Origin of the sequence: Citrobacter sp. Cc139 (assembly GCF_030334645.1) — a bacterium.
Taxonomy (GTDB): domain Bacteria; phylum Pseudomonadota; class Gammaproteobacteria; order Enterobacterales; family Enterobacteriaceae; genus Citrobacter; species Citrobacter werkmanii.
Window position 1 is genome coordinate 348152 of record NZ_JAOWDM010000092.1, and the last position, 57058, is coordinate 405209.

Below are 57058 nucleotides of genomic sequence, written 5' to 3' on the forward strand. Positions count from 1 at the left end.
GTAAAAGGCGGCGTCCATGTCTATGAATATCGCCGTAAACCTCTGCATGGCAAGGTAGCGCTGATGGACGATCATTGGGCGACGGTAGGTTCCAGCAATCTTGACCCGCTCAGCCTATCGCTGAATCTGGAAGCGAATCTCATTATTCATGACCGTGCGTTTAACCAGACTCTGCGCGATAACCTGAACCCGATTATTGCGCAGGACTGCAAGCGGGTTGATGAATCCATGCTGCCCAAACGCACCTGGTGGAACCTGACCAAAAGCGTGCTGGCGTTCCACTTTTTACGCCATTTCCCGGCGCTGGTCGGCTGGCTTCCCGCACATACACCACATCTGACCGAGGTAGAACCGCCCGCACAGCCTGCCATGGAAACGCAGGATCGCATTCAAACTGAGGATGTCGGAGGAAAATCCTGATGGCCAAAGCACATCCGCGCTGGCGGTTAGCGAAAAAAATACTCACGTGGCTATTTTTCATTGCCGTCATCGTGTTGCTGGTCATTTATGCCAGCAAGGTCAATTGGGAAGAGGTCTGGACGGTAATCCGGGATTACAATCGGACTGCCCTGCTCAGCGCCGTGGGGCTGGTAATCGTCAGTTATTTACTCTACGGCTGCTATGACCTGCTCGGCCGACATTACTGTGGGCACAAGTTGGCAAAACGTCAGGTCATGCTGGTGTCGTTTATCTGTTACGCCTTCAACCTGACGTTAAGCACCTGGGTGGGCGGTATTGGGATGCGTTATCGGCTCTACTCGCGCCTCGGGTTGCCGGGGAGCACTATTACGCGGATTTTTTCACTGAGTATTACCACCAACTGGCTGGGCTATATTCTGCTGGGCGGCTTTATTTTTACCTTTGGCGTGGTCGAGCTGCCCGCGCATTGGTATATCGATGAAGGTACGCTGCGCATTTTAGGCATTGCGCTGCTACTGATTATTGTCGTTTATCTGTGGTTTTGCGCCTTCGCGAAACATCGCCACATCACCATCAGGGGCCAAAAGCTGGTGCTGCCTTCCTGGAAATTTGCCATCGCGCAAATGGTGATATCCAGTACCAACTGGATGGTGATGGGAGCCATTATCTGGCTGTTGCTGGGTCAGGATATCAACTATTTCTTCGTGCTGGGCGTGCTACTGGTGAGCAGTATTGCCGGGGTTATCGTACATATTCCGGCGGGGATCGGCGTGCTGGAGGCGGTTTTTATGGCGTTGCTGGCGGGAGAAGATACTTCTCAAGGCAAGATTATCGCCGCCCTGCTTGCGTATCGCGTCCTTTATTATTTTATTCCACTGCTGCTGGCGCTTATTTGCTACCTGTTGCTGGAAAGTCGGGCGAAAAAGCTGCGGGCGAAAAACGAGAAGGCAATGGCGAAATGATGGTGTATATAGTGCCGGATGCGGCGTAATGCCTTATCCGGCAACAGAGAATTAACGACGATTGCCGAAGATACGCAGCAGCATCAGGAACAGGTTGATAAAGTCCAGATACAGCGTTAGTGCGCCAAGAATCGCGTATTTGCGCAGATTAGAACTGTCACGCAGATCGATCTGCTCACCGATGTTTTTCAGCTTCTGCGTGTCATAGGCGGTCAGACCGACAAACACAATCACCCCAATGTAGGTTACCGCCCACATCAACGCTTCGCTCTTCAGCCAGAAGTTAACCAGTGAAGCCAGCACAATCCCGATTAGCGCCATAAACAGCATATTGCCGAAACCGCTGAGATCGCGCTTAGTGGTATAACCGTACAGGCTCATGATGCCAAACATCCCGCCGGTGACCACAAAGGTACTGGCGATAGACGAGTAGGTATAGACGATGAAGATGCTCGACAGCGTTAACCCGGTTAACGCCGAATAGAGCATAAACAGTGTGGTTGCCACACCGGCGCTCAGCTTTTGCACCATGCCGGACAAAACGAACACCAGCGCCAGTTGGGCGATAATCAGGCCAAAGAAGGTGATTTTACTGGAGAAGACAAACATCATCACCGCGGGCGTATTTGCCGCATACCAGGCGATAAACGCCGTCAGCAACAACCCGCAGGTCATCCAGCCATAAACCTGCGCCATATACGTTTGCAGGCCGGAACGCGCCTGCACAATAGAATCGGATCGTGGGAATCGGTCCATGACAATCTCCTGAATCAGTATGAGCCTACAACAATTGTACTCTACCAGCGTTTTGCTGCTAGCTTATCGCTGTCACGGGCATCCACCCAACGTTCACCTTCCGGCGTGGCCTCGCGCTTCCAGAACGGTGCGCGGGTTTTCAGATAATCCATAATGAACTGCCCGGCATCAAACGCGCTACTGCGATGCGCGCTGGTCACGCCAACAAAAACGATTTCATCGCCGGGCCACAGCGCGCCAATGCGATGAATCACCGTCACCCGTCCGAGCGGCCAGCGCGTACGCGCCTCGTCGACAATCTCCGCCAGCGCTTTTTCGGTCATGCCGGGATAGTGTTCCAGCGTTAATGCCTGCACACTGTCGCCGAGGTTGTGGTTACGCACTTTACCGGTGAAGGTCACTACGGCGCCGTCTTCATCACGCTCGGCAAGCCAGGGATACTCTTCCCCAACGCTGAACGGCGCATGCCCAACAACAATTCGCGTCTCAGCCATCTTAACCTCCGGTTACCGGTGGGAAGAAAGCCACTTCATCACCTGCATTAAGGGGATGGTCAAAACTGACCAGCGTCTGGTTCACCGCCGCCAGCAGCTTGCCGTCCTCCAGCGCCAGCGCCCAACGATCGCCTTGCGCCGCCAGATGCTGGCGCAGCGCTTCGACCGTTGGAAATTCAGCGGTGACCTCTAAAGCATCCGTGTTGACCAGTTCACGGACCTGGGCAAAGAAAAGAACCTTAATCATGCGCATCCACCTTAAAATCTCCCGACTTGCCGCCGCTTTTTGCCAGCAGGCGCACCGGACCAATCACCATGTCCTTTTGCACCGCTTTGCACATGTCGTAGATGGTCAACGCCGCCACGGAGGCCGCCGTTAACGCTTCCATTTCCACACCGGTTTTCCCGCTCAGGCGACACAGCGTCTCAATGCGTACACGATCGTGTTCCGGTTCGGCATGCAGGTTGACTTCGACCTTGCTCAGCATCAGCGGATGACACAGCGGGATAAGATCCCAGGTTCGTTTGGCCGCCTGAATACCGGCAATGCGCGCCGTGGCGAAAACGTCGCCTTTATGGTGGCTACCATCGATAATCATCGCCAGCGTTTCGCTGCGCATCGTCACGAATGCTTCAGCACGCGCCTCGCGTACCGTTTCTGCTTTGCCAGAGACATCCACCATGTGGGCTTCGCCAGCGGCGTTAATATGAGTCAGTTGCGACATACTTATTTCTTCAAATGTGGGTGGAAATTACACGGACGCGTACGGGCATCAAGCTGCGGCGCAATGATATTTTCCCAGGCGGTACGGCACGCTTTGGTCGACCCCGGCATGGCGAAAATCAGCGTTTTATTCGCAACCCCGGCAATTGCCCGGGATTGCAGCGTCGCGGTACCGATCTCTTCAAACGAGAGCATACGGAATACTTCGCCAAAACCTTCAACTTCTCTGTCGAACAGCGGTTGCAACGCTTCCGGCGCCTGGTCACCTTCGGTCAGTCCGGTGCCGCCGGTAATGAGCACAACCTGCACATCGTCACTGGCAATCCAGGCGGAAACCTGGGCACGGATGGCATAACGGTTCTCTTTGACAATCGCCTTGTCAACAATCTGATGGCCCGCTTCCTGCGCCGAGTCACGCAGGTAGTGACCGGAGGTGTCATCCTCTTCGCCGCGACGGTTGGAAACAGTAAGAATAGCAATGCGTGTCGGGATAAATTCAGCGCTTACCTGACTCATGGAAACTCCTTTTAGCGATCAGCCGCCAATGTAAGATAAGTTTTGCGTAATACCGGTATTGTTCTGATGCAGGAAGTGGGTCTGCTTTTTCTCCAGCAGCGCGGTTGAAATGCGTTCTTCCAGCGCGGATTGCTGAGCGTCATCTTCCAGCAAGTCACGCAGGCTTACGCCGCCTTCACCAAATAAACACAGATGAAGCTTGCCGACAGAGGAAACGCGCAGACGATTACAGGTGGCGCAAAAGTCTTTCTCATAAGGCATGATCAGACCAATTTCGCCAGCATAATCAGGATGGCAGAAAACCTGAGCCGGACCGTCGCTGCGCAGGCGAAGCTGGTGGATCCAGCCGCGACGCAGAAGCTCATCGCGCAGTACTTGCCCTGAGATATGATGCTTACGGAAAAGTGCACTGCCCTCCCCCGTTTCCATCAGTTCAATAAAACGCAGTTGAATAGGACGAGGTTGGATCCACGCCAGGAAGGTGTCCAGTTGATGATGGTTTACATCGCGCATCAACACAGTGTTGACTTTGACTTTTTCAAAACCGGCTGCAAAGGCGGCGTCAATGCCCGCCATCACCTGCTGAAATTTGTCCTGCCCGGTAATGGCGTGAAACTGACGGGCATCGAGACTGTCGACGCTGACGTTGAGTGCCGTCAACCCGGCATCGCGCCAGGCGGCGGCATCGCGCGCCAGACGATAACCATTGGTCGTTACCGCAATCTGACGGATAGCGTCGTTTTCACGCACGGCGGCAATAATGTCGGTAAAATCGCGACGTAATGAGGGTTCGCCCCCTGTCAGGCGCACTTTTTCCGTCCCCAGACTGGCGAACGCACGGGTGACGCGGCGAATTTCATCAACGGTCAAAAAGCCGTTGTTGGTGACCCCGCCGGGCTTATAGCCATCCGGCAGGCAGTAGGTGCAACGAAAGTTACACACATCGGTAATCGACAAACGTAAGTAGTAAAACTTACGCGCGAAAGCATCGGTAAGTTGAGAGCCCATGTACACCTTTCCAAATACGGGAGACGCAGTCATTTCTTCCTGCGCCCTGGTGACAATCTCGTTCGAGAATTGCCACGGCCAAAGCACCGTATCATTTGACCCAGGTGCAGAGGCTAGAGTGTTTATACTCATCATACTTTGAGTACGTAGTGGTTATGCCGATACTAGCGTGTAAATGGCGATAATGCCAAGCACACTTACGCTGTATAAATACGTATATAGCGGCATGATCGTGCAATTTCGCTACAGAATAAGCAAAAACCACAGTTTTGCATTGATATACATCATCTTGCTGTCAGGTGCATGTCGTCAGAAAGGAGTAGATCGCCGAAAATTAATTTCGGCAAATGCCAACTGGATAATTGCTGAAAACACGCTATTTACGGTACTGTAGCGCCGATCAATTGATATCAGGAAACTCTATGCGCACTCGCACGCTGGCAGATTTAGATCGCGTTGTCGCTCTCGGCGGAGGGCATGGATTAGGACGCGTTCTCTCCTCACTTTCCCCTTTAGGTTCACGACTGACGGGTATCGTCACCACCACCGATAATGGCGGCTCCACGGGGCGTATTCGTCGTTCTGAAGGCGGCATCGCCTGGGGGGACATGCGTAACTGCCTGAACCAGTTAATTACCCAACCCAGCGTTGCATCCGCTATGTTTGAATACCGTTTTGGCGGTAATGGCGAGCTTTCCGGACATAACCTCGGAAATTTAATGTTAAAGGCGCTCGATCACCTCAGCGTGCGGCCTCTCGAAGCTATTAATTTAATTCGCAACCTGCTGAAGGTGGATGCGCATTTAATTCCGATGTCTGAGCTGCCGGTGGATCTGATGGCTATTGATGATCAGGGGCATGAAGTCTATGGCGAAGTGAATATCGATCAGCTCACTATCCCACCTCAGGAACTGATGCTGTCGCCAAAAGTCCCTACCACGCGAGAAGCGGTTGAGGCAATCGCCGAAGCAGATTTGATTCTGATAGGACCAGGCAGTTTTTATACCAGCCTGATGCCGATCCTGCTGCTCGACGAACTGGCGCAGGCATTACGGCGTACACCCGCCAGGATGGTCTACATTGGCAACCTGGGTCGCGAATTAAGCCTGCCAGCAGCCAGCCTGACGCTTAACGATAAGCTGGCAATCATCGAACAGTACGTTGGCAAGAAAGTGATTGACGCGGTGGTTGTCGGCCCGAAAGTAGATGTTTCCGCCGTTACCGACCGCATTGTGATTCAGGAAGTGCTGGAAGCCAGCGATATTCCGTACCGTCATGACCGTCAGCTGCTGCACAGCGCGCTGGAGAAAGCGGTCCAGGCATTAGGCTGAGTGGCGTTGCCTGATGCGCTGCGCTTGTCAGGCCGACAAACGCAAGCCCCCCGTAAGCCGGATAAGGGGGTTACCCCGCATCCGGCACAGGATTACGATGCCGCAATAAATAACTCGCGCAGCTGATGCAACTGGTCGCGGATCGTCGCAGCCTCTTCAAATTCGAGATTCTGCGCATGCTGCATCATCTGCCCTTCCAACTCGTGAATCTTTTGCTGCAGGGCTTTTGGCGTCATATCCAGTTCCACAACGTCAGACTTCGCACCCGCACGTGACTTCCCTTTGCCCTTCGCCTTGGTCTTCGCAATATTCTGACCCAGCGCCAGAATATCGACCACTTTCTTGTTCAGCCCCTGCGGCGTAATACCGTGCTCTTCGTTATAGCGCTGCTGCTTCTCGCGACGACGTTCAGTTTCACCAATCGCCCTGGCCATCGAGGCGGTAATTTTATCGCCGTAGAGTATAGCCTTGCCGTTGATGTTACGCGCCGCGCGACCGATGGTCTGGATAAGTGAGCGTTCAGAGCGCAGGAACCCTTCTTTGTCTGCGTCCAGAATCGCCACCAGCGAGACCTCAGGCATGTCCAGGCCCTCACGTAACAGGTTGATACCCACCAGTACGTCAAACTCGCCCAGGCGCAGGTCACGAATGATTTCCATACGTTCCACGGTATCGATGTCTGAGTGCAGATAACGCACCCGCTCGCCGTGCTCTTCGAGGTATTCGGTGAGGTCTTCCGCCATGCGTTTGGTAAGCGTGGTGACCAGCACACGTTCGTTAATCGCCGCACGCGTGCGGATCTCCGACAGCAGATCGTCAACCTGCGTCGCCACCGGACGCACTTCTATCACCGGATCCAGCAGGCCGGTCGGTCGTACTACTTGATCAACCACGTCATCACCGGATTTCTCCAGCTCATAGTTCCCCGGCGTCGCCGAGACGTAGATGGTCTGCGGAGCCAGCGCCTCGAACTCTTCAAATTTAAGCGGGCGGTTATCCAGCGCCGAGGGCAAACGGAATCCGTATTCGACCAGGGTCTCTTTACGCGCCCGGTCGCCACGGTACATACCGCCAATTTGCGGGATAGTGACGTGGGATTCATCCACTACCAGCAGACCATCAGCCGGCAGGTAATCAAACAACGTCGGCGGCGGCTCGCCTGGACCGCGTCCGGACAGATAGCGGGAATAGTTTTCAATCCCCGAGCAATAACCCAGCTCGTTCATCATTTCCAGATCGAACTGTGTACGCTGGCTTAAGCGCTGCTCTTCCAGCAACTTGTTATTCGCCAGCAGATTTTTACGGCGGTCTGCCAGCTCGACTTTAATTTCTTCCATCGCCTGCACGATACGTTCGCGCGGCGTGACGTAGTGCGTTTTAGGGTAGATGGTATAGCGGGAAATGGTCGATTCAACCTGCCCGGTAAGCGGGTCAAACAGCGACAAACGCTCGACTTCCTCATCGAATAGTTCCACGCGCAGCGCAATGTCGTCGGATTCAGCCGGGAAAATGTCGATAACTTCACCGCGCACGCGGAAGGTACCGCGCTGGAATGCCTGATCGTTACGGGTATATTGCAGCTCCGCCAGACGACGCAGGATCGCGCGCTGGTCAATGATCATCCCCACCGTCAGATGCAGCATCATTTTAAGATACAGGTCCGGGTCTCCCAAACCATAAATGGCGGAAACCGACGCCACCACAACGACATCCCGACGTTCCAGTAGCGCTTTGGTCGCCGACAGACGCATCTGCTCAATGTGTTCGTTGACCGAGGCATCCTTCTCGATGAAGGTATCAGAACTCGGTACGTAAGCTTCCGGCTGATAATAGTCGTAGTAGGAGACAAAATATTCCACCGCGTTTTCCGGAAAGAACTCTTTCATCTCGCCATATAGCTGCGCGGCAAGCGTCTTGTTAGGCGCCAGCACCATGGTAGGACGCTGTAGGTCCGCAATCACATTCGCGATGGTGAATGTTTTCCCCGATCCCGTCACCCCCAGCAGCGTCTGATGCGCCAGACCGTCCTCCAGACCTTCTTCCAGGCGACGTATCGCCTCAGGCTGATCGCCAGAGGGTTTAAAAGCGGAATTTAGTTTGAACGGTTTACTCATGAGCAGCTACCTGAAGCAATGGGCGGGCAGGTGTGTAATTTTACTCGCAGTCGTATATTTTGCCAGTAAAATATACTGGATGAAAAAACAGTAACGCGCCAGAATATTTCTGTTACACCCGCAAAATAGCCGTGACTGCAGGCCAAAATTTGCCCCCAGACAAGATAAAACACCAGCAAAAATGTGTTATCCCCAAACCAATGCCTTTTTTAACATTTGTCAAGCGAGCCGATGAAAGTTTTATGACAACACATGACACTTCTGCGACAGCCATTGATTTTATCTAACTATCTGTAATTTAAAGATTATTATCTCAAGCCGTCTTTCGCATCAATTTAGTCGCAGGCCGCGTCTTCTCTCGCTTACATTGTGTTTTCTAACCCTAATGCACAAGGTTATCCACAGGAATAGTGGATAACTGCTTCCAGCCCGTGTGGACTGTAGCCTGGCAAAAACACCCTGACTCTCTTTTCCGCTGGGCTAAAAAAAAATTATCGCTATTTTTTGATATTTATCAGCTAACGAGGCGGCCAGGGAGAGCCGAGATCTTGCTCGCATTTTCACCATTTTCTTGTCCGCCTACTGCAATAGCGACCAGCGTTATTTCCCGTCTCGATTCAACCAACTGATGCCCTCAAAGACAAAATGCTGAGATCGAGATAACGTCCGGTCGATGCCTGCTCAGGAGCTTCTGCCAGCCAGGGAATTTCCCCCAGCAAAGGTGCCGGGATCACGCGCTTTAGCGTCGCCATGTATTCAGCATGACGTTTGCCGGGCGGCGTCACATCATTGGCTACCCATCCGGCAAGCGTCAGTCCGGCCTGCTGCACCGCCTGGGCGGTCAGAATGGCGTGATTGATGCAGCCGAGCTTAACGCCAACCACCAGAATCACCGGCAACTGTTCTGTTTTGACCCAGTCGGAAAAACTCAGCGTTGGCGAAAGCGGCGTAAACCATCCACCAGCCCCCTCCACCAGTACCCAGTCAGCCTGCGCTTCAAGCGTGCGTAACCCTGCAGACATCACGGAAGCCAGAATGGGGCGACCTTCGTCGGCGCTGATGATATGCGGCGAGGTAGGTTCAGCGAAGCAGTAGGGATTAATCGCCGCATAGTCCGCCGTCACAGCGCTATTGCGCTGTAATGCCAACGCATCGCTGTTTCGCAGGCCATCAGCCGTCATTTCACTGCCCGACGCCACGGGCTTATAGCCAACGGCGCGCAACCCCATTTGTCCTGCCGCCTGGAGCAGCGCACAGCTGGCGACAGTTTTACCGACTTCGGTATCTGTCCCGGTGACAAAATACGTTTTAGCCACGTTGAATCACTCCTAAAAAAAGATGGTAGGTCAGCGGATATTTCCCTTGCTGACAGGGCCAGGCTAGCTGTAACTGGCGCAACTGTGAGCGCGTCAGCACACGTTGCTCGCGCCCATCATGCAAATGCGTCGCGCCAATGCCTTTCAGCGAACGCATGGCGCTCAACGCATCGTCAAACCACATCGTGACGGCATGAGACTGGTATTCAACATCCCAGCCATACAGGGCGTTCTCCAGTTGCGCCACGGGTAAAAAACGGTTGGCATGCTCCCGATCGTCAACCGCCTGCCAGGCCTGACGAAGTTCCGGCATCGAACCCTGCGCCAGGGTACTAAACGCCACCGTCCCGCCAGGACGCACCACCCGGTAAAGCTCGCTTAACGCGCCGCGCAGGTTGTCACACCACTGTACGGCCAGATTACTCCAGGCCAGGTCAAAGCTCGCGCTTGCCTGCGGGATGTCTTCGATATCTGCCAGCAGATAATGGTGGGCGACATCGTGACGCTGCGCTTCAGTCAGCATTTGCGACGACAGATCCAGCGCGCAAACCTCGCTCCCCTGCTCACGCCAGTAGCGACTCATACGTCCAGGCCCACAGCCCGCATCCAATACCTGCGAGAACGTGCCGCCATCCAGTAACGCCAGTAACGCATCGGCACTTTGACGCTGTAGCTCTGCGTGTTGCTCATAGTGGGTGGCCGCGCGGCCAAACGCGGCGGCAATCGCCCGTTTATTGACCTGCGCCATGCAACACCTCCAGTAGACGATCGATATCCTGCACCTCATGCGCCTGGGTCAGCGTCAGCCGTAATCTGGCCGTACCGGCGGGCACCGTCGGCGGGCGAATTGCCGTCACCCAACATCCCTGTTGCCGTAGTGTGTCCGCCAGTTGCAAGGCTTTATGGTTATCGCCAACAATCAGCGGCTGAATAGCACTGGTTGAATTCGCCAGCGTTAAGCCCGGCGTATTCACCCCAGCGCGAAAACGCTGGATTAGCATCGCTAACTTTTCCCGGCGTTCATCACCTTCACGGCTGCGGATCACCGCCAGCGCGGCGCGCAGGGCCTGAGCCTGTGCCGGAGGCATACTGGTGCTGTAGATCAGATGACGGGCAAACTGCAACAGATAGTCGGCCACGCTGTCAGAACACAGGATTGCCGCGCCGCTGACGCCAAATCCTTTGCCAAACGTCACCACTAACAGTTCGGGTTTCACCTGCTGTCGCCAGCAGGAACCGCGTCCTTCTTCACCGGTTACGCCAACGCCGTGCGCATCGTCCACCAGCAGCCACGCACCGTGTCGTTCCGCCACCGCGTGGATTTCAGCGAGCGGCGCGCTGTCGCCATCCATGCTGAATACGCCTTCAGTGACCACGAGCTGCTGCCCCGGACAGGGGGCAGTCAGCAGACGCTCCAGATGATGCGGATCGTTATGGGTAAAGCGACGTAGAACAGCCGGGCTAAGGCTGGCGGCCTCCAACAGCGAGGCATGGCTAAGCCTGTCGGCGACAATACGATCGTCTTTTTCCATCAATGCGGCTATCACCGCCTGATTAGCGGCAAAACCGGAGATAAATAACAGCGCCCGCGAATAGCCCAGCCACTGCGCCAGCTCTTCTTCCAGCGCCTGGTGAGCCACGGAATACCCGCTGACATGACCCGAGCCGCCGCTGCCGACGCCAAAACGTTCAGCTCCCTGCTGCCACGCGCAGATAATCTGCGGATGGTGGCTCAGGCCAAGGTAGTCGTTGCTGGAGAAATTCAGATACTGGCGGCCGTCGGCCTGCAGCCAGCGACCGGCGCCCTGGGTCACCGCATAGCGCTGCCGCCACGCATCAGCGCAACGACGCGCCGTGAGCGCATCGCCAATTTTTTGCTGCCAGGTCATACGGTTGCCGCGTTGTAGTAATCATCGGTATCCGGGGTACGCAGCGCCTGCTCGAGACGTTGTTGTTGTTCGTTATCCCCCGCCAGCACCGCCGTTTGCTGCGGGTTGAGACCCAGCTTGCGGAACAACAGCAAATCTTTATCTTCGTTCGGGTTCGGCGTGGTCAGCAGTTTGCAGCCGTAGAAAATCGAGTTAGCGCCGGCCATAAAGCACATCGCCTGGGTTTGCTCGTTCATCTGCTCGCGCCCGGCGGAAAGACGCACGTAAGAGGTTGGCATCATGATGCGCGCCACGGCGATGGTACGGATGAAATCAAACGCGTCGACGTCGTCGTTATCAGCAAGCGGCGTGCCCTTCACCTTCACCAGCATGTTGATCGGCACGCTTTCCGGCGGTGTCGGCAGATTGGCTAATTGCAGCAGCAGACCGGCGCGATCGGTGACCGTTTCGCCTAATCCGACAATACCGCCTGAGCAGACTTTAATCCCGGCTTCACGCACTTTATCCAGCGTATCCAGACGTTCCTGATAAGACCGGGTAGTGATGATATTGCCGTAAAACTCCGGCGAGGTGTCGAGGTTATGGTTGTAGTAATCCAGTCCCGCGTTGGCCAGGCGCTGAGCCTGAGTTTCGTTGAGCGTTCCCAGCGTCATGCAGGCTTCCAGCCCCAACGCTTTCACACCCTGAACCATCTGTTCCAGGTAAGGCATATCGCGCTCGTGCGGGTTCTTCCACGCCGCCCCCATGCAAAACCGCGTTGAACCGGCCTGCTTCGCCTTACGCGCCGAGTCCAGTACCTGTTCCACTTCCATCAGGCGTTCCGTTTCCAGACCCGTTTTATAGCGGGAACTTTGCGGACAATATTTGCAGTCTTCCGGGCAGGCGCCGGTCTTAATCGACAACAGCGTACTGACCTGTACCTGCCGCGGATCGAAGTGCTGACGATGAACCTGTTGCGCTTCAAACAGGAGATCCAGCAGTGGTTTTTCAAATAATTCGGTGACTTGCGACATTGTCCAGCGAGAAGAATGAGCCATATTGGTATACGTTTCGTTGTCAGTTTGGTGTAGACTCGTAAACCTAAATCTTTTTAATTTGGTTTACAAGTCGATTATGACAACGGACGATCTTGCGTTTGACCAACGCCATATCTGGCACCCTTACACTTCCATGACCTCCCCATTGCCGGTGTATCCGGTGGCGCGGGCCGAAGGTTGTGAACTGATTTTAGCCAGCGGCGAGCGGCTCATTGATGGGATGTCATCCTGGTGGGCGGCAATCCACGGTTACAATCATCCGCAGTTGAACGCCGCAATGAAAACGCAGATTGACGCCATGTCGCACGTGATGTTTGGCGGCATTACCCATGCCCCGGCCATTACGCTGTGTCGCCAACTGGTGGACATGGCACCCGAAGCGCTGGAGTGCGTTTTTCTCGCGGATTCAGGTTCGGTCGCGGTGGAAGTGGCGATGAAAATGGCGCTGCAATACTGGCAGGCCAAAGGGGAATCTCGTCAGCGTTTCCTGACATTTCGTAACGGCTATCACGGCGATACCTTCGGCGCGATGTCGGTCTGCGATCCCGACAACTCAATGCACAGTCTGTGGAAAGGGTATCTGACGGAAAACCTGTTTGCGCCTGCGCCGCAAAGCCGCATGGGCGGCGAGTGGGACGAACTGGACATGGTGCCTTTTGCCCGCCTGATGGCCGCGCATCGTCACGAGATTGCGGCGGTGATCCTCGAGCCAATTGTGCAAGGCGCTGGCGGTATGCGCATGTACCATCCTGAGTGGTTAAAGCGTATCCGTAAGATGTGCGACCGGGAAGGCATCCTGCTGATTGCCGATGAGATTGCCACCGGATTTGGCCGCACCGGCAAGCTGTTTGCCTGTGAACACGCCGATATTACGCCGGATATTTTGTGTCTCGGCAAAGCATTAACCGGCGGAACGATGACCCTTTCCGCGACCCTGACCACCCGTCTGGTCGCAGAAACCATCAGCAACGGCGAAGCGGGCTGCTTCATGCACGGTCCGACCTTTATGGGCAATCCGCTGGCTTGTGCCGTCGCCTCCGCCAGCCTGTCGCTACTCAACACCGGCGAGTGGCGCTCGCAGGTCGCGACCATTGAAGCGCAGTTGCGTGCAGAACTCGCCCCGGCGGCAGACTCCAGCCGGGTCGCCGACGTGCGCGTGCTCGGCGCCATCGGCGTGATAGAAACCACCCAGCCGGTAAATATGGCGGCACTACAGAAGTTCTTTGTCGAACAAGGCGTGTGGGTACGACCGTTTGGTAAGCTGATCTATCTGATGCCGCCGTACATTATCCAGCCCGAGCAGTTGCGCCGCCTTACGCAAGCCGTCAATGAGGCTGTGCGCCATGCAACATTTTTTAGCGATTAAACAGCGGTAAGCTCTACGGTTTCTGGCTACACTTTTTGGCTAACGAGAGGAGTCAGTATGAAACTAATCAGTAACGATCTGCGCGATGGGGAGAAGCTTGGGCATCGTCACGTCTTTAACGGCATGGGATATGACGGGGATAATATTTCCCCGCATCTGGCATGGGATGATGTGCCCGCCGGGACTAAGAGCTTTGTCGTGACCTGTTACGATCCTGATGCACCCACCGGCTCCGGCTGGTGGCACTGGGTAGTCGTTAATCTGCCTGCGGATACCCGCGTTCTCACGCAAGGCTTCGGCTCCGGGCTGGTTGCACTGCCGGACGGGGTGATTCAGACCCGTACGGATTTTGGTAAAGCCGGTTATGGCGGCGCAGCGCCGCCGAAGGGGGAAACTCATCGCTATATCTTTACGGTTCACGCGCTGGATGTAGAGCGTATTGATGTCGATGAGGACGCCAGCGGCGCGATGGTTGGATTTAATGTTCACTTCCACTCGCTCGCCAGCGCCTCGATTACCGCAATGTTTAGTTAATCTCTGTTGGGCCGGATATCGGCTTCGCCTCATCCGGCCTACAAAGCAGATCGTAGGCCTGATAAGACGCGTTAGCGTCGCCATCAGGCAATTTTCTACAGAAATTCGGGCAGCAATTTCAACAACGTTCCTTGCGCTAACAGTTCGGTCGCGGACTCAATATCCGGGGCGAAAAAGCGATCCTGCGTATAGTGGGCAACCTGCTCGCGTAGCGCCTGGCGCGCCTGCTCCAGCAATGGACTTGAGGTTAACCCTTCACGTAGATCGATTCCCTGACACGCCGCCAGCCACTCGACGGCAATCACGCCGCGCGTATTCGCCGCCATCTCCCACAGCCTGCGACCCGCCGCCGGCGCCATAGACACATGATCCTCCTGGTTGGCGGAGGTCGGTAAGCTGTCTACGCTGTGCGGATGCGCCAGCGCTTTGTTCTCGCTCGCCAGCGCGGCAGCCGTGACTTGCGCAATCATAAAGCCGGAGTTAACTCCGCCATTTTTCACCAGGAAAGGCGGCAGTTGCGACATGTGTTTATCCATCATTAACGCAATGCGTCGCTCCGATAATGCCCCGATTTCCGCAATCGCCAGCGCCAGGTTATCCGCCGCCATCGCCACGGGTTCAGCATGGAAGTTGCCGCCGGAAATCACATCGCCTTCTTCGGCAAACACCAGCGGGTTGTCGGAAACCGCGTTGGCTTCCACCAGCAGAACATCCATCACCTGGCGCATTTGCGTCAGACATGCCCCCATCACCTGCGGCTGACAGCGCAGGGAATACGGATCCTGTACTTTTTCACAGTTATGATGCGACTGCGAAAGCGCGCTGGAATCCGTCAACACATGGCGGTACAGCGCCGCGGCGTCAATCTGTCCGCGTTGTCCTCGCGCGGCATGAATCCGCGCGTCAAACGGACGACGGGAGCCCAAAACGGCTTCGGTGGTCAGCGCCCCGCACACCGTCGCCGACGCAAACAGTTCCTGAGCTTCAATGAGTCCACGCAGCGCAAAAGCCGTCGAAGCCTGAGTCCCGTTAAGCAACGCCAGCCCTTCTTTCGCCTCCAGCGTTATCGGCTCCAGCCCGGCCTTTTTCAGCGCTTCGGTCGCCGGGAGCCATTCCCCCTGCCAGCGCGCCTTCCCTTCACCCAGCAGCGTCAGAGACATATGCGCCAACGGCGCCAGGTCACCCGATGCCCCCACTGAGCCTTTCGCCGGGATCAGCGGATACACCCCGGCATTCACCAGCGCAATCAGCGCTTCAATCACGCTCAGGCGAATACCGGAAAAACCGCGCGCCAGGCTGTTGATTTTCAGCACCATAATCAGACGCACCATCGCGTCGTCCAGCGCCTCGCCGACGCCAGCCGCATGAGAAAGCACCAACGAGCGCTGTAAATTCTGCAAATCTTCTGTGGCGATACGGGTCTGCGCCAGCAGGCCAAAACCGGTATTAATGCCGTATGCCGTACGGCCTTCAGCAACAATGTTATTGACGCAGGCGACGCTTGCATTAATGGCGTCAATCGCGTTGGCATCAAGGCTTAGCTGGACCGGCTGCTGCCAGATGTCACGAAGTTGTGCAAAAGTCAGTTGGCCCGGCGTTAATGTCATGGTATTCATCTCAGCGTTTCCCCTGCGTCGCAGCGACCATCGGCAAATTCAGCCCTTCTTCAACGGCACATTCCACCGCAATATCATATCCGGCGTCAGCGTGGCGCATTACACCGGTAGCCGGATCGTTATGCAATACCCGGGCAATACGCGCAGCGGCTTCATCGGTGCCATCACAAACAATGACCATCCCGGCATGCTGGGAGAAACCCATTCCCACTCCGCCGCCGTGGTGCAATGACACCCACGTCGCGCCGCTGGCGGTGTTCAGCAGCGCATTCAGCAGCGGCCAGTCGGATACGGCGTCAGACCCGTCGCGCATGGCTTCGGTTTCGCGGTTCGGGCTGGCAACGGAGCCGGAGTCCAGATGGTCACGACCAATAACAATTGGCGCGGACACTTCGCCGCTGCGCACCATTTCATTAAACGCCAGCCCCAGCTTCTGCCGCCATTCCAGGCCGACCCAGCAGATACGCGCCGGTAAGCCCTGGAAGTTAATCCGCTCACGCGCCATATCCAGCCAGTGATGCAGGTGTTTATCGTCAGCGACGATCTCTTTCACTTTGGCATCGGTTTTATAAATATCCTGCGGATCGCCGGAAAGCGCCACCCAGCGGAACGGGCCAATGCCACGACAGAACAGCGGTCGAATATACGCTGGCACAAAACCGGGGAAATCAAAGGCGTTTTCCACGCCCATCTCTTTGGCCATCTGGCGAATGTTATTGCCGTAATCAAACGTCGGTACGCCCATTTTGCTAAAGGCCAGCATCGCTTCGACATGCGTTGCCATTGAGCGTTTCGCCGCCTGCACCGTGCCCTGCGGATCGGACACCGCTTTCGCCTGATACTCTTCCCAGCTCCAGCCGGACGGCAGATAACCATGCAGCGGATCGTGGGCGCTGGTCTGGTCGGTCACCATATCCGGACGCACACCACGTTTCACCAGCTCCGGCACAACGTCGGCGGCATTCGCACACAGCGCAATGGAAACCGCTTTACCCTCACGGGTGTACTTATCGATACGCGCCAGCGCATCGTCCAGCGATGTCGCCTGCTCGTCCACGTAACGGGTACGCAGACGGAAATCAATGCGGCTTTGCTGACATTCAATATTCAGCGAGCATGCGCCCGCCAGCGTCGCGGCTAACGGCTGCGCCCCGCCCATGCCGCCCAGCCCGGCGGTTAACACCCAGCGTCCGCTCAGGTTACCCTGATAATGCTGACGTCCGGCCTCAACGAAGGTTTCATACGTCCCCTGCACGATGCCCTGGCTGCCGATGTAGATCCAGCTCCCGGCGGTCATCTGACCGTACATCGCCAGCCCTTTGGCATCCAGCTCGTTAAAGTGTTCCCAGGTTGCCCAGTGCGGAACCAGGTTGGAGTTAGCAATCAGTACGCGCGGGGCATTGTCATGGGTTTTGAACACACCGACCGGTTTACCCGACTGGACCAGCAGGGTCTCATCGCTCTCCAGTTGCGTCAGCGCATTGACGATGGCGTCGTAACACGCCCAGTCACGTGCGGCGCGACCAATCCCGCCGTATACCACCAGCTCATGCGGATTTTCCGCCACGTCGGGATCCAGATTGTTCATTAACATGCGCAGCGGCGCTTCGGTCAGCCAGCTTTTGGCCGTTAAGGTAGTGCCACGCGGGGCACGAATATCCTGCTGACGATATTTGCTATGGGACATGACAGAAAACTCCTCGCGAACGTCGTATAGATAAGTAACATATACTTGTCTATACAAGTTGCTGCAAGGGTGATTTTAACAATTAAGATACATTTTTATTATATTGCGTCAGCAATCACGGTTTTGGTATCCCGACATCAGGACATAAACCGTCCTTGCAGGCGATAGCGGGAACCCGGAAACAGCAAACGGGCATGAGAGACAATGGATGATGCGGACCAGGTTTTGCGGCGGATCAGCAAGCAGGGATCGTGTTCTTTGATTTTCAGCAACGCGCACTCTTCCGCACTGGCGCGTACCGCTTCGACAATGTGCTCACCTTCCGTTAAAGGGGCGATCAGCGACAGGTAAGCGTGAGGCGTGGTCTGGCTGTAATCCTGCGCCAGATACTCCGGCACAATCTCCGCATTGACACAGCGATCTTCAATTTGTACCGGCAAATCGTTCTCGTAGTGCACCATGATGGAGTGAAAAATGGGGGTGCCTTCTTTAACGTTTAACACTAAAGCCTGCTGCGCATTTGCCTGGGTTCTTTCCAGCGTCAGAACCTCACAGCGGTGCTGATGCTGACGCGCGTTGATTTCATCCGCAATACTGCGAATTTCAAACAGCGCAGACTGGCCTTTTGGCTCGGCGACAAACGTCCCCACCCCCTGCAAACGCACCAGCAACCCCTCATCCGTTAACTCACGCAGCGCCCGATTGATGGTCATGCGGCTAAAACCATACTGTGCCACCAGCTCTGCTTCAGACGGGATACGATCGTGAGCTTGCCAGATACCGCTGGCAATCTTTTCGCTGATCTCCTGCTTTACCTTTTCGTAAAAAGGAGCTGGAGCAGAACGGGATGGGAGCATGCGTGTGCCTTCCTTAAGCTGAAATGTGAATGGGTATAGTTTACAGACATTACCCGAACCTGATAAGCGTAACGCCCTCAGGCATGTCAGCGCCACCAGTGCGCGATTTGCCAGCCTAATCGCGCCGCAACGCGTGCCGCTCTGCCATCATCGTCAAAGCGTGGATTAAATTCAACCATATCCACCGCCTGCAGTTTACCGCTACGACAAAGGGGTTCAATCAGCCCCAACAGCGTCGCCAACGGTACGCCCAGCGCGGCGGGCGCTGACACCGCGGGCATTTCCCAAACCGGCAGTACGTCAAGGTCGATAGTCAGATAGATGACATCCACGCCAGAGGCAAACTGCGCCAGTTGGGCCTGTGCCGAATCACAGTGCAAATCTTCCACCACCGTGACACCAAGCCGCTGCGCTTCATACCACAGCGCCTGGGTATTTGCCGCCCGACTGACGCCGATACAGGCATAGTGAAATCCGCGTTGCTGTTCATCGCAAAGGTGCGCCAGCTGGCGAAACGGCGTACCAGATGTGGCCTGTTCGGCATGACGCAAATCGAGATGCGCGTCGAGATTGATGATGCCCACTTTTGCCTGCGGGAACGCATCCAGCACGCCAGCGCCATGGGCAAACGCGGTTTCGTGTCCTCCCCCCAGTACCAGGGTACGCATTTTCGCCTGCTGACAGCGCTGTACCGCCTTGCGTAGCGCTTGCTGCGCCCCCTCAAGATCGGGGGCCTGCGCCACAATATTCCCCAGATCCACCAGCCGCTGATGCCCGTCGTGACTGGCTAAATTCGCCAGCGCTTTACGTAGCGCATCTGGCGCTCCGGCGGCTCCCGTACGCCCCTGATTACGTTTAACGCCTTCATCACAGGCAAAACCAAGTAGCGCTATCTGCTCAGAGTGCATTTCCGGTGAAAACGCCGGACTCAGCGTGATAGTCTGAAACAGGCGCAGCGCAGTCGGCGACTCGGCGCGGTCATCTCGCCCCTGCCATAGCGCAGGAGACGCAGGTTGCCAGTTAGTCATGCAGGTTGTCCTTTGAATACACGTTGGTAGAGCGGGTTACGCCCGGGCTCATAGAGGATCTCGACCGGGAGTTCGGCATCCCACACCACAAAATCAGCCACAAACCCGGCCTTCAATTGACCGTGAGAGGCATGACGTCCCAGCGCCCGGGCCGCATGACGGGTGACGCCAGCCCACGCTTCTTCCGGCGTTAAGCCAAACTGGACGCAAGCCATGTTCATCGCCCAGTGCAGACTGATAAACGGACTGGTGCCAGGGTTGAAGTCGGTCGCCACCGCCATCGGCACCTGATATTGCCGTAACAGCTCTACCGGCGGACGCTGTTGCTCTTTGAGGAAATAGAAAGCGCCGGGCAACAACACCCCAACCGTACCGCTTTGGCTCATCGCCGCCACGCCCGCTTCATCGAGATATTCAATATGATCGGCGGATAAACCGTGGTAGCGGCTCACCAGTTGAGCGCCGCCGAGCAATGACAGTTGTTCAACATGCGCTTTGATCGGGATGCCCAGCGCCTGAGCGGCCTGAAACACCCGCTCACTTTGCGCCAGCGTAAAACCGACGCTTTCGCAGAACAGATCGACGGTCTCGAACAGCCCTTGCTCCCACAACTGCGGCAAAATAGTCTCGCATACCAGCGTAATATAGCCGTCAGGATCGCCCCGGTATTCCGCAGGGGTAGCATGGGCGGCCAACAGCGTCGGGCTTATTTCAATCACATCCTCCGCCGCCAGCGCTGCCACCACACGTAAAATTTTCTCTTCTGTCTGCAAATCCAGACCATAACCAGACTTTATTTCCAGTAGCGTAACGCCTTCTTTGATTAACCGCTCCATTCTCTGATGCGCTATATGAAGAAGTTGTTCATCAGTGGCGCTACGGGTCGCCGACACGGTGGCATTAATACCGCCCCCCTGGGCGCTTATCTGCTGATAAGAAACACCGTTAAGCCGCTGCTCCCATTCACCTGCGCGATTCCCGCCAAAGACCAGGTGCGTATGGCAGTCGATCAGGCCAGGCGTCACCAGCCGGCCCTGCATATCAAGAGTATTGTCATGTGTGAGGTATAACGAAGACTCCGGCACAATAGCGCGAATCTTACCCTGGCGGACGATCAACGCATGTCCATCCACCAGCCCATACGGGTTATCACGTTCAGGATCCATGGTCGCCAGGCGAACATTGCGCCAGATAACATCATCAGGGAAGAATTGCTGCATTTGACTCACCACTTGTCATAAGTTGTATAGACATTTATTTTTGATTCGGCGGATGTTGTCAACCTGGATGAGCATAATTGTTATCTATTTGTGATATAAGGTCTCTCCGCGCCGGGCATTACGGCGATAAAAAAGAACTTTTTACCTTTTAACCTTCCCGTTTCGCTCAACTTAGTATAAAAAAGCAGGCTTCAATGGATAACTTTCAAAGCCCGGAGCAACCTGTGAACATATCATCAGTTTCCCGTCTGGCGCTGGCAATGGCTTTTGGCGTGACGCTGACCGCCTGTAGCTCTACACCGCCCGATCAAATTCCTTCCGATCAGACCGCGCCAGGCACCGCTTCGCGCCCGATTCTGTCGGCCAATGAAGCGAAAAACTTCGTCGCCGCGCACTATTTTTCCGCGCTGACGCCAAACACCGCGCCGTGGAGCCCTTCTGCTATTACTTTGCCCGCGCAGCCTGACTTTGTCGTTGGCCCGGCAGGTACCCAGGGCGTGACGCATACCAGCATTCAGGCCGCGGTTGATGCGGCAATCATCAAACGTACCAACAAACGTCAGTACATCGCGATCATGCCGGGCGAATATCAGGGCACGGTCTATATCCCGGCAGCGACAGGTAGCCTGACGCTTTACGGTACTGGCGAAAAACCGCTGGATGTGAAAATTGGCCAGGCCATTGACGGTGATATGAGCACCGCTGACTGGCGTCGTACGGTGAACCCGGGCGGTAAATATATGCCGGGCAAACCAGCGTGGTATATGTTTGATAATTGCCAGAGCAAGCGCGGCACCAATATTGGCGTGATGTGTTCTGCGGTCGTTTGGTCGCAAAATAACGGTCTGCAATTGCAGAACCTGACCATTGAAAACAACCTCGGTGATAGCGTTGATGCAGGGAACCATCCGGCAGTCGCACTGCGTACCGATGGCGATAAAGTACAGATCAACAACGTCAACATCCTGGGTCGCCAGAACACCTTCTTCGTGACCAATAGCGGCGTACAAAACCGTCTGGAAAACGATCGTCAGCCGCGTACGCTGGTGACGAACAGCTACATTGAAGGCGATGTGGATATCGTGTCTGGTCGTGGCGCGGTGGTATTCGATAACACCGATTTCCGCGTTGTGAACTCCCGTACCCAGCAGGAAGCGTACGTGTTTGCACCGGCTACCCTGTCAAACATCTACTACGGTTTCCTGGCTATCAATAGCCGCTTCACGGCAAGTGGTGATGGCGTGGCGCAACTGGGCCGCTCGCTGGATGTTGATTCTAACACCAATGGACAGGTGGTTATTCGCGACAGCGTGATTAACGAAGGCTTTAACATGGCGAAACCGTGGGCTGACAGCGTTATCTCAAAACATCCCTTTACCGGTAATACCGGCGCGGAAGATGATAAAGGCGAAATCCAGCGCAACCTGAACGACACCAATTTCAACCGCATGTGGGAATACAACAACCGCGGTATTGGTAGCAAAGTGGTTGCAGAGCCTAAGCAGTAATTGCCATTCTCTGATGTAAACCCGGCAGACTCATGCTCTGCCGGGCAATGTGCCGGATACTCATCCGGCATTAGACGCAATATTAGTACGCGTTAACCACCACCCACATCGGGCCTTGTCCTACCGCGTAACGACCTTTCTCCGTCAGCAATCCTTGTTCGCCAGCTATCTCGTACACCGCGATGTGATGAGATTTTTGCCCGGCGGCAATCAGGTATTTACCGCTGTGGTCGATATTAAAACCGCGTGGTTGCGTTTCGGTCGGCTGGAAGCCTTCTTTAGTCAGCACGCTTCCGTCTTCTGAGACGCTAAACACCGTAATCAGACTGGCGGTACGATCGCAGGCATACAAATGACGACCATCCGGCGTAATATGAATATCTGCCGCCCATCGGGTATCGGAGAAATCAGCAGGCATCATATCCAGCGTCTGTACGCATTCAATTTTGCCGTGCGGATCTTTCAGTTCCCAGACGTCAACAGAGCTGTTCAGCTCATTCACGCAATAGGCGTATTGCTTATTCGGATGGAACACCATATGACGCGGACCCGCGCCTTCCACGGTGGTCACTTCTGCCGGCTCCTGCGCGACCAGATGACCATCATCACTGACGTCAAACAGACAGATACGATCCTGTTTCAATGCCGGAACCCACAGAGTACGGTTATCCGGAGAGATGTTGGCCGAGTGGCAACCATCCAGACCGTCAACCACATCCAGGAGCTCCACCGGCAGACCATTTTCCAGACGCGTGACGCTGACGCTGCCCGCATTATAGGAACCGACAAACACGAAGCGCCCCTGATGATCGGTAGAAATATGCGTCGGACTACCCGGCAGCGCAGACTCCGCAACGAAGGTCAGCGCACCGTCATCAGGCGCAATACGATATGCCAGAACACGAAACTCCGGACGCACACCGACATAGAGATAGCGCTTATCCGGGCTGACGACCATCGGCTGTACCTGACCCGGTACATCAACCACCTGGGTCAGCGTCAAAGACCCATCGTGATTCAGGCTCCAGACATGAATTTGCTGACTCTCAGGACTGGCGGTATAAACGGTTTGTTTCATGAATACTCCTTTGCTTGTTGGCAGGTGGCTGCAATTGCCTGACACACGCCTAAGGTAGACGCTTTTAACGGTGAATGCTTAATCAAGACTCAGAATTTTGTCCGGCTCCCGTCTCGGTGTACCATTCCAGCAGACACAATTCTCAACCTTAATCTGGAAAAACCTATGACCGCACGCGTGATTGCCCTGGATTTAGACGGTACCTTACTGACCCCGAAAAAGACCTTGTTGCCATCCTCTCTTGAAGCGCTCTCACGCGCCAGAGAAGCAGGCTACCAACTTATCATTGTCACAGGTCGCCATCACGTTGCTATTCATCCTTTTTATCAGGCACTGGCGCTGGATACACCTGCAATTTGCTGCAACGGCACTTACTTGTATGATTATCATGCAAAAAAGGTACTGGAATCCGATCCTCTCCCGGTTGACCAGGCATTGCAGCTCATCGAAATGCTGGATGAACATCAAATTCATGGACTGATGTATGTTGACGAGGCCATGCTGTATGAGCGTCCGACCGGGCATGTGGTGCGTACCGCTAACTGGGCGCAAACGCTACCGCCGGAACAGCGCCCAACCTTCACCCAGGTTCCTTCGCTGTCGCAGGCCGCGCATGATGTCAACGCCGTGTGGAAATTTGCCCTGACCGACGAAGATATTCCAAAACTGCAGCAGTTTGGTAAAGACGTTGAACAACAACTGGGGCTGGAGTGTGAATGGTCCTGGCACGATCAAGTCGACATTGCCCGTAAAGGTAACAGCAAAGGGCGACGTCTTACTCAGTGGATCGAAGCGCAGGGTGGGTCAATGGAAAATGTGATCGCCTTTGGCGACAACTTTAACGATATCAGCATGCTGGAAGCCGCAGGCACCGGCGTGGCGATGGGTAACGCTGATAACGCGGTCAAAGCCCGCGCCAACATCGTGATTGGTGACAATACCACCGACAGCATCGCGAAGTTTATCTACACCCACCTGCTGTAATCAGGCGGTGATCGACACACTCTTAATTTGCGCGTACAGCCACAGGCCAGGTTTGATGCCAAGCTCATCCCTGGCCCACGGGCTGATCCTCGCCCACAGCGTTTTCCCGCCCACCTCAAGCTGCACTTCCACCTGACCGTTATCGTCATAGCACTGGGCGACCTTCGCACGCAGTATGTTACGAATACTGGTCTGCTGCGGCGGCTGGAGTACCAGCGAAACATCAGACGCCTGAATGCGAATGCGCAGCACGGATTGCAGCGGCTGCTCAAGCTTGTTGACCCACAGATGCTGATCGCCCAGCGCCAGCGCGGTCATCGCATAGTGAGGATGATGCTCCAGCACGCTGACTTTCAGAATGCTGCTCTGCTGTTCTTTCGGCAGCCAGGGATGCATTACGCTACTCCCCCAGACGTCCTCCAGCGAACCAAATGCTTTAACCTGCCCGTTTTCCAGCACCATCACTTTGTCTGCCAGGTGCAAAATTTCATCAAGCGAGTGGCTGACATACAGCATCGGAATATTAATTTCACGCGCCAGACGTTGCAGATAAGGTAGCAGTTCGCGTTTGCGCGGAATATCCAGTGAGGCTAACGGTTCATCAAGCAGCAATAACTCTGGCGCGGTAAGCAGCGCCCGACCAATGGCAACGCGCTGTTTTTCGCCGCCGGAAAGACTTCCCGGTAGGCGATCGAGCAGCGGTTCAATGCCCAGCAGCGCCACCAGCTTATCAAACTGCCCGGCCATGCTTTTCGCCATACCGTAACGCAGGTTACCGCGCACCTTATAATGGGGAAACAGACGCGCATCCTGGAATACATAGCCCACCCGACGCTTTTCAGGCGTTAAGCAGATTCCGTTTTCAACATCGTTTAACACCCGACCGTTAAGCACAATACGTCCGGACTGCGGCTGCGTCAGGCCGCTGATAGCGTTAATCAGCGACGTTTTCCCTGCGCCGGAAACACCAAAAATAGCGGTAATCCCACTGGCAGGCAGCGTTTCGTTGAGCGTCAGGCAATGTGTTCCCAACGTCTGGGAGAAGTTAAGTTCCAGCATGATTATCGCCCCGTCCGCTCACGGCTAATACGCGCCAGCCATTCAGAAATCAGCAGTGAAATCAGCGCCAATACAATAGAAATAATGCATAACCTTGCCGCTGCGCTTTCGCCGCCAGGCGTTTGGATCAGGGTATACATCGCCGAGGGGATAGTGCGGGTTTCGCCAGGAATATTGGAGACAAAGGTAATCGTTGCGCCGAATTCCCCGAGGGAACGCGCGAACGCCAGCACCGTCCCGACAATAATGCCGGGCAACATCAGCGGTAAGGTAATGGTCATGAATACGCGCCAGCGTCCGGCCCCGAGCGTACGCGCCGCCTGCTCCAGCTTGACGTCGACGCCTTCCAGCGCCAGACGAATGGCCCGCACCATAAGAGGGAAAGACATCACCGCCGCAGCCAGCACCGCACCGCGCCAGCTAAAGGCAAAGGTGATGCCAAACCAGTCATACAGCCGCTCACCGATAAACCCGCGCCGCCCCATGGCGACTAACAACAGATACCCCACCACCACCGGCGGCAGCACCAACGGCAAATGCAGAACGCTGTCGAGCAGCGCTTTACCCGGGAAGGTGCATCGCACAAGCAGCCAGGCAAAGAAGATCCCAAACGGCAGACTAAACAACACGGCCAGGGAAGAAACTTTCAGGCTCAGTATGACGGCCTGCCATTCAGGATCGGTCAGTATCATTACTTGGTCGTAAATCCATAACGTTTAAAAATTTCAGCAGCCTGCGGTCCTTTCAGGTAAACATAGAACGCGCTGACCGTTGCGTTTTTGTGCCCATCAACAATCGCGATAGGGTACTCCACTTTTTGGTGTGAATCTTCCGGGAAGGTCGCGACAACCTTGACGCCTTTGCTGGCGACAGCATCGGAACCATAGACGATCCCCAGCGGCGCTTCGTTACGTTCTACCAGCGCCAGCGCACCGCGAACGTCTTCCGCAGGTGCCAGTTTCGGCGCCAGAGTATCCCATGCGCCCAATTTTTGCAGTGCTTCCTTGGCATAAATGCCTGCCGGAACATGTTCCGGATCGCCGACAGCCAGGCGTCCACCATTCAGCAAACGGGTCCAGTTGGTTTTACTGTCGATAGTAAAGTCTTGCTGGGCGCTGGCTTTCGGCGCCACCACCACCAGACTGTTGCCTAACAGCGTTGCACGCGTGGCGGTATCCATCGATTTTTTATCGACCGCATAATCCATCCATTTCTGATCGGCAGAAATAAACAGGTCAGCAGGCGCGCCTGCTTCAATCTGACGCGCCAGCGTAGAAGAAGAGGCAAAAGAGGAGACGACGTCAACGTTCTTCTCTTTTTTGTATTGCGTCGCAATATCCTGCATCGCGTTGGTGAGCGAAGCCGCTGCGAATACCGTGATTTTCCCTTCATCCGCCAATGCATGTCCTGCGACAGAAAGAGAAAGCGTCGCCCCTGCAAACAAGCGTAACCATGTGCGTGCCATCTGTAGCTCCTTTGAGTTTCGTTATGTACGCGCAAATATAACGGTTAAGCCAGAATTTTCCCAGCGGTTATTGATACCAATTAGAGGTTACACCATGAAAATATCGGCACGAGAAGCAGGATCTTGAGAAACTGTTGCCAGAGAAAACGGGCTGAAAGGCAAAAATATAAACGCCCGACTGAGCGGGCGTTTGGGGAATCAATGATTCTGTCTGGACTGGTCTTTCTGACCGATACCGGAAAAAATGTTGAACACTTCACCCAATCCGTAAATCAGACCCAGAATGATGGCCATCACCACAGGTACCATGATTACGGCGAATACCAGACTTTTCAATAATTCTAACATGGTCAACTCCAGATATAGTCCTTAGTTGTATTCTAACCACATCACGCAGAAAAGCACTCCCCTTTTGTGCGGTTGGCTTTGCGCGCACACGGTTTTCCGTCACAATACCCTTTTTTGCCAGGAGCTTGTGATGCAGGCCGAAATCCTTCTTACGCTGAAACTTCAGCAAAAACTGTTTGCCGATCCCCGTCGCATTTCTCTGCTCAAGCACATTGCGCTTTCCGGCTCCATCAGTCAGGGCGCGAAGGATGCGGGTATCAGTTATAAAAGCGCCTGGGACGCGATTAACGAAATGAACCAGCTCAGTGAGCAAACGCTGGTTGAGCGCGCCACCGGCGGTAAAGGCGGCGGCGGCGCGGTGTTGACGCGTTACGGCCAGCGTCTGATCCAACTGTATGATTTGCTCGCACAAATTCAACAAAAAGCGTTTGATGTGTTGAGCGATGACGATGCGCTGCCGCTCAATAGCCTGCTGGCAGCCATTTCCCGCTTTTCACTGCAAACCAGCGCCCGTAACCAATGGTTTGGCACGATTACCGCTCGCAACCACGATCAGGTTCAACAGCATGTCGACGTCCTGTTGGCCGATGGCGAAACGCGTCTGAAGGTGGCGATTACTGCGCAAAGCGGTGAGCGTTTGGGTCTTGAGGAAGGCAAAGAAGTATTAATTCTGTTGAAAGCACCGTGGGTAGGCATTACCCAGGACGAGGCTATCGCTCAGGCCGCTGATAATCAGTTGCATGGAACGATCAGTCATATCGAACGTGGCGCAGAACAATGTGAGGTGTTAATGACGTTGCCAGACGGCCAGACGCTGTGTGCGACGCTGCCAGTGGAACAGACTCACGCTTTAGCGGAAGGTGCTAACGCAACAGCATATTTTAATGCTGACAAAGTGATTATTGCGACGCTGTGCTGAGTTAATTGACATTAGCCTGAAGAACACGTATCCCTGTCATTAATTGCTGCAAATAATGGGATACAAAATGTCATCATTGCAAATTTCGCAAGGCACGTTTCGTCTTAGCGACACAAAAACGCTCCAGTTAGATGCGTTGACATTACACGCGGGTGATAGCTGGGCGTTTGTGGGCTCTAACGGCAGCGGGAAATCCGCGCTGGCCCGTGCGCTGGCAGGAGAATTGCCGCTACTGAAAGGTGAGCGGCACTGTCAGTTTACACGTATTACCCGTCTCTCCTTCGAGCAGCTACAAAAGCTGGTCAGCGACGAGTGGCAGCGAAACAACACCGATCTTCTCAGCCCCGGTGAAGATGACACCGGGCGTACCACCGCAGAAATCATTCAGGATGAGGTCAACGACCCCACTCGCTGCGCTGCGCTGGCGCAGCAGTTTGGTATTTCTTCCCTGCTCAACAGGCGTTTCAAATACCTTTCCACCGGTGAAACACGCAAAACCCTGCTCTGTCAGGCGTTAATGTCCGCACCGGATTTACTGATCTTTGATGAGCCTTTTGACGGGCTGGACGTGGCGTCCCGTCGCCAGTTAGCAGAACTGCTCGCTGAACTGCACCAGACCGGTTTTACGCTGGTACTGGTGCTTAACCGCTTTGATGAGATTCCCGAGTTCGTGCAATTTACCGGCGTACTTGCCGATTGCACGTTGACTGAAACCGGCGCAAAAGCAGACCTTCTGCAACAGGCATTAATCGCTCAACTTGCCCATAGTGAACGCCTGGAAGGCATCCAATTACCCGAGCCGGACGAGCCTTCGGTCCGTCGCACGCTGTCCGATAACGAGCCGCGGATTGTGCTCAACGATGGCACCGTATCGTATAACGATCGCCCTATCCTGCATCATCTGAGCTGGCAGGTAAATCCGGGGGAGCACTGGCAAATCGTCGGCCCCAACGGGGCGGGAAAATCAACCCTACTGAGTTTAATCACCGGCGATCACCCCCAGGGTTACAGCAACGATTTAACGCTGTTTGGCCGCCGTCGGGGTAGTGGTGAAACTATCTGGGATATTAAAAAACACATCGGCTACGTCAGCAGTAGCCTGCATCTCGATTACCGGGTCAGTACGACGGTACGCAACGTGATTCTCTCCGGCTACTTTGACTCAATCGGCATCTATCAGGCCGTCTCTGACAGACAGCACAAACTGGTCCAGCAGTGGCTGGATATTCTGGGCATGGATAAACGTACCGCGGATGCGCCGTTCCACAGTCTTTCCTGGGGGCAGCAACGGCTGGCGTTGATTGTGCGTGCGCTGGTTAAACACCCGACTTTGTTAATCCTCGACGAGCCTTTGCAAGGCCTGGACCCGCTCAATCGCCAACTGATTCGTCGGTTTGTGGATGTACTGATCGGTGAAGGCGAAACCCAGCTGCTGTTTGTCTCCCACCATGCTGAAGACGCCCCGGCCTGCATTACCCATCGACTGGAGTTTGTGCCCGAGGGCGATGTCTACGCCTATCAACAAACCTCTCTGCGTTAATTTTCATTTGAGGGCGTTTAACACGCCCTTTTTTCTGCATTTTTTTCAGATAAACGCCGAGATAACAACTTAACCTTATGATTTAAAATAAAATAACCAATGCAAACGAGTGAAAACATCACTGTGTAAACGATTCCACTAATTTATTCCATGTCACACTTTTCGCATCTTTGTTATGCTATGGTTATTGCATACCATAGGCTTAACGGAGCGAATTATGAGAGTATTGGTTACAGGTGGTAGCGGTTACATAGGAAGCCACACTTGCGTGCAGTTGCTGAAAAACGGTCACGAGGTGGTGATCCTGGACAACCTCTGCAACAGCAAGCGCAGCGTTCTGCCCGTCATCGAGCGCTTAGGCGGCAAGCACCCGACTTTCGTGGAAGGGGATATTCGTAACGAAGCGCTGATAACCGAAATTCTGCACGATCATGCCATTGACACCGTCATCCATTTTGCCGGGTTAAAAGCCGTTGGCGAGTCCGTTGCCAAGCCGCTGGAATACTATGACAACAACGTCAACGGGACGCTGCGTCTGGTGAATGCCATGCGCGCCGCTAACGTGAAAAACTTCATTTTCAGCTCCTCCGCGACCGTCTATGGCGATCAACCGCAAATTCCTTACGTTGAAAGTTTCCCCACCGGCACACCACAAAGCCCGTATGGCAAAAGTAAGTTGATGGTTGAACAGATCCTGACCGATCTGCAAAAAGCACAGCCCGACTGGAGTATCGCCTTACTGCGCTACTTCAACCCGGTTGGCGCGCATCCGTCAGGCGATATGGGTGAAGACCCGCAAGGTATTCCAAACAACCTGATGCCTTACATCGCACAGGTTGCCGTTGGCCGCCGCGAGTCCCTTGCCATATTTGGCAACGACTACCCTACCGAAGATGGCACCGGCGTTCGCGACTATATCCACGTCATGGATCTCGCAGATGGCCACGTCGCCGCGATGGAAAAACTGGCGGGCAAACAGGGCGTGCATATTTACAACCTCGGGGCGGGCATCGGCAGCAGCGTGCTGGATGTGGTCAACGCCTTCAGTAAAGCCTGCGGTAAACCTGTGAATTACCATTTTGCCCCGCGTCGTGATGGCGATCTTCCGGCCTACTGGGCAGATGCCAGTAAAGCCGATCGCGAGCTCAACTGGCGCGTAACTCGCACCCTGGATGAAATGGCGCAAGACACCTGGCACTGGCAATCACGCCATCCGCAGGGATATACGGATTAAGGATCAATCATGACGCAATTCAATCCTGTCGATCATCCACACCGCCGTTTTAACCCGCTCACCGGGCAGTGGATCCTCGTCTCACCACATCGTGCAAAACGCCCCTGGCAAGGGGCGCAGGAAACACCATCTAAGCAGGTTCTACCCGCACATGACCCGGACTGCTTCCTGTGTGCAGGCAATACACGTGTTACCGGCGATAAAAACCCGGATTACACCGGGACCTATGTTTTTACTAACGACTTTGCCGCGCTGATGTCCGATACCCCGGACGCGCCGGACAGCAACGATCCGTTAATGCGCTGTCAGAGCGCGCGCGGTACCAGCCGCGTGATTTGCTTTTCGCCCGATCACAGCAAAACGCTGCCGGAACTCAGCGTGCCTGCGCTAACAGAAATCGTGAAAACGTGGCAGGAACAGACGGCAGATTTAGGCAAAACCTATCCCTGGGTGCAGGTCTTTGAGAATAAAGGCGCGGCAATGGGGTGTTCGAACCCCCATCCGCACGGACAGATATGGGCCAATAGCTTTCTGCCCAACGAAGCCGAACGTGAAGATCGCCTGCAAAAAGCGTACTTCGCCGAACAGGGCGCGCCAATGCTCCTTGATTACGTCCAGCGTGAACTGGCGGATGGTAGCCGGACGGTCGTTGAAACAGAACACTGGCTGGCAGTCGTGCCCTACTGGGCGGCATGGCCGTTCGAAACGCTGCTGCTGCCAAAAGCGCATGTCCTGCGTATCACCGATTTGACCGACGAACAGCGCGCTGATCTGGCGCTGGCGTTGAAAAAACTGACCAGTCGTTACGACAACCTGTTCCAGTGCTCATTCCCTTACTCCATGGGCTGGCACGGCGCACCGTTTAACGGAGAAGAAAACCAACACTGGCAGTTACACGCACACTTTTATCCGCCGCTGCTGCGTTCGGCAACCGTGCGCAAATTTATGGTCGGTTACGAAATGCTGGCGGAAACCCAGCGCGACCTGACAGCAGAACAAGCGGCTGAACGACTGCGTGCGGTCAGCGACATCCATTTTCGCGAATCCGGAGTTTAAATAATGAGTCTGAAAGAAAAAACACAATCTCTGTTTGCTGAAACATTTGGCTACCCTGCCACCCATACTATTCAGGCACCGGGCCGTGTAAACCTGATTGGCGAACATACCGATTATAACGACGGATTCGTTCTGCCCTGCGCTATCGACTATCAAACCGTGATTAGCTGTGCGACACGCGATGACAGAAAAGTTCGCGTTATCGCGGCTGACTACGATAATCAAATGGACGAGTTCTCTCTGGACGCGCCAATTATCGCTCATGACAGCCAGCAGTGGTCAAACTACGTGCGTGGCGTGGTGAAGCATCTGCAAAAGCGTAATAACGCCTTTGGCGGCGCGGATCTGGTGATCAGCGGTAATGTGCCTCAGGGCGCAGGCTTAAGCTCTTCGGCTTCGCTGGAAGTGGCGGTAGGCACCGTGTTCCAGCAGCTTTATCATCTGCCGCTCGACGGGGCGCAGATTGCTCTGAACGGCCAGGAAGCTGAAAACCAGTTTGTCGGCTGCAACTGCGGCATTATGGATCAGTTGATCTCCGCGCTTGGCAAGAAAGATCATGCGCTGCTGATCGACTGCCGTACGCTGGGCACCAAAGCCGTTTCCATGCCTGAAGGCGTGGCGGTGGTAATCATCAACAGCAATTTTAAACGTACGTTGGTGGGTAGCGAGTACAACACCCGTCGCGAACAGTGTGAAACCGGGGCGCGTTTCTTCCAGCAACCTGCCCTGCGTGATGTCAGCTTTGAAACCTTTAGCGAAGTTGCTCACGAACTGGATCCGATTGCCGCCAAACGCGTTCGTCACGTGATCACGGAAAACGCGCGTACCGTGGAAGCTGCGAATGCGCTGGAAAAAGGCGACCTGTTACGCATGGGTCAACTGATGGCAGAATCTCACGCTTCAATGCGCGATGACTTTGAAATTACCGTGCCGCAAATTGATACGCTGGTTGAGATTGTCAAAGCAACCATCGGCGATAAAGGTGGTGTTCGTATGACAGGCGGCGGCTTCGGGGGCTGTATTGTGGCGCTGATCCCGCAAGATCTGGTGCCTGCCGTGCAGCAGGCTGTCGCCGAACAGTACGAAGCTAAAACCGGTATTAAAGAAACATTTTACGTCTGTAAACCTTCACAAGGAGCCGGACAATGTTAAACGAAATTCCCGTAATGGCGCCCGACGGTCAGCCGTTCCGCCTGCTTACCCTGCGTAACGACGCGGGGATGGTGGTCACGCTCATGGACTGGGGCGCAACGCTGCTCTCTGCGCGTATTCCACTTAGCGATGGTAGTGTGCGCGAAGCCCTGCTCGGTTGCGCCAGCCCGGAGCAGTACCCGGAACAGGCTGCGTTTCTGGGGGCTTCCATTGGCCGCTACGCTAACCGTATCGCCAACAGCCGCTATACCTTTGACGGCGAAACCATTGAATTGCTGCCAAGCCAGGGTGATAACCAACTGCACGGCGGACCGAACGGTTTCGACAAACGTCGCTGGCAGATAGTGAATCAGAATGACCGTCAGGTGCTGTTTGCCTTAACGTCTGACGATGGCGACCAGGGTTTCCCTGGTAATCTTTGCGCCACCGCGCAGTATCGCCTGACTGACGATAATCGGATTTCGATAACCTACCGTGCCACGGTTGATAAGCCCTGCCCGGTAAATCTGACGAATCATGTCTATTTTAATCTCGACGGTGACAAAACGGATGTGCGCCAGCACAAGCTGCAAATTCTGGCGGACGAGTATTTACCCGTAGACGAAATGGGCATCCCGCATGACGGGCTGAAATCCGTCGCCGGAAGCACTTTTGATTTCCGTTCCCCGAAAATCATCGCCAGCGAATTTCTGGCCGATGACGATCAGCGCAAGGTAAAAGGTTACGATCACGCCTTCCTGCTCCAGGCACAAGGCAATGCGCGTACTCCGGCGGCTCAGGTTTGGTCTCAGGATGAAAAATTGCAGATGGTGGTTTACACCTCAGCCCCGGCATTGCAGTTTTACTCAGGAAACTTCCTTGGCGGTACGCCTTCACGTGGGCCGGAGGCCTATGAAGACTGGCAAGGTCTGGCGCTGGAAAGTGAGTTTCTGCCAGACAGCCCGAACCATCCGGAATGGCCACAGCCGGACTGCTTCCTGCATCCGGGTGAAGAGTATGCCAGCGTGACGGAATATCAGTTTATTCCTGCCTGACAGTTCATCCTGACAGGCCCGATAGCATAAATTTATCGGGCCTGTTGTTTGTTTTCCGCAGCAAACCCGCTCACCCCCCCATCATCCAAAGACAAAATCGCAACCTTGAGTTCACAAGAACCTTACACTGTGGCGCTATTTTCGCTATGGTTATGCGTAAGCATTGCCGCTGACTCATTACGGCAATATAATGAGAATTATTATCATTAAATATGATTGATAGGAGTGAGTGTATGGCTGTAACTAAGCTGGTTCTGGTACGACACGGTGAAAGTCAGTGGAATAACGAAAACCGTTTTACCGGTTGGTATGACGTTGATCTGTCCGAGAAAGGCGTAGGTGAAGCAAAAGCGGCCGGTAAGCTGCTGAAAGAGGAAGGCTATAGCTTTGATTTTGCCTATACCTCTGTGCTGAAACGTGCCATCCATACCCTATGGAACGTCCTGGACGAACTGGATCAGGCCTGGCTGCCGGTTGAGAAATCCTGGAAACTGAACGAGCGTCATTACGGCGCGCTACAGGGTCTGAACAAAGCAGAAACCGCTGAAAAATACGGTGACGAGCAGGTTAAGCAATGGCGTCGCGGCTTTGCGGTCACCCCGCCGGAACTGACCAAAGATGACGAGCGTTATCCGGGTCACGACCCGCGTTATGCCAAACTGACTGACAAAGAACTGCCGCTCACCGAAAGCCTGGCGCTGACTATCGATCGCGTGATTCCTTACTGGAACGAAACCATTCTGCCGCGTATGAAAAGCGGTGAGCGCGTAATTATCGCTGCTCACGGTAACTCCCTGCGCGCGCTGGTGAAGTACCTGGATAACATGAGCGAAGATGAAATCCTCGAACTGAACATCCCGACCGGCGTACCGCTGGTGTATGAGTTTGACGAAAACTTTAAGCCGATTAAACACTACTATCTGGGTAACGCTGACGAGATCGCGGCAAAAGCCGCAGCCGTTGCTAACCAGGGTAAAGCGAAGTAACTTTTTCGCTCCCAATAAAAAAAGCGTGGAATGCTCCACGCTTTTTTTATTGCCGGATGGCGGCGTTGCCTTATCCGGCTTACCGGGGATAACCCGGATGAGTTTTTTACCCGCGGCGCGCTTTTACCGCTTCCGCCAACTGGCGTAACACCGCATCGGTATCTTCCCAGCCAATGCAGGCATCGGTGATGCTCTTGCCGTAGGTCAGGGGTTCACCGCTATCCGGGTTCTGATTACCTTCAACCAGATGGCTTTCAATCATCACGCCAATTATTGCTTTTTCGCCACCGGCAACCTGCCCGCAAACGTCTTTCGCAACATCCATCTGCTTTTTGAACTGCTTGCTGGAATTGGCATGGCTAAAGTCGATCATCACCTGCGGAGAAAGCCCCGCTTTGACCAAACCTTCTTTCACATCGGCAACGTGCTGAGCGCTGTAGTTCGGCTCTTTGCCGCCGCGCAGAATGATATGGCAATCGCCATTACCGCTGGTATTCACAATCGCCGAATGACCCCATTTGGTGACAGACAGGAAGCAATGCGGCGCCCCGGCAGCATTGATTGCATCAATGGCGACTTTGATGGTGCCATCAGTACCGTTTTTAAAACCAACCGGGCAGGACAAACCTGACGCCAATTCACGGTGTACCTGAGATTCTGTGGTACGTGCGCCAATTGCGCCCCAGCTCATAAGATCGGCAAGATATTGTGGGGTGATCATATCCAGGAACTCGCCTGCGGCCGGCAAACCACTGTCGTTGATATCCAGCAGCAGTTTACGGGCAATGCGCAGACCGTCGTTGATCTGGAAGCTGTTATCCATGTGCGGATCGTTGATAAGTCCTTTCCAGCCTACGGTAGTACGCGGTTTTTCAAAATAGACGCGCATGACGATTTCAAGTTCGCCTTTTAACTCTTCACGTAGCGCCAGCAAGCGAGCGGCATACTCTTTAGCCGCTGCCGGATCATGAATAGAACACGGCCCAATCACCACCAGCAGACGATCGTCACTGCCTTTGAGAATTTTATGAATCGCCTTACGGGCATGCGCCACCGTATTGGCGGCATTTTCAGTAGCGGGGAATTTTTCCAGCAGTGCGACCGGGGGTAATAATTCGTTGATCTCTTTAATGCGTAAATCGTCGTTCTGATAATTCATGATTATTCCAGCGTTGCCATACTTATATAAATGAATGCAATCCCTCCAATCTATATCTTCAGTCATAAAGTGTAAACGGGGTTTTACACTTTGGACGGATTAATCCTGGAATAGGCCAAAAAAACGCAATAAAGTAGCGAAAAAAGAGATCCAGACTACAATTTATAACTGCAACAGCTTAAATTCTCATAAATTTCAAGATTCTATGCTGGTTTTAATTTGCATAGCAAAACTATTAACCATGTCCTGCTGATGTACTGGCACATGCACTGTTGGAAGACGTTATCCGACATCTCAATCATAACAGGAGCATAATATGCATATGACAAAGCTAACTTCACTCTTTTTGACGGCCACACTCAGCCTCGCCAGCGGCGCGGCGCTCGCAGCTGACACCAGCACGCAGTCGAATAACGGCCAGGCTAATTCCGCGGCAGATGCCGGTCAAGTCGCGCCAGACGCGCACGAAAACGTTGCGCCAAATAATGTCGATAACAACAACGTGAATTCGGGTGGCACAATGCTGCATCCGGACGGTTCATCAATGAACCATGAAGGAATGACCAAAGACGAGGTGCATAAAAACACCATGTGTAAGGACGGACGCTGCCCGGATGTGAATAAAAAAGTTGAGACCGGAAACGGCATCAATAATGATGCCGACACCAAAACTGACGGTACTACCCAGTAACGCTGAAAATAAAGCTAATAGCGGGAGAGCAATAGCTCTCCTTTTTAATTTTATCATCCCAAAAACGGTATCATGACATACAGTAAAGGTGAGAATAACAAAGGGATGGCATAATGGCGCACTCACATACTCATACTTCCCCTGAACAACCTAAGGACAATAATGCCCGCAGATTGCTTTTCGCATTCTGCATTACAGCCGGATTTATGCTGGTTGAAGTGGTGGGTGGAATTATTTCAGGCTCGCTGGCGTTACTGGCTGATGCCGGACATATGCTCACAGATGCCGCCGCGCTTCTATTTGCCCTGCTGGCGGTCCAATTCTCCAGACGCCCGCCCACTATACGGCACACTTTCGGCTGGTTGAGACTCACAACATTAGCCGCGTTTGTTAACGCCATCGCATTGGTTGTGATCACCATTTTAATCGTCTGGGAGGCCATTGAGCGCTTCCATACGCCACGTCCCGTAGCGGGCGGCATGATGATGATCATTGCTGTCGCGGGTTTACTGGCGAACGTGCTCGCTTTTTGGGTTTTACATCGCGGCAGTGAAGAGAAAAACCTTAACGTCCGCGCCGCAGCGCTACACGTAATGGGCGATTTACTCGGCTCGGTTGGAGCAATCATCGCTGCGCTGATTATTATCTGGACGGGCTGGACGCCAGCGGACCCAATTCTCTCGATTCTGGTTTCCGTGCTGGTACTGCGTAGCGCCTGGCGGTTATTGAAAGATAGCGTCAATGAATTACTGGAAGGCGCTCCGCTTACATTGGATATTGCCGCCTTGCAGCGCCATCTCAGCCGGGATATCCCCGAAGTTCGCAATGTGCATCATGTACACGTCTGGATGGTAGGTGAAAAACCGGTCATGACGCTGCATGTGCAGGTGGTCCCGCCGCACGATCACGACGCGCTGCTGGAGCGTATTCAACATTTCCTGATTCATCACTACCAGATTGAACACGCCACGATCCAGATGGAATATCAGCCGTGTAATGGGCCGGACTGCCACCTGTATCAGGGCGTGTCCGGCCATGCACATCATCACCATTAATGGGACAGCGCGTGGGAACCCCGCTCACGCGCGCTGTTAATCCACAACCTGCTTCCGTTCAGGGCGATAACCGTCAGGATCATATATTCCAGTGACATGGCATATACGCCTTGCAGGGCAAAGATCACTACGCTAATGACGTTAATGATCACCCACAACAGCCAGTTTTCAACGTATTTGCGCGTCATCAGGATCATCGCCACAATCGACAACACCATCATGCAGGAATCCCAGAACGGGAATGCATCGGGTTGCAACTCTGGAGCCGCTACCTGTAATCCCAGCCCCTGCATAATGTTCACGGCAATCCGCGTCAAAAAGGCAAACACCGGATCGATATAGACCGACATCAGGCCAATCGCCACCACGCAAGCAGCCAGCCAACCGATCGCTTTCGGTAACGGCAACCAGCGTATTTTCAACTCTGCCTCATGCTGGTTGGTTTGCCGGGACCAGGCATACCAGCCGTAGATATTCGCGGCAAAAAAGAAAACCTGCAGCAACAGGCTGGCATAGAGCTGGATCTGAAAGAAGATAATCGCAAACAGCGTGACGTTTATCAGTCCGAAGACGTAATTACTGATTTTCTCAAGGCTCGCCAGGCCAATACACAATAACCCGGCGATCGTCCCCACGGCTTCGATCCACGACAGATCGTAACCGCCCGCACCGATCGGAATATGTACCAGAATGTTCTGCGTGCTAAAAAAGTCCATCTTTTCCCCCAGAGCAAATAAATTACTTAAGCCCGAAGTGTAGCCGCAAATTCCAACATGCGGTTTAACGGCAGCAATGCACTCTCTCGCAACGCTGCATCTACATGTATCTCGTGAGCCGCTCCCCCCTGCTCCAGCCCCTCAGCAATCGCCTTGAGGCCGTTCATCGCCATCCACGGACAATGCGCACAACTGCGACAGGTTGCCCCTTCGCCAGCCGTTGGCGCTTCAAGCAACTCTTTATCCGGAACCGCTTGCTGCATTTTGTAAAAAATACCCCGGTCTGTCGCCACTATCAGTTGCTGGTGCGGTAACGATTTAGCTGCGTTGATTAATTGACTGGTTGACCCGACCGCATCGGCCATATCAACGATGGACTGAGGTGACTCCGGGTGCACCAGCACGGCGGCATTGGGGTAAAGCGCTTTCATGCGTGTTAAAGCCTGAGTTTTAAACTCGTCGTGGACGATACACGCCCCCTGCCAACAAAGAACGTCTGCACCGGTCTGTTTTTGCACGTAATTGCCCAGATGTCTGTCCGGGGCCCAGATGATTTTTTCACCTAAACTATCAAGATGCTCAATAAGTTCAACCGCAATACTGGAGGTCACAACCCAGTCGGCACGCGCTTTAACTGCCGCTGAGGTATTGGCGTAAACCACTACGGTGCGATCCGGATGCGCGTCGCAAAACGCGCTGAACGCATCAATCGGACAACCCAGATCTAATGAACATTCTGCCTGCAGGGTTGGCATCAGGATGGTCTTTTCCGGGCTGAGAATTTTGGCGGTTTCTCCCATAAATCTCACGCCCGCAACCAACAGCGTAGAAGCGGGATGTTTCGAGCCGAACCGCGCCATCTCCAGAGAATCAGAAATACAGCCGCCGGTCTCTTCGGCCAACTGTTGGATTTCAGGATCGGTGTAATAGTGCGCGACCATAACGGCATCACGCTCTTTCAGCAGGCGCTTGATTTTTTCACGGTAAAATTGTTTTTCGTCCGCACTCAGCGGTGCTGGCTTCGGCGGAAATGGATAAATTGCAGCTTCAGGATCAAACATCACGCTCATCTTGCTTTCTCGTTTTACTGGCTTAACGAAATAACCGATTAAAAGCGTGACACACGCCATATTCGGTTTAGTTTGTTTTATATGCTAAACAAGATAGCGGATTAGTGCAGAAAAGTCACAATAATTGCGTGTGATGAGTACCGGATGGCGACTGGTTTCTTATCGGGCCTACATTTGGCACCTGTTGGCCTGATAAGCGAAGCGCATCAGGCAAGCAGGTTCGAATCTTTCATATTGCAGATAGCAAAAAGGCACCTTTAGGGCGCCTTTTTACACTGGTGGGGCGTGCAGGATTCGAACCTGCGACCAATTGATTAAAAGTCAACTGCTCTACCAACTGAGCTAACGCCCCCTTATGGGGTTTACTTCTTTATACTTTCAGGATGGTGGGTCGTGCAGGATGACTCGGCTTCGCCTCGCCCTACGGGCCGTCGCTTACGCAACGTTATCCTTCACGGCTTACTATCGCTTTCACCAGAAACATTGGTGGGTCGTGCAGGATTCGAACCTGCGACCAATTGATTAAAAGTCAACTGCTCTACCAACTGAGCTAACGACCCGCTCGGATGTCACCTGAAAAAATTTTACTCGGAACCACCAGGAATTGGTGGGGCGTGCAGGATGACTCGACTTCGTCTCGCCCTGGCGGGCCGTTGCTAAAGCAACGTTATCCTTCACGTTTAACATCTGAGTACGATGTTAAAGTTGGTGGGGCGTGCAGGATTCGAACCTGCGACCAATTGATTAAAAGTCAACTGCTCTACCAACTGAGCTAACGCCCCGAGTGGTGGGTGATGACGGGATCGAACCGCCGACCCCCTCCTTGTAAGGGAGGTGCTCTCCCAGCTGAGCTAATCACCCGATACTACGCTGGATACTACTTACTAACTGATTTAGTGGTGGGTCGTGCAGGATGACTCGACTTCGTCTCGCCCTACGGGCCGTTGCTTACGCAACGTTATCCTTCACGTTTTACTATCGCGTTCCACCAGAACGATTGGTGGGTCGTGCAGGATTCGAACCTGCGACCAATTGATTAAAAGTCAACTGCTCTACCAACTGAGCTAACGACCCACTTTTTTCGCCGCTTTCAGGCTGTTTGATATCCCTTGGCAACGGCGGCATATATTACTGATTTCAGATTTTAGCGCAACAAAAATTTCGAGGTAAATAACTCAACTGCTTAGGAATCACACGACGCGACCAGAAATAACACGATTTCTGGTCGCATGGTGGTCATTACATCGCGTTAAGGCGTTTTTGCGCTTGTTTCGCGCCATCAGTGCCAGGATATTTGGTGATAACCTGCTGATAAACCGCTTTAGCTTTTGCTGTGTCGCCTTTGTCCTGCATGATGACGCCGACTTTATACATCGCGTCTGCAGCCTTAGGTGATTTTGGGAAGTTTTTAACTACCGAAGCGAAATAGAACGCGGCATCATCTTTTTTACCCTTGTTGTAATTCAACTGACCCAGCCAATAATTGGCATTTGGCAGGTAAGTAGAGTCCGGGTACTTTTTGATGAAGTTCTGAAATGCTTCAATCGCGTCATCCTGACGGGATTTATCCTGTACCAGGGCGATTGCTGCATTGTAATCGGTATTCGCATCGCCAGTTTGTGCCGGAGCCCCTGACGTTGCCGCAGCCCCCGCATCAGGCGCAGGGGTCGCCGCCCCGCTCTGATCCCCACCCGCAGACTGCGCCGCAGGCGCGCTACCGCTGCCAAGATTATTCATCTGCAGCAATATCTGTTTCTGACGTTCAACAACCTGATTCAGTTGATACTGATTTTCCTGAATTTGACCACGCAGAGAGTCAATATCGGACTGATTATCGGAGAGTTGTTGCTGGAGTTGGGTTAAAAGCTGACTGTGAGCGTTAGAAATACGCTCGAGTTGAGTGACACGGTCTTCGACCGAGCCTGAGCCGACACTACTGATTGGCGCCTGTGCAAAAGCGGCCCAGGGGGCCGCTATGCCAACCAGTAACGACAGACTCAACAGATGATGTCTGAAGTTACTGCTCATGCAATTCTCTTAGTAAACCAGTACGGCACGACGGTTTTTGGAGTAAGCCGCTTCGTCATGACCCAGTACTGCAGGTTTTTCTTTACCGTAAGAAACGATGGAGATCTGGTCAGCAGAAACGCCTTTACCCTGCAGGTACATCTTAACGGCGTTTGCACGACGCTCACCCAGGGAAATGTTGTACTCAGGAGTACCACGTTCGTCTGCATGACCTTCTACGGTGACTTTGTAAGACGGGTTGCTACGCAGGAAGTTAGCGTGCGCATCCAGCATTGCAGCGAAGTCAGAACGGATATCGTACTTGTCCAGATCGAAGTAAACGATGTTGTTCTGCTGCAGCTGCTGCATCTGAAGACGCGCTTGCTCTTCAGAAGACATGTTGCCGCTGCCGTTTGCATCCATACCAGTGCCGGCACCCAGCATGCCTTCGCTGCCGTCATTGCTGGCGTTCTTGTTAGAAGAACATGCCGCAATAGCCATAACAGGCAGAGCAATCATCAGCCCTTTCAGCACTTTGTTCAGTTGCATTTCAATGATTCCTTTATTAATCAATTATTTATTATCACAGATACGGCGACCAGGCAGGGAATTTAACCTGACCATCAGTTGCCGGAAGACGCGCTTTGAAACGCCCATCTGTAGAAACCAAATTCAGCACGGATCCCATCCCCTGAGAAGAGCTGTAGATTACCATAGTGCCGTTAGGTGCCAGACTTGGCGTTTCATCCAGGAACGTTGACGACAGAACTTGTACGCCACCCGCTACCAGATCTTGTTTGGCAATGTGTTGCTGACCGTTAGCCGAGCTTACCATTACCATAAATTTACCGTCGCTGCTCACATCCGCATCCTGGTTTTGCGAACCTTCCCAGGTAATACGCTGCGGAGCACCGCCGTTGACGTTAACTTTGTATACCTGCGGACGACCGGCCTGGTCAGAAGTAAAGGCCAGATTCTGGCTGTCCGGGAACCAGGTAGGTTCAGTGTTGTTGCTGCGACCATCCGTCACCTGACGGATTTGACCAGAACCAATGTCCATGACATACAGGTTCAGGCTACCGGTTTTAGACAGGGCAAACGCCAGTTTGCTGCCATCCGGAGAAAACGCAGGTGCGCCGTTGTGACGCGGGAAAGAAGCGACCTGACGAACAGCGCCGTTAGACAACGTCTGAATAACCAGCGCAGAACGACCGCTCTCGAAGGTTACGTAAGCCAGTTTTGAACCGTCCGGAGACCACGCCGGAGACATCAGCGGCTGCGGAGAACGGTGAACCACGAACTGATTGTAACCATCGTAGTCGGACACGCGTAATTCGTACGGGAACTGACCGCCGTTGGTCTGGACAACATACGCGATACGGGTACGGAATGCGCCCTTAATACCGGTCAGTTTTTCAAATACTTCGTCACTGGCAGTATGGCCCGCGTAACGCAGCCATTGCTTGTTCACTTTATAGGTGTTCTGCGCCAGTACGGTACCCGGCGCGCCGCCGGTATCTACCAGTTGATAAGCCACGCTGTAGGAGCCATCCGGATTCGGCGTTACCTGCCCGACCACGACGGCATCAATACCCAGCGCAGACCATGCAGCAGGTTGAACTTCCGCCGCGGTGCCCGGCTGCTGCGGCAGACGAGAACGGTCTAATGGGTTAAATTTACCGCTGTTACGCAGGTCAGCGCCTACGATACCACCGATATCTTCAGGTGCAGCACCCGGCCCTGCCCACTGGAATGGGACAACGCCAATCGGGCGTGCCGAGTCCACCCCCTGGGTGATCTCGATACGTACTTCTGCATGCAGCACTGCTGCCCACAGCATCAGAAAACCAAATGCTACTCGTAATGCCTGCTTCATCATATCTCCCTTATCTGGACGGAACGCCCACGATAATTTAGCAGAATGTTAACAAACTCAAATACACAAAACTACCAGAACTCTGTCTCAACCTTAGACTGTTTCCCCCGATTTCTCAGGGGTTGTTATTACAGTTTAAAGTCCAGTTTGGCATCTTTTACTTTTTCATAAACAGCCTGGCTAGGCGGTTTAGGAATTCTGGCTGTTTTCGCAGCCGTCAGCGCAGCCTGGCACAATGCCGGATCGCCGCCCTCTTCGGTCACATCCAGTAACAGACCATCGGGTGCTAACTTGATATGTAGTACGCAAGATTTGCCCGCATACAAATCAGCACCATACAGACGGCTCTGGATCGCATTACGAATTTGAGAGGCGTAAGCACTGATATCAGCGCCAGATGCGCCGCCATTTGCACCACTTGTACCACTATCTTTCGCCGGCTGACCGTTTCCTTTCGCTCCACCACCTGATTTCGGCGCATTCTTACCAGAGCTTAAGTCACCCAACAGGTCGTCAACGCCCGAGGCCGCAGCGGCCTTCTCAGCAGCCGCTTTTTTCGCTGCAGCGGCTTTATCTGCCGCAGCTTTCTTGTCAGCAGCAGCTTTGTCAGCGGCAGCTTTCTTGTCTGCAGCGGCTTTTTCCGCAGCGGCTTTCTTTTCAGCCGCCGCTTTTTCAGCAGCAGCTGCTTTTGCGGCAGCGGCTTTTTCTGCTTTTTCGGCGGCAGCTTTTTCTGCTGCAGCTTGCTTAGCGGCTTCAGCCTGGGCTTTCTTCGCGGCGTCTGCGGCAGCCTTAGCGGCTTGTGCTTCGGCAACTTTCTTCGCATCAGCGGCGGCTTTAGCGGCTTCAGCCTCAGCTTTTTTCTGTGCGTCCGCAGCGGCTTTCTTCGCGGCATCTGCCGCTTGTTTCGCCTGTGCATCCGCCTTGGCCTTCGCGTCTGCAGCAGCCTTCGCCGCAGCTTCTTCAGCCTGTTTCTGCTGCTCTTGCGCTTTCGCGGCGGCAGCTTCAGCCTGTTTCTGCTGTTCCGCTTGTTCGCGCACTTTTTCCTGCGCGGCTAAACGTTCTTTTTCCAGCTGCTTCAGGCGCTCTTGCTCAGCGGCCTGTTTCTCGCGAAGTTCTTCAGCCTGTTGCTGCGCCTGTTTTTCACGCTGCTCTTCTGCACGTTTCGCACTTGCCTGCTGTTGCTGCTGCCTGTCGTACTGTTGCACAACGGCGCCAGGATCAACCATAACGGCGTCGATGGACGAACCGCCACCGCCGCCGGCTGAAGCATCAATGTGCTCATCGAACGAACTCCAGATAAGCGCTGCAAATAAAATGACATGCAGCACCGCTGAAATAATTATCGCCCTTTTGAGCTTGTCGTTTTGTTCGGTTGCCTTTGACACTCTCGGTTCCCAAAAAACTGTTCGCCTGTTACGCGCTATCTTTCAAGCCAGCAATACGCAGACATCAGATTGGCTGCGTCATCAAGCCAACCGATTTCACGCCTGCACTGTGTAACAAGTTCAGCGCTTTAATTATTTCATCATAAGGCACGTCTTTCGCACCACCGATTAAAAAGACCGTTTTCGGATTGGTCTGCAGGCGGCTTTTCGCTTCCGCAATAACCTGCTCCGGCGGCAGTTGATCCATACGATCTTTTTCAACCACCACGCTGTATTGCCCAATACCGGAAACTTCAATAATGACCGGAGGTTCGTCGTTACTGCTGACGGCTTGCGATTCGGTCGCATCCGGCAGATCGACTTCCACACTCTGGGTAATGATCGGCGCGGTTGCCATAAAGATCAGCAGCAGCACCAGCAGTACGTCGAGCAGCGGTACAATATTGATTTCGGACTTAAGTTCGCGACGACCTCGTCCACGCGTTCTGGCCATGGCTTACCCCTTGTTGCTCTCGCTAACGGTAAACGCCTGGCGGTGCAGAATCGCGGTAAACTCTTCCATAAAGTTGTCGTAATTCAGCTCCAGCTTGTTCACGCGCTGATTCAGTCGGTTGTAAGCCATAACCGCCGGGATTGCCGCAAACAGACCGATAGCCGTCGCAATCAACGCTTCCGCGATACCCGGTGCGACCATTTGCAGCGTTGCCTGTTTTACCGCGCCCAGCGCGATAAACGCGTGCATGATCCCCCAAACGGTACCGAACAGACCGATATACGGACTGATGGAGCCGACGGTGCCGAGGAATGGAATATGCGTTTCCAGCGTTTCCAGTTCACGGTTCATCGAGATTCGCATCGCACGGGATGCCCCCTCAACGACCGCTTCCGGCGCATGGCTATTTGCCCTGTGCAAACGCGCAAATTCTTTGAATCCGCTATAAAAAATTTGTTCCGATCCCGCCAAATTATCACGACGCCCCTGACTTTCCTGATACAGGCGTGACAACTCAATACCAGACCAGAACTTGTCTTCAAATGCTTCTGCTTCACGTGAAGCGGCATTCAGAATACGGGTCCGCTGGATAATAATGGCCCAGGATGCGATTGAGAAACCAATCAAAATCAACATGATAAGTTTAACCAGAAGGCTTGCCTTCAGGAACAAATCAAGGATATTCATGTCAGTCACTGCTTAAACTCCGCGACAATAGACTTGGGAAGCGCACGAGGCTTCATTTTGAGTGGATCAACGCAAACAATCAGAACTTCGGCTTCATTCAGCACGGTGTTCTCTGCGTTGACAATGCGTTGCGTGAAAACCAATGAGGTGCCACGCATTGACGTAATTTCGGTTTGGACTTCGAGCATATCGTCGAGCCGCGCAGGCGCAAAATACTCAAGAGTCATCTTGCGCACCACAAAGGCTACGCGCTCTGCCAGCAGCACCTGCTGACTGAAGTGATGATGACGCAGCATCTCTGTGCGTGCTCTTTCATAAAAAGCGACGTAGCTGGCGTGGTAAACCACCCCACCGGCATCAGTGTCTTCATAGTAGACACGAACCGGCCATCGAAACATATACTTATTCATTCTTACTGCCTCTTTGTTGGCTTCGTCCACTCACACCCGTTGCTTACCCTGGTAAGCGCCTGGTGACTCGCGTTTTTGCCGCCGCGATGCATCAAGAATGTCGTTGTATATCGCGCTGTCTTCACTGTACATCCCGGTAATGCAACAAAAGGTTAGTGCTTTCAAACTTCGCTACTATACGCGCGGGAATGGTGCTTTGGAATGGGGGAAAGTAAACGGAGAGTAAAAAATTATGGGCTTATGCAAGCCCATAAATATTTAAGGATGTTTCTTATTCAAAAGAAGAAGAAAATCAGACCAACAACGAGGACGATATCCGCGATCAGCGGGCAGAAGATGCCCTGCCAGTGCACCGCGCGAGGACGAAAGCCAACGCCGTGAATGATGCCAGCGCAGACAGCCCACATCAGCAGAAAACCATGCCAGATTTCAAGCTCACTGGTTTTGGCCGCGAAACGTGACGGGTCCCAGAATATGCAGCCAGCCAACACGATTGCCAGCACAAAGGAAAGCGCCCGCAAGGGGCGCTTGTCCATTACCGCATAAACCATCGCGATAAGGTTGATCATCAGCTTTCTTCTTGTCCGGCTTTGCCTGATTCAACGTGCTCAAGCGCCAGGGCTGTGATTATCCCAAATGCACAGGCAAGAAGCGTTCCCAGAATCCATGCGAAATACCACATATTTAGCTCCTTACTTAGTACAGAGAATGGGTGTTACGTTCAATATCTTCTTTGGTGATGCGACCAAACATTTTCCAGTAACACCAGGTGGTGTAGATGAGAATGATCGGTACAAACACCAGTGCCACATAAGTCATCACGTTCAGCGTCAGCTGACTGGAAGTCGCATCCCACATGGTCAGACTCGCGTTCATCATGGTGCTGGATGGCATCACAAACGGGAACATTGCGATACCGGCAGTCAGGATGATGCAGGCTAACGTCAGTGAGGAGAAGACGAACGCCCATGCCCCTTTCTCCATACGAGAAGTCAGGATGGTCAACAGCGGCAGAACCACGCCCAGTGCAGGAACCAGCCACAGAATAGGTGCATTATTAAAGTTCACCATCCATGCGCCAGCAACACGCGCCACTTCTTTGGTCAGCGGGTTAGAGGCGGCATGATGATCCACTGCAGAGGTCACAACATAACCGTCAATACCGTAAATCACCCACACGCCGGCCAGCGCGAAGCAGACCAGAGTCACCAGCGCCGCTACCTGCGCGGTGGTACGCGTACGCAGGTGCAGTTCACCAACCGTACGCATCTGCAGGTAGGTCGCGCCCTGAGTGATGATCATTCCAACGCTCACGATACCTGCCAGCAGACCAAACGGATTCAGCAACTGGAAGAAGTTACCGGTGTAGTACAGACGCAGGTACTCATCGATATGGAACGGTACGCCCTGCAACAGGTTACCGAACGCCACGCCAATGACCAACGGCGGAACAAAGCTACCAATGAAAATGCCCCAGTCCCACATGTTACGCCAACGAGTGTCTTCAATCTTGGAACGGTAATCAAAACCGACCGGACGGAAGAATAAAGACGCCAGTACCAGAACCATCGCCACATAGAAACCAGAGAACGCAGCGGCATACACCATCGGCCAGGCAGCGAACAGAGCGCCACCCGCGGTGATGAGCCAAACCTGGTTACCGTCCCAGTGCGGGGCGATGGAGTTAATCATAATTCGACGCTCGGTATCATTACGACCGAGGAAACGGGTGAGCATGCCCACCCCCATGTCGAAGCCATCAGTGACCGCAAAACCAATCAGCAGAATGCCGACCAACAGCCACCAGACAAAACGCAATACTTCATAATCGATCATTTGACGACTCCTGTCTTAGCGTGCCGGCTGAGAAGTCACATTGGACTGCTCAAAGTGATAGCGACCGGTTTTCAGGCTGCTCGGGCCGAGGCGTGCAAACTTGAACATTAAGAACAATTCTGCCACCAGGAACAGGGTATACAGGCCACAAATCAGGATCATGGAGAACAGCAGATCGCCTACTGTCAACGATGAGTTTGCCACCGCCGTTGGTAATACTTCGCCGATTGCCCATGGTTGTCGGCCATATTCGGCGACGAACCAACCTGCTTCTACAGCAATCCACGGCAGTGGAATACCGTACAGCGCGGCACGCAGCAGCCATTTTTTCTCACCGATGCGGTTACGAATGACGCTCCAGAAGGAAAGCGCAATAATGGCCAGCAGCAAGAAGCCACACGCCACCATGATACGGAAAGCGAAATACAGCGGCGCAACGCGAGGGATAGAATCTTTCGTTGCCTGTTGAATTTGCGCTTCGGTTGCGTCGGTGACGTTGTCCGTATAGCGTTTCAGCAGCAGACCATAACCCAAATCTTTCTTCATGCTGTTGAACTGGTCACGAACAGCCTGATCGGTCGACCCCGCACGCAATTCTTCCAGCAGCTGATACGCCTTCATCCCGTTACGGATACGCTCTTCATGCTGCGCCATCAGGTCTTTCAGACCAATGACCGGTGTATCAACAGAACGGGTGGCAATGATGCCCAGCGCATAAGGAATTTGAATCGCAAATTTGTTTTCTTGTTTATCCTGGTCGGGAATACCGAACAAGGTAAACGCAGCAGGAGCAGGTTGAGTTTCCCACTCAGCTTCAATAGCGGCGAGTTTAGTTTTCTGTACGTCGCCCATTTCGTAACCGGATTCATCACCCAGCACGATAACAGACAGCACAGCCGCCATACCAAAGCTGGCAGCAATCGCGAAGGAGCGTTTTGCGAACGCAAAGTCACGGCCTTTCAGCATGTAATAAGCACTGATGCCAAGAATGAACATCGCGCCAGTGACATACCCTGATGCCACCGTGTGAACAAATTTCACCTGGGCAACCGGGTTGAGCACCAGTTCGGAGAAGCTCAGCATCTCCATACGCATGGTTTCGAAGTTGAAATCCGCGGCGATTGGGTTTTGCATCCAGCCGTTCGCTACCAGAATCCACAATGCGGACAGGTTAGAACCCAGTGCCACCAGCCAGGTGACGCACATATGCTGGACTTTACCCAAACGGTCCCAACCGAAGAAGAACAGACCTACAAAGGTGGATTCGAGGAAGAAGGCCATCAAACCTTCGATAGCCAGCGGCGCACCGAAAATATCCCCTACATAGTGGGAATAGTAAGACCAGTTAGTCCCGAACTGGAACTCCATGGTCAGACCGGTAGCCACACCCAGAGCGAAGTTGATACCAAACAACTTGCCCCAGAACTTGGTCATATCTTTATAAATCTGTTTGCCGGAAAGGACGTAGACCGTTTCCATAATGGCCAGCAAGAACGCCATACCGAGCGTCAGTGGCACAAACAGGAAGTGGTACATCGCGGTCAAGGCAAACTGTAAGCGCGACAGTTCGACTATATCTAACATCATGACTCCTTGCTCATCGCATGAAGACTCCGAGAGTGAACCCCGTTAGAAAGGGTCACACGCATGCCCCAATACAAATTTATCTGCTTCCTTCCGCCGCCGTTCATTCTTCTCATTTGAAGAAAAGACAATGATGAAAGGTTACAAACATGTTAATAAAACACTCAAATTGATCCCGCAATTATATTACGCCGTAAAATCCTTACAATAAACAGGTTTTTATCGAGACAAATTTGCATTTTTCGATAGTGATCAATTTATAGCTAATTTACCACTTTCAGACCAATTTGATCTGCAGCAATTTAACCTCTTTTGACGATGTTTTCCAAGTTTTAAACTTTGATTTAAATCAATTTTCAAATTTGTTGTTAATGGTGTTTAACACTACGATGACTAGTGAACACCATGTTAACAACATGTTTTTCAATGAGTATTTGTCGTTACTATAAATGATAGGATATTTATTTAAATCTACACGGTCTTTTAACCGACCAGGCAAATAAAATTGCCAGCAGATAAAGAGTCACTATTGCTGGGTAGCTCACAGTTTTTTGTTTAGCAAGGCGTGGAATAGTTATTTAATACAAATTATTCATTTTATTTTTACTTATAATTAACACCGTGATGTAACTATCTCAACTGGAAGCGGAAACGCTCCCCATTGGCCAACGCATTGCATTGAGCGTTCTGGCGCAGAAAGTCCGCCTGTCACTTTTGTCATCACCATAAGTTATCGTTCACGTCGCGTCTTTGCTTCTATGGCAAAGATTAAATATGCCACAAACAATTCATTATCATTTTTATCCTAAATTTAACAAAGGAATAATTGTGACATATAAGATTAATAAATAAAAAACCGTTAGGTTGTTCACAAGTTATTTAGTGAAGGGAATTTTTGAAATTATTAAAATTGTTACCTGAATGACGCGCCCAACAAAATAAGATTTTGATCACAAACATGGCAAGTTATTTATTACTCGATTTTCTAAAAAATTAAAACCAGAACAAAAAACACATAGTAACCACATGATTACAAACATATTTTTATGGGAATAAATATAACAATCATTTTTGTCAGGATATTTTGAAAATAGATCAATTGCTTCCTTTTTCTCTTCCACAGAAACTCCAACCCTATTAAAAGGTTGTCACAATCCAAGCTCTGAATATTAGAAAAGTATTTTCACTTATTGACCATCAGCCCTACAGAGGATTACCCATGAAAAAATCTACACTTGTTATTGGCGTTATCGGTGCTGACTGCCATGCAGTAGGCAATAAAGTTCTGGATCGCGTTTTTACTGCGCATGATTTTCACGTAATCAACCTCGGGGTGATGGTGAGTCAGGATGAATATATCGATGCCGCGATCGAAACAGGCGCCGATGCCATCGTGGTGTCCTCTATTTACGGACATGGTGACATCGACTGCCTCGGGTTACGTGAACGCTGCATCGAACGCGGACTCGGTGACATTCTGCTCTACGTCGGCGGCAACCTGGTTGTAGGCAAACATGACTTCGCCGATGTGGAAGTGAAGTTTAAAGAGATGGGATTTAACCGCGTCTTCGCCCCCAGCCACGATCTGGAAGATGTCTGCGCGCTTATCGCCAATGATATTCACCAACACAATGGCCTCGAACAGCGTTGCCTGGAAGAGGCTATCTGATGCAAACAGTTTCTGTCGATATCGGCTCGACCTGGACCAAGGCAGCCCTCTTCGCCCATGAAGGCGAGGAGTTAACCCTGGTAAACCATGTCCTGACCCCAACCACCACACATCATCTGGCAGACGGTTTTTTTGCCAGCCTGAATCAGGTGCTGAATGTTGCCGATGCTCGCCCGTTACTGAAAAGTGGTGAAGTGCAGTTGAAATACTCCTCCTCGGCTAAAGGTGGGCTCGCCGTTGCAGCGATGGGGCTGGTGCCCTCCATTACGCTGGAATCGGCAAAAGTTACCGCCCATTCGGCAGGAGCGAAAATCGCGCAATATTATTCGTACAAGCTGAACCGTCATGACATACAGGAGCTGGAATCATCACCACCGGACATCCTGTTATTTACCGGCGGTACAGACGGTGGAGAAGAAAGCTATGGTCTGGCGAATGCGCATGCATTGGCAGACTCGAAGCTGGATTGCGCCATTATCTACGCAGGAAACCGGGACATTCAGGATGAAATACAAACGATTCTCGGACACAAGGATCTGACCACGGTAGACAACATTCTGCCTGATCTCGATCACCCGAATCCGTTTGCCGCACGCCAGGCGATTTGTGATGTGTTTTTGTCGCGCATTGTGAAAGGCAAAGGTCTGGATGTCATTGTCGGTGAAACAGGCGAAGAGCCAATGCCGACGCCATGGACGGTATATGAGTTAGTCAAAGCCATTAGCGATTACGACAGCGCATGGAAGGAATTCATGCTGATTGATATGGGCGGAGCCACCACGGATGTCTATTCGGCCAGCGCGAATACCCTCTCCCCCGATACCGTCCTGCATGGCGTTCCAGAACCTTTCGTCAAACGTACCGTTGAAGGCGACCTGGGAATGCGCGTTTCCGCCGTCGTGGTGGGAGAAAGCACACAGGAAATGGTGAAAGTCATCTTCGCCCAACAGCCGCAGCGCGAGGAAGCGTTTTACCGCTACCTGCGTCATTTGGTTGGGCAGCCGGATTACCTGCCACTCAGCGAGGAGGAGAAATATTTCGACACTCTGCTGGCAGGTTTATGCGTGGGCTATGCCGCTGAGCGCCACGCGGGCACTAAAAAGCAGGTTTGCACCTGCGTGGGTAACGTGGATTTACAGATGGGTCGCGATCTCACCACCGTACGCAAAGTCGTCGGTTCAGGTGGATGGCTCTCTCGCGCCAGCCAGTTCGATATCCATAACTGGCTCAAATACCGGGAGCTGGACGACCAGGGTAAAAGAATTCTGTTACCGAACCAGTTTGAGTATTACCGCGATTCAAATGGCCTGCTCCCTCTACTGGCAAATGTCGCCAGGCTGTACCCGCAAGCCGCTGCTCGCACCAGCATTCAGTGTTTAACCCTACAAAACTAAAGGCAGCTACGAATGGAACTTCGAAATAAAAAATTGACCCATGACGAATTCATGACCGAAAGGCATCAGGTGTTGCAAACCTGGGAAACCGGTAAAGACGTTGAGAACTTCGAAGATGGCGTGAAGTACCAGCAATCAATTCCGGATAAAAAGCGCTTCTCCCTTGCCCTGCTGAAGGCCGATCAGGAAGGTAGAACCCTGAGCCAACCGCGCGCAGGCGTGGCGTTAATGGACGAGCATATTGCGCTGCTCAAAACGTTGCAGGAAGAGTGCGACCTCCTGCCAAGTACTATTGATGCCTACACCCGTCTGAACCGCTATGAAGAAGCCGCTGTCGGGATCCAGAAATCCATCGAAGCAGGGACTTCCAAGCTGAATGGTTTACCGGTCGTCAATCACGGGGTTGCTGCCTGCCGCCGTATGACTGAGTCGCTGGAAAAACCGATCCAGGTTCGCCACGGTACGCCGGACGCGCGCCTGCTGGCAGAAATCGCCATGGCCAGTGGCTTTACCAGCTACGAAGGCGGCGGTATCTCTTACAACATCCCTTATGCCAAACGCGTCACCCTGGAAAAATCCATCCGCGACTGGCAGTACTGCGATCGTCTGATGGGTCTGTATGAAGAGAACGGTATTCGCATCAACCGCGAACCGTTTGGTCCGCTGACCGGCACCCTGATCCCACCATTTATGTCCCACTCAGTTGCGATTATTGAAGGTCTGCTGGCGCTGGAACAGGGCGTGAAGTCAATCACCGTCGGCTACGGTCAGGTCGGTAGCCTGACGCAGGATATCGCCGCTATTCAGGCGCTGCGTGAGCTGTCCCACGAATACTTCCATAACCACGGCTTCGACGATTATGAGCTGAGCACCGTTTTCCACCAGTGGATGGGCGGGTTCCCGGAAGATGAAGCGAAAGCCTTCTCCGTTATCGCCTGGGGCGCAGCGGTTGCCGGTATGTCGGGCGCAACAAAAGTGATCACCAAAAGCCCGCACGAAGCGTTCGGTATTCCAACAGCGGCCGCTAACGCTCAGGGTCTTAAAGCATCACGCCAGATGCTCAACATGGTCAGCGACCAGAAATTCCCGCAGTGCGCAGCCGTGGAACAGGAAGTCGAGCTGATCAAGAGCGAAGTCCGCGCGGTGCTGAAAAAAGTCTTTGAACTCGGCAATGGCGATATTGCACGCGGTACGGTGCTGGCCTTTGAAGCAGGCGTGCTGGATGTGCCTTTCGCCCCTGCCGCCTGTAACGCCGGGAAGATTCTGCCGGTACGCGATAACACAGGCGCCATCCGTATTCTCGAAGCCGGCGCTGTTCCGCTGCCGAAAGACATTCTCGCCCTGCACCACGACTACGTCGCAGAGCGCGCGCATTTCGAAGGCCGTAAACCTTCTTTCCAGATGGTCATTGATGACATCAACGCCGTATCCCACAGTAAATTAATAGGAAGACCATAATGAAAATTAAACAGGCCCTTTTCACCGCTGGCTACTCCTCATTTTATTTTGACGATCAGCAGGCCATCAAAAACGGTGCCGGTCATGACGGGTTTATCTATACCGGCTCCCCGGTAACGCCTGGCTTTACCTCTGTCCGCCAGGCGGGTGAATGCGTTTCTGTGCAGTTGGTTCTGGAAAACGGCGCAGTGGCGGTAGGCGATTGTGCTGCGGTGCAATATTCAGGCGCAGGCGGTCGCGACCCGCTGTTCCTGGCTGAAAACTTTATTCCTTTCCTCAACGATCATATCAAGCCGCTGCTGGAAGGCCGTGACGTGGATGCTTTCCTGCCAAACGCCCGCTTCTTTGATCAGTTGCGTATCGATGGCCATCTGCTGCATACCGCCGTCCGTTACGGTCTTTCTCAGGCACTGCTCGACGCGGCGGCGCTGGCGACCGGCCGTCTGAAAACTGAAGTGGTGTGCGACGAGTGGCAACTGCCATGCGTTCCGGAAGCCATTCCATTATTTGGTCAGAGTGGTGATGACCGTTATATCGCCGTCGACAAGATGATCCTTAAAGGCGTGGACGTTCTGCCGCACGCGTTGATCAACAACGTGGAAGAGAAGCTGGGCTTTAAAGGTGAAAAGCTGCGTGAGTATGTGCGCTGGTTGTCTAATCGCATCTTAACCCTGCGCACCAGCGAGCGTTATCACCCGACGCTGCACATTGATGTCTATGGCACTATCGGTCTGATCTTCGATATGGATCCGGTGCGCTGCGCTGAATACATCGCCAGCCTGGAAGCGGAAGCTCAGGGCCTGCCGCTCTACATTGAAGGTCCGGTGGATGCCGGTAACAAGCCGGATCAGATCCGCATGTTAACCGCCATTACCAAAGAACTGACCCGTCTGGGTTCCGGCGTGAAAATCGTTGCGGATGAGTGGTGTAACACCTATCAGGACATTGTGGACTTCACCGACGCGGGCAGCTGCCACATGGTGCAGATCAAAACCCCGGATCTGGGCGGTATTCACAACATCGTTGACGCAGTGCTGTATTGCAACAAACACGCGATGGAAGCCTATCAGGGCGGTACCTGTAACGAAACGGAAATCAGTGCTCGCACCTGCGTACACGTCGCGCTGGCTGCGCGTCCTATGCGCATGCTGGTCAAACCAGGTATGGGTTTCGATGAAGGTCTCAACATCGTGTTTAACGAAATGAACCGCACCATCGCGCTGTTGCAAACTAAGGATTAAGAGATGGCACGCACATTTAAGATCTTATCGCCTACGGCTATCCTGGGTTATGGCTTCCCGGAAGAGAGTTTTCGTAAAGCCATGGAAGAGTCACCGGATCTTATTGCTGTTGACGCAGGTTCCTCCGATCCTGGCCCTCACTACCTGGGGGCGGGTAAACCTTTTACCGACAGGGCCGGAGTGAAACGCGATCTGCGCTATATGATCGTAGCAGGCGTTAAGAACAACATCCCGGTAGTGATTGGCACGGCCGGTGGTTCAGGCGCCGCTCCGCATCTGGAGTGGTGTCGCCAGATAATCCATGAGATTGCCCAGGAAGAAAAACTGTCCTTCTCCATGGCACTCATCCCGTCTGATGTTGACAAAGAAATCGTTCATCAGGCGCTGGATAACGGCAAAATCACCGCGCTCGATTTTGTGCCTGAACTGACTCACGAGGCAATTGAAGACAGCACCTACATTGTCGCGCAGATGGGCGTCGAGCCATTCCAGCGCGCGCTGCAAGCCGGTGCGCAGGTGGTACTGGGCGGACGAGCCTACGATCCGGCCTGCTTCGCCGCGCTGCCGATTATGCAGGGCTTTGATGAAGGTCTGGCGCTTCATTGCGGTAAGATCCTTGAGTGTGCCGCCATTGCCGCCACCCCTGGCTCTGGCTCAGATTGTGCGATGGGGATCATTGACGACAACGGCTTTACGCTGAAAGCGTTCAATCCCAAGCGTAAGTTCACTGAAACTTCCGCGGCGGCGCACACCCTGTATGAGAAGTCCGATCCGTACTTCCTGCCGGGGCCAGGCGGCGTGCTGAACCTGAAAGCGTGCACTTTCACCCAGGTTAACGAGGGCGAAGTGTATGTCAGCGGTTCACGTCATGAAGAAACGCCGTATGCGTTGAAACTGGAAGGCGCACGTCAGGTTGGCTTCCGCTGCCTGACCATCGCCGGAACGCGCGACCCGATCATGATTGCCGGAATTGACACTATTCTCGAAGAGGTACAGGCCAGCGTTAAGCGTAACCTCTCGCTGAATGACGACAGTATCCGTATGACGTTCCACCTGTACGGTAAGAACGGTGTGATGGGCAACCATGAG

General features: G+C 53.4%; 56 protein-coding genes, 5 tRNA genes and 1 riboswitch (2 of these 62 cut by a window edge). Of the genes, 21 read left to right on the forward strand and 40 right to left on the reverse strand.

The genetic code is table 11. The features are described 5' to 3' along the window. Positions 1 to 420, forward strand: the end of a protein-coding gene (gene clsB / locus OGV69_RS20805) for a cardiolipin synthase ClsB (protein WP_038639075.1). It extends 822 nt beyond the left edge of the window; only the last 420 of its 1242 coding nucleotides appear in the window; its start codon lies off the left edge, out of view; it ends in the stop codon at positions 418 to 420. After that, positions 420 to 1382: a lysylphosphatidylglycerol synthase domain-containing protein gene (locus OGV69_RS20810; RefSeq protein ID WP_038639070.1), complete on the forward strand. Its 963-nt coding sequence runs from the start codon at positions 420 to 422 to the stop codon at positions 1380 to 1382. The genes clsB and OGV69_RS20810 overlap by 1 nt, the downstream gene beginning before the upstream one ends. A 51-nt stretch (positions 1383 to 1433) precedes the next feature. Here the strand turns inward: OGV69_RS20810 and OGV69_RS20815 are convergent, their stop codons facing one another. The 6 genes from OGV69_RS20815 to moaA form a co-directional block, all read right to left on the reverse strand. Further along, positions 1434 to 2138 carry a Bax inhibitor-1/YccA family protein gene (locus OGV69_RS20815; RefSeq protein WP_038639068.1) on the reverse strand — a complete coding sequence of 235 codons (705 nt, stop codon included), beginning with the start codon at positions 2136 to 2138 and terminating at the stop codon, positions 1434 to 1436. A gap of 41 nt (positions 2139 to 2179) precedes the next feature. Continuing rightward, positions 2180 to 2632, reverse strand: coding sequence for a molybdopterin synthase catalytic subunit MoaE (gene moaE, locus OGV69_RS20820; protein WP_038639065.1), 453 nt, complete (start codon positions 2630 to 2632; stop codon positions 2180 to 2182). Position 2633: 1 nt separating this feature from the next. Beyond that, positions 2634 to 2879, reverse strand: coding sequence for a molybdopterin synthase sulfur carrier subunit (gene moaD, locus OGV69_RS20825; protein WP_038639062.1), 246 nt, complete (start codon positions 2877 to 2879; stop codon positions 2634 to 2636). Continuing rightward, positions 2872 to 3357 carry a cyclic pyranopterin monophosphate synthase MoaC gene (moaC, locus tag OGV69_RS20830; protein ID WP_061381915.1) on the reverse strand — a complete coding sequence of 162 codons (486 nt, stop codon included), beginning with the start codon at positions 3355 to 3357 and terminating at the stop codon, positions 2872 to 2874. Before moaC ends, moaD begins: the two co-directional genes overlap by 8 nt. 2 nt (positions 3358 to 3359) lie before the next feature. Further along, positions 3360 to 3872 (reverse strand): molybdenum cofactor biosynthesis protein B, encoded by a 513-nt coding sequence (gene moaB, locus OGV69_RS20835; RefSeq protein ID WP_003035187.1) that lies wholly within the window; start codon positions 3870 to 3872, stop codon positions 3360 to 3362. A gap of 18 nt (positions 3873 to 3890) precedes the next feature. Beyond that, positions 3891 to 4880 (reverse strand): GTP 3',8-cyclase MoaA, encoded by a 990-nt coding sequence (gene moaA / locus OGV69_RS20840; protein WP_069323202.1) that lies wholly within the window; start codon positions 4878 to 4880, stop codon positions 3891 to 3893. After that, positions 4868 to 5013: riboswitch (molybdenum cofactor riboswitch) on the reverse strand. It overlaps the preceding gene by 13 nt. Before the next feature lie 289 nt (positions 5014 to 5302). On the opposite strand from moaA, the gene yvcK reads away from it, so the two are divergent. Then, complete coding sequence (yvcK, locus tag OGV69_RS20845; RefSeq protein WP_038639050.1) at positions 5303 to 6211, forward strand: uridine diphosphate-N-acetylglucosamine-binding protein YvcK; 909 nt, start codon at positions 5303 to 5305, stop codon at positions 6209 to 6211. A gap of 92 nt (positions 6212 to 6303) precedes the next feature. Here yvcK and uvrB read toward each other — a convergent pair whose 3' ends face one another. From uvrB to bioB, 5 genes are all read right to left on the reverse strand, one after another. Then, complete coding sequence (gene uvrB / locus OGV69_RS20850) at positions 6304 to 8325, reverse strand: excinuclease ABC subunit UvrB (protein ID WP_038639047.1); 2022 nt, start codon at positions 8323 to 8325, stop codon at positions 6304 to 6306. Between the two features lie 617 nt (positions 8326 to 8942). After that, entirely contained in the window at positions 8943 to 9641 is a 699-nt protein-coding gene (bioD, locus tag OGV69_RS20855) for a dethiobiotin synthase (RefSeq protein ID WP_069323201.1), read from the reverse strand. Further along, entirely contained in the window at positions 9634 to 10389 is a 756-nt protein-coding gene (bioC, locus tag OGV69_RS20860; RefSeq protein ID WP_069323200.1) for a malonyl-ACP O-methyltransferase BioC, read from the reverse strand. Before bioC ends, bioD begins: the two co-directional genes overlap by 8 nt. Further along, on the reverse strand, positions 10373 to 11530 hold the full coding sequence (bioF, locus tag OGV69_RS20865; protein ID WP_069323199.1) for an 8-amino-7-oxononanoate synthase: 1158 nt from the start codon (positions 11528 to 11530) through the stop codon (positions 10373 to 10375). Before bioF ends, bioC begins: the two co-directional genes overlap by 17 nt. Then, entirely contained in the window at positions 11527 to 12567 is a 1041-nt protein-coding gene (gene bioB / locus OGV69_RS20870) for a biotin synthase BioB (protein WP_069323198.1), read from the reverse strand. Before bioB ends, bioF begins: the two co-directional genes overlap by 4 nt. A 76-nt stretch (positions 12568 to 12643) precedes the next feature. Here bioB and bioA point away from each other — a divergent pair, with 76 nt between their 5' ends. Both bioA and OGV69_RS20880 read left to right on the forward strand, forming a co-directional pair. Beyond that, positions 12644 to 13933: an adenosylmethionine--8-amino-7-oxononanoate transaminase gene (gene bioA / locus OGV69_RS20875; protein WP_069323197.1), complete on the forward strand. Its 1290-nt coding sequence runs from the start codon at positions 12644 to 12646 to the stop codon at positions 13931 to 13933. Positions 13934 to 13990: 57 nt separating this feature from the next. After that, entirely contained in the window at positions 13991 to 14467 is a 477-nt protein-coding gene (locus OGV69_RS20880) for a kinase inhibitor (protein ID WP_038639028.1), read from the forward strand. Between the two features lie 95 nt (positions 14468 to 14562). Here OGV69_RS20880 and hutH read toward each other — a convergent pair whose 3' ends face one another. From hutH to hutI, 5 genes are all read right to left on the reverse strand, one after another. Next, positions 14563 to 16083 (reverse strand): histidine ammonia-lyase, encoded by a 1521-nt coding sequence (gene hutH / locus OGV69_RS20885; RefSeq protein WP_069323196.1) that lies wholly within the window; start codon positions 16081 to 16083, stop codon positions 14563 to 14565. 1 nt (position 16084) lies between these two features. Further along, positions 16085 to 17770, reverse strand: coding sequence for a urocanate hydratase (gene hutU / locus OGV69_RS20890; RefSeq protein WP_069323195.1), 1686 nt, complete (start codon positions 17768 to 17770; stop codon positions 16085 to 16087). Positions 17771 to 17907: 137 nt separating this feature from the next. Next, positions 17908 to 18627: a histidine utilization repressor gene (locus tag OGV69_RS20895; protein ID WP_038639017.1), complete on the reverse strand. Its 720-nt coding sequence runs from the start codon at positions 18625 to 18627 to the stop codon at positions 17908 to 17910. 86 nt (positions 18628 to 18713) lie between these two features. Then, entirely contained in the window at positions 18714 to 19655 is a 942-nt protein-coding gene (gene hutG, locus OGV69_RS20900) for a formimidoylglutamase (RefSeq protein WP_069323194.1), read from the reverse strand. Beyond that, positions 19652 to 20875 carry an imidazolonepropionase gene (gene hutI / locus OGV69_RS20905; RefSeq protein ID WP_069323193.1) on the reverse strand — a complete coding sequence of 408 codons (1224 nt, stop codon included), beginning with the start codon at positions 20873 to 20875 and terminating at the stop codon, positions 19652 to 19654. The genes hutG and hutI overlap by 4 nt, the downstream gene beginning before the upstream one ends. 224 nt (positions 20876 to 21099) lie before the next feature. Here hutI and OGV69_RS20910 point away from each other — a divergent pair, with 224 nt between their 5' ends. Further along, a complete protein-coding gene (locus OGV69_RS20910; RefSeq protein WP_069323359.1) occupies positions 21100 to 22383 on the forward strand; it encodes a putative acyl-CoA thioester hydrolase in 1284 nt (427 codons plus the stop codon). Positions 22384 to 22465: 82 nt separating this feature from the next. Here OGV69_RS20910 and pgl read toward each other — a convergent pair whose 3' ends face one another. Further along, positions 22466 to 23461 carry a 6-phosphogluconolactonase gene (gene pgl / locus OGV69_RS20915; RefSeq protein ID WP_038639009.1) on the reverse strand — a complete coding sequence of 332 codons (996 nt, stop codon included), beginning with the start codon at positions 23459 to 23461 and terminating at the stop codon, positions 22466 to 22468. Between the two features lie 165 nt (positions 23462 to 23626). Here pgl and OGV69_RS20920 point away from each other — a divergent pair, with 165 nt between their 5' ends. Next, positions 23627 to 24445 (forward strand): pyridoxal phosphatase, encoded by an 819-nt coding sequence (locus OGV69_RS20920; RefSeq protein ID WP_069323192.1) that lies wholly within the window; start codon positions 23627 to 23629, stop codon positions 24443 to 24445. Here OGV69_RS20920 and modC read toward each other — a convergent pair whose 3' ends face one another. From modC to OGV69_RS20940, 4 genes are all read right to left on the reverse strand, one after another. Beyond that, positions 24446 to 25504 (reverse strand): molybdenum ABC transporter ATP-binding protein ModC, encoded by a 1059-nt coding sequence (modC, locus tag OGV69_RS20925; RefSeq protein ID WP_038638999.1) that lies wholly within the window; start codon positions 25502 to 25504, stop codon positions 24446 to 24448. 2 nt (positions 25505 to 25506) lie between these two features. Beyond that, positions 25507 to 26196, reverse strand: a complete 690-nt coding sequence (gene modB / locus OGV69_RS20930) for a molybdate ABC transporter permease subunit (RefSeq protein WP_038638996.1) — start codon at positions 26194 to 26196, stop codon at positions 25507 to 25509. After that, positions 26196 to 26969 (reverse strand): molybdate ABC transporter substrate-binding protein, encoded by a 774-nt coding sequence (gene modA, locus OGV69_RS20935; RefSeq protein WP_227408983.1) that lies wholly within the window; start codon positions 26967 to 26969, stop codon positions 26196 to 26198. Before modA ends, modB begins: the two co-directional genes overlap by 1 nt. 198 nt (positions 26970 to 27167) lie before the next feature. Further along, positions 27168 to 27317, reverse strand: a complete 150-nt coding sequence (locus OGV69_RS20940) for an AcrZ family multidrug efflux pump-associated protein (protein ID WP_003023026.1) — start codon at positions 27315 to 27317, stop codon at positions 27168 to 27170. Positions 27318 to 27447: 130 nt separating this feature from the next. Here OGV69_RS20940 and modE point away from each other — a divergent pair, with 130 nt between their 5' ends. The 7 genes from modE to gpmA all read left to right on the forward strand — a co-directional run bounded on the left by modE (position 27448) and on the right by gpmA (position 35238). After that, the gene (gene modE / locus OGV69_RS20945) at positions 27448 to 28236 is read left to right on the forward strand and encodes a molybdenum-dependent transcriptional regulator (RefSeq protein WP_069323190.1); all 789 of its coding nucleotides are present in this window, start codon (positions 27448 to 27450) and stop codon (positions 28234 to 28236) included. A 67-nt stretch (positions 28237 to 28303) separates the two neighbouring features. Next, a complete protein-coding gene (modF, locus tag OGV69_RS20950) occupies positions 28304 to 29776 on the forward strand; it encodes a molybdate ABC transporter ATP-binding protein ModF (RefSeq protein ID WP_069323189.1) in 1473 nt (490 codons plus the stop codon). A gap of 217 nt (positions 29777 to 29993) precedes the next feature. Beyond that, complete coding sequence (gene galE / locus OGV69_RS20955) at positions 29994 to 31010, forward strand: UDP-glucose 4-epimerase GalE (RefSeq protein WP_038638984.1); 1017 nt, start codon at positions 29994 to 29996, stop codon at positions 31008 to 31010. Between the two features lie 9 nt (positions 31011 to 31019). Next, positions 31020 to 32066 (forward strand): galactose-1-phosphate uridylyltransferase, encoded by a 1047-nt coding sequence (gene galT, locus OGV69_RS20960; protein WP_069323188.1) that lies wholly within the window; start codon positions 31020 to 31022, stop codon positions 32064 to 32066. Positions 32067 to 32069: 3 nt separating this feature from the next. After that, a complete protein-coding gene (gene galK / locus OGV69_RS20965) occupies positions 32070 to 33218 on the forward strand; it encodes a galactokinase (protein ID WP_069323187.1) in 1149 nt (382 codons plus the stop codon). Continuing rightward, a complete protein-coding gene (gene galM, locus OGV69_RS20970) occupies positions 33212 to 34252 on the forward strand; it encodes a galactose-1-epimerase (RefSeq protein ID WP_069323186.1) in 1041 nt (346 codons plus the stop codon). The genes galK and galM overlap by 7 nt, the downstream gene beginning before the upstream one ends. A gap of 233 nt (positions 34253 to 34485) precedes the next feature. Further along, the gene (gene gpmA / locus OGV69_RS20975; protein WP_038638971.1) at positions 34486 to 35238 is read left to right on the forward strand and encodes a 2,3-diphosphoglycerate-dependent phosphoglycerate mutase; all 753 of its coding nucleotides are present in this window, start codon (positions 34486 to 34488) and stop codon (positions 35236 to 35238) included. A gap of 106 nt (positions 35239 to 35344) precedes the next feature. Here the strand turns inward: gpmA and aroG are convergent, their stop codons facing one another. Beyond that, positions 35345 to 36397 carry a 3-deoxy-7-phosphoheptulonate synthase AroG gene (gene aroG, locus OGV69_RS20980; protein ID WP_038638968.1) on the reverse strand — a complete coding sequence of 351 codons (1053 nt, stop codon included), beginning with the start codon at positions 36395 to 36397 and terminating at the stop codon, positions 35345 to 35347. Between the two features lie 316 nt (positions 36398 to 36713). Here aroG and OGV69_RS20985 point away from each other — a divergent pair, with 316 nt between their 5' ends. Both OGV69_RS20985 and zitB read left to right on the forward strand, forming a co-directional pair. Next, entirely contained in the window at positions 36714 to 37088 is a 375-nt protein-coding gene (locus tag OGV69_RS20985; RefSeq protein WP_069323185.1) for a YbgS-like family protein, read from the forward strand. A 113-nt stretch (positions 37089 to 37201) separates the two neighbouring features. Next, on the forward strand, positions 37202 to 38143 hold the full coding sequence (zitB, locus tag OGV69_RS20990; protein ID WP_069323184.1) for a CDF family zinc transporter ZitB: 942 nt from the start codon (positions 37202 to 37204) through the stop codon (positions 38141 to 38143). On the opposite strand, the gene pnuC is transcribed toward zitB, so the two are convergent. From pnuC to cydA, 18 genes are all read right to left on the reverse strand, one after another. After that, positions 38140 to 38859: a nicotinamide riboside transporter PnuC gene (gene pnuC, locus OGV69_RS20995; protein WP_038638959.1), complete on the reverse strand. Its 720-nt coding sequence runs from the start codon at positions 38857 to 38859 to the stop codon at positions 38140 to 38142. The two genes, zitB and pnuC, sit on opposite strands and share 4 nt — an antisense overlap. A 26-nt stretch (positions 38860 to 38885) precedes the next feature. Next, positions 38886 to 39929 (reverse strand): quinolinate synthase NadA, encoded by a 1044-nt coding sequence (gene nadA, locus OGV69_RS21000; protein WP_069323183.1) that lies wholly within the window; start codon positions 39927 to 39929, stop codon positions 38886 to 38888. Positions 39930 to 40205: 276 nt separating this feature from the next. Then, a tRNA-Lys gene (locus OGV69_RS21005) sits at positions 40206 to 40281 on the reverse strand. Between the two features lie 132 nt (positions 40282 to 40413). Next, positions 40414 to 40489: transfer RNA gene (locus OGV69_RS21010), tRNA-Lys, on the reverse strand. 146 nt (positions 40490 to 40635) lie between these two features. Beyond that, positions 40636 to 40711, reverse strand: a tRNA-Lys gene (locus OGV69_RS21015). A 3-nt stretch (positions 40712 to 40714) separates the two neighbouring features. Continuing rightward, positions 40715 to 40790: transfer RNA gene (locus OGV69_RS21020), tRNA-Val, on the reverse strand. Positions 40791 to 40927: 137 nt separating this feature from the next. Then, positions 40928 to 41003: transfer RNA gene (locus OGV69_RS21025), tRNA-Lys, on the reverse strand. Positions 41004 to 41168: 165 nt separating this feature from the next. Next, entirely contained in the window at positions 41169 to 41957 is a 789-nt protein-coding gene (gene cpoB, locus OGV69_RS21030; protein WP_038638952.1) for a cell division protein CpoB, read from the reverse strand. Positions 41958 to 41966: 9 nt separating this feature from the next. Beyond that, the gene (pal, locus tag OGV69_RS21035; RefSeq protein WP_006685431.1) at positions 41967 to 42485 is read right to left on the reverse strand and encodes a peptidoglycan-associated lipoprotein Pal; all 519 of its coding nucleotides are present in this window, start codon (positions 42483 to 42485) and stop codon (positions 41967 to 41969) included. Between the two features lie 34 nt (positions 42486 to 42519). Next, on the reverse strand, positions 42520 to 43812 hold the full coding sequence (gene tolB, locus OGV69_RS21040; protein ID WP_038638949.1) for a Tol-Pal system beta propeller repeat protein TolB: 1293 nt from the start codon (positions 43810 to 43812) through the stop codon (positions 42520 to 42522). A 128-nt stretch (positions 43813 to 43940) separates the two neighbouring features. Then, the gene (tolA, locus tag OGV69_RS21045; RefSeq protein WP_038638946.1) at positions 43941 to 45197 is read right to left on the reverse strand and encodes a cell envelope integrity protein TolA; all 1257 of its coding nucleotides are present in this window, start codon (positions 45195 to 45197) and stop codon (positions 43941 to 43943) included. A 64-nt stretch (positions 45198 to 45261) separates the two neighbouring features. Beyond that, a complete protein-coding gene (gene tolR, locus OGV69_RS21050) occupies positions 45262 to 45690 on the reverse strand; it encodes a colicin uptake protein TolR (RefSeq protein ID WP_003022978.1) in 429 nt (142 codons plus the stop codon). Between the two features lie 3 nt (positions 45691 to 45693). Further along, positions 45694 to 46386 carry a Tol-Pal system protein TolQ gene (gene tolQ / locus OGV69_RS21055; protein ID WP_003022976.1) on the reverse strand — a complete coding sequence of 231 codons (693 nt, stop codon included), beginning with the start codon at positions 46384 to 46386 and terminating at the stop codon, positions 45694 to 45696. Continuing rightward, positions 46383 to 46787: a tol-pal system-associated acyl-CoA thioesterase gene (ybgC, locus tag OGV69_RS21060; protein ID WP_003831439.1), complete on the reverse strand. Its 405-nt coding sequence runs from the start codon at positions 46785 to 46787 to the stop codon at positions 46383 to 46385. Before ybgC ends, tolQ begins: the two co-directional genes overlap by 4 nt. A 275-nt stretch (positions 46788 to 47062) precedes the next feature. Then, positions 47063 to 47356, reverse strand: coding sequence for a cyd operon protein YbgE (ybgE, locus tag OGV69_RS21065; protein WP_038638940.1), 294 nt, complete (start codon positions 47354 to 47356; stop codon positions 47063 to 47065). Next, positions 47356 to 47469 (reverse strand): cytochrome bd-I oxidase subunit CydX, encoded by a 114-nt coding sequence (gene cydX / locus OGV69_RS21070; RefSeq protein ID WP_061381940.1) that lies wholly within the window; start codon positions 47467 to 47469, stop codon positions 47356 to 47358. Before cydX ends, ybgE begins: the two co-directional genes overlap by 1 nt. Before the next feature lie 14 nt (positions 47470 to 47483). Then, complete coding sequence (gene cydB / locus OGV69_RS21075; protein ID WP_038638939.1) at positions 47484 to 48623, reverse strand: cytochrome d ubiquinol oxidase subunit II; 1140 nt, start codon at positions 48621 to 48623, stop codon at positions 47484 to 47486. 15 nt (positions 48624 to 48638) lie between these two features. Then, a complete protein-coding gene (gene cydA, locus OGV69_RS21080; RefSeq protein ID WP_038638936.1) occupies positions 48639 to 50207 on the reverse strand; it encodes a cytochrome ubiquinol oxidase subunit I in 1569 nt (522 codons plus the stop codon). 1219 nt (positions 50208 to 51426) lie between these two features. On the opposite strand from cydA, the gene glmS reads away from it, so the two are divergent. The 5 genes in view from glmS to OGV69_RS21105 are tightly spaced (at most 12 nt apart) and all read left to right on the forward strand, a layout consistent with a single transcriptional unit that may run on beyond the window. Then, positions 51427 to 51876 carry a methylaspartate mutase subunit S gene (gene glmS / locus OGV69_RS21085; protein ID WP_038638933.1) on the forward strand — a complete coding sequence of 150 codons (450 nt, stop codon included), beginning with the start codon at positions 51427 to 51429 and terminating at the stop codon, positions 51874 to 51876. After that, positions 51876 to 53270 carry a methylaspartate mutase accessory protein GlmL gene (gene glmL / locus OGV69_RS21090; protein ID WP_069323182.1) on the forward strand — a complete coding sequence of 465 codons (1395 nt, stop codon included), beginning with the start codon at positions 51876 to 51878 and terminating at the stop codon, positions 53268 to 53270. Before glmS ends, glmL begins: the two co-directional genes overlap by 1 nt. Before the next feature lie 12 nt (positions 53271 to 53282). After that, on the forward strand, positions 53283 to 54728 hold the full coding sequence (locus OGV69_RS21095; RefSeq protein ID WP_038638927.1) for a methylaspartate mutase subunit E: 1446 nt from the start codon (positions 53283 to 53285) through the stop codon (positions 54726 to 54728). Next, on the forward strand, positions 54728 to 55969 hold the full coding sequence (locus OGV69_RS21100) for a methylaspartate ammonia-lyase (RefSeq protein WP_038638925.1): 1242 nt from the start codon (positions 54728 to 54730) through the stop codon (positions 55967 to 55969). Before OGV69_RS21095 ends, OGV69_RS21100 begins: the two co-directional genes overlap by 1 nt. Positions 55970 to 55972: 3 nt before the next feature. Continuing rightward, positions 55973 to 57058: the 5' portion of an acyclic terpene utilization AtuA family protein gene (locus OGV69_RS21105; RefSeq protein ID WP_038638923.1), read on the forward strand. Its footprint extends 285 nt past the window's final position; the window shows 1086 of its 1371 coding nt (coding positions 1-1086); the start codon lies at positions 55973 to 55975; the stop codon falls past the right edge of the window.

Excerpts from the sequence above, each read along its gene's own strand:
- glmL (WP_069323182.1), top strand. The coding sequence starts at position 51,876 with ATGCAAACAGTTTCTGTCGATATCGGCTCGACCTGGACCAAGGCAGCC.
- pgl (WP_038639009.1), bottom strand. The coding sequence starts at position 23,461 with ATGAAACAAACCGTTTATACCGCCAGTCCTGAGAGTCAGCAAATTCAT.
- modF (WP_069323189.1), top strand. The coding sequence starts at position 28,304 with ATGTCATCATTGCAAATTTCGCAAGGCACGTTTCGTCTTAGCGACACA.
- pnuC (WP_038638959.1), bottom strand. The coding sequence starts at position 38,859 with ATGGACTTTTTTAGCACGCAGAACATTCTGGTACATATTCCGATCGGT.
- glmS (WP_038638933.1), top strand. The coding sequence starts at position 51,427 with ATGAAAAAATCTACACTTGTTATTGGCGTTATCGGTGCTGACTGCCAT.
- OGV69_RS20895 (WP_038639017.1), bottom strand. The coding sequence starts at position 18,627 with ATGCTCCCATCCCGTTCTGCTCCAGCTCCTTTTTACGAAAAGGTAAAG.
- cydX (WP_061381940.1), bottom strand. The coding sequence starts at position 47,469 with ATGTGGTATTTCGCATGGATTCTGGGAACGCTTCTTGCCTGTGCATTT.
- OGV69_RS20880 (WP_038639028.1), top strand. The coding sequence starts at position 13,991 with ATGAAACTAATCAGTAACGATCTGCGCGATGGGGAGAAGCTTGGGCAT.
- pal (WP_006685431.1), bottom strand. The coding sequence starts at position 42,485 with ATGCAACTGAACAAAGTGCTGAAAGGGCTGATGATTGCTCTGCCTGTT.
- OGV69_RS21100 (WP_038638925.1), top strand. The coding sequence starts at position 54,728 with ATGAAAATTAAACAGGCCCTTTTCACCGCTGGCTACTCCTCATTTTAT.
- hutG (WP_069323194.1), bottom strand. The coding sequence starts at position 19,655 with ATGACTAACTGGCAACCTGCGTCTCCTGCGCTATGGCAGGGGCGAGAT.
- zitB (WP_069323184.1), top strand. The coding sequence starts at position 37,202 with ATGGCGCACTCACATACTCATACTTCCCCTGAACAACCTAAGGACAAT.
- hutI (WP_069323193.1), bottom strand. The coding sequence starts at position 20,875 with ATGCAGCAATTCTTCCCTGATGATGTTATCTGGCGCAATGTTCGCCTG.
- modB (WP_038638996.1), bottom strand. The coding sequence starts at position 26,196 with ATGATACTGACCGATCCTGAATGGCAGGCCGTCATACTGAGCCTGAAA.
- moaE (WP_038639065.1), bottom strand. The coding sequence starts at position 2,632 with ATGGCTGAGACGCGAATTGTTGTTGGGCATGCGCCGTTCAGCGTTGGG.
- hutU (WP_069323195.1), bottom strand. The coding sequence starts at position 17,770 with ATGTCCCATAGCAAATATCGTCAGCAGGATATTCGTGCCCCGCGTGGC.
- galE (WP_038638984.1), top strand. The coding sequence starts at position 29,994 with ATGAGAGTATTGGTTACAGGTGGTAGCGGTTACATAGGAAGCCACACT.
- modE (WP_069323190.1), top strand. The coding sequence starts at position 27,448 with ATGCAGGCCGAAATCCTTCTTACGCTGAAACTTCAGCAAAAACTGTTT.
- tolB (WP_038638949.1), bottom strand. The coding sequence starts at position 43,812 with ATGAAGCAGGCATTACGAGTAGCATTTGGTTTTCTGATGCTGTGGGCA.
- OGV69_RS20810 (WP_038639070.1), top strand. The coding sequence starts at position 420 with ATGGCCAAAGCACATCCGCGCTGGCGGTTAGCGAAAAAAATACTCACG.
- moaA (WP_069323202.1), bottom strand. The coding sequence starts at position 4,880 with ATGGGCTCTCAACTTACCGATGCTTTCGCGCGTAAGTTTTACTACTTA.
- moaD (WP_038639062.1), bottom strand. The coding sequence starts at position 2,879 with ATGATTAAGGTTCTTTTCTTTGCCCAGGTCCGTGAACTGGTCAACACG.
- moaC (WP_061381915.1), bottom strand. The coding sequence starts at position 3,357 with ATGTCGCAACTGACTCATATTAACGCCGCTGGCGAAGCCCACATGGTG.
- OGV69_RS20920 (WP_069323192.1), top strand. The coding sequence starts at position 23,627 with ATGACCGCACGCGTGATTGCCCTGGATTTAGACGGTACCTTACTGACC.
- OGV69_RS21095 (WP_038638927.1), top strand. The coding sequence starts at position 53,283 with ATGGAACTTCGAAATAAAAAATTGACCCATGACGAATTCATGACCGAA.
- modC (WP_038638999.1), bottom strand. The coding sequence starts at position 25,504 with ATGCTGGAACTTAACTTCTCCCAGACGTTGGGAACACATTGCCTGACG.
- cydB (WP_038638939.1), bottom strand. The coding sequence starts at position 48,623 with ATGATCGATTATGAAGTATTGCGTTTTGTCTGGTGGCTGTTGGTCGGC.
- tolR (WP_003022978.1), bottom strand. The coding sequence starts at position 45,690 with ATGGCCAGAACGCGTGGACGAGGTCGTCGCGAACTTAAGTCCGAAATC.
- OGV69_RS20815 (WP_038639068.1), bottom strand. The coding sequence starts at position 2,138 with ATGGACCGATTCCCACGATCCGATTCTATTGTGCAGGCGCGTTCCGGC.
- bioF (WP_069323199.1), bottom strand. The coding sequence starts at position 11,530 with ATGACCTGGCAGCAAAAAATTGGCGATGCGCTCACGGCGCGTCGTTGC.
- bioA (WP_069323197.1), top strand. The coding sequence starts at position 12,644 with ATGACAACGGACGATCTTGCGTTTGACCAACGCCATATCTGGCACCCT.
- yvcK (WP_038639050.1), top strand. The coding sequence starts at position 5,303 with ATGCGCACTCGCACGCTGGCAGATTTAGATCGCGTTGTCGCTCTCGGC.
- OGV69_RS20985 (WP_069323185.1), top strand. The coding sequence starts at position 36,714 with ATGCATATGACAAAGCTAACTTCACTCTTTTTGACGGCCACACTCAGC.
- modA (WP_227408983.1), bottom strand. The coding sequence starts at position 26,969 with ATGGCACGCACATGGTTACGCTTGTTTGCAGGGGCGACGCTTTCTCTT.
- ybgE (WP_038638940.1), bottom strand. The coding sequence starts at position 47,356 with ATGATCAACCTTATCGCGATGGTTTATGCGGTAATGGACAAGCGCCCC.
- hutH (WP_069323196.1), bottom strand. The coding sequence starts at position 16,083 with ATGAATACCATGACATTAACGCCGGGCCAACTGACTTTTGCACAACTT.
- galT (WP_069323188.1), top strand. The coding sequence starts at position 31,020 with ATGACGCAATTCAATCCTGTCGATCATCCACACCGCCGTTTTAACCCG.
- moaB (WP_003035187.1), bottom strand. The coding sequence starts at position 3,872 with ATGAGTCAGGTAAGCGCTGAATTTATCCCGACACGCATTGCTATTCTT.
- gpmA (WP_038638971.1), top strand. The coding sequence starts at position 34,486 with ATGGCTGTAACTAAGCTGGTTCTGGTACGACACGGTGAAAGTCAGTGG.
- uvrB (WP_038639047.1), bottom strand. The coding sequence starts at position 8,325 with ATGAGTAAACCGTTCAAACTAAATTCCGCTTTTAAACCCTCTGGCGAT.
- cydA (WP_038638936.1), bottom strand. The coding sequence starts at position 50,207 with ATGTTAGATATAGTCGAACTGTCGCGCTTACAGTTTGCCTTGACCGCG.
- aroG (WP_038638968.1), bottom strand. The coding sequence starts at position 36,397 with ATGAATTATCAGAACGACGATTTACGCATTAAAGAGATCAACGAATTA.
- bioC (WP_069323200.1), bottom strand. The coding sequence starts at position 10,389 with ATGGCGCAGGTCAATAAACGGGCGATTGCCGCCGCGTTTGGCCGCGCG.
- OGV69_RS20940 (WP_003023026.1), bottom strand. The coding sequence starts at position 27,317 with ATGTTAGAATTATTGAAAAGTCTGGTATTCGCCGTAATCATGGTACCT.
- bioB (WP_069323198.1), bottom strand. The coding sequence starts at position 12,567 with ATGGCTCATTCTTCTCGCTGGACAATGTCGCAAGTCACCGAATTATTT.
- ybgC (WP_003831439.1), bottom strand. The coding sequence starts at position 46,787 with ATGAATAAGTATATGTTTCGATGGCCGGTTCGTGTCTACTATGAAGAC.
- galM (WP_069323186.1), top strand. The coding sequence starts at position 33,212 with ATGTTAAACGAAATTCCCGTAATGGCGCCCGACGGTCAGCCGTTCCGC.
- galK (WP_069323187.1), top strand. The coding sequence starts at position 32,070 with ATGAGTCTGAAAGAAAAAACACAATCTCTGTTTGCTGAAACATTTGGC.
- cpoB (WP_038638952.1), bottom strand. The coding sequence starts at position 41,957 with ATGAGCAGTAACTTCAGACATCATCTGTTGAGTCTGTCGTTACTGGTT.
- nadA (WP_069323183.1), bottom strand. The coding sequence starts at position 39,929 with ATGAGCGTGATGTTTGATCCTGAAGCTGCAATTTATCCATTTCCGCCG.